The following is a 57,671-nucleotide window of genomic DNA, read 5'->3' on the forward strand; positions in this document are numbered from 1 at the left end:
ATAAATTAAATTATACTTTCAGCCTTTAAATTAAAATCTAGGGTTATTTATGTTATCTAAAGTTTTATTATCTTATGGTAATGGTGGATTAGAAAACCAAGAATTAATAAAAATATTTTTAAAATATTTTGACAATCAATATGGTAGCGAAGATGCAGGTCTTTTTAGTGGTGATAATTTTGCAATTAGCACAGATGCTTTTACTATCACTCCTATATTTTTTCCGGGTGGAGATATAGGCAAACTTAGTGTGTGTGGTAGTTGTAATGATGTGGCTGTTATGGGAGCAAAACCTAAGTATTTAACTATTTCATTTATAATAGAAGAGGGATTTTTAATAAGTGATTTAGAGAGAATTGCAAAATCTATTAGTATTGAAATGAAAGCAAATAATATTACTCTTTTATCGGCAGATACTAAGGTTGTATCAAAGGGAGCTGTAGAGGGAATTTTTATTACTACTACTGTGATAGGAGAAATAAAATACAAAGGCATTTCTTCTATGAATTTAAAAGAGAATGATGTTATTATTGTTAGTGGGGATATTGGCTCTCACGGAGCCTGTTTGTATTGCTTAAGAAATAATATTTCTTTAGAAAATTCTTTACATAGTGATTGTGCTTCTTTGTGGGGATTAGTAGAATCGCTTTTAAATGAAAATATTAAAATTCACAGCATTAGAGATGCTACGCGTGGAGGTATAGCCTCTGTTTTAAATGAATGGGCTAATTCATCAAATTGTGATATTTTGCTTGACGAAGATTCTATTCCTATGAAAGATGAGGTTCGTGGAGTTTGTGAAATTTTAGGCATTGAGGCATATAGCTTGGCAAATGAAGGTGTTTGTGTATTTGCTATACCAGAATCTTTTGCTATTTTAGCACTAGAGATTTTACATAAACAGCCTTTAGGTAAAAATGCGGCAATTATAGGCAAGGTAATAAAAAATGGCAACAAAAGGGTAGTGTTAAATACTAATTTGGGTTCTAAGAGATATTTAGAATATCCACAAGGTGAGATTCTACCTAGAATTTGCTAAATAATAATGTTATAAGGAGTGAATTGTGAATTTAGAAAATAGGGGGGGGGCAGCAAACTCTAAATAAAACAAATTTAAATAATACAAATTTAAATAATACAGAGGCAATAGCTCTTATTCCTGCATATAAACCAAGTATAGAGATTATCAATCTTGTAAATTCTCTTATTGAATCAAATTTTATTGTAATTATTATAAATGATGGCTCTCCAAAGGCTTTTGATAGTATATTTTCACAAATTGATAATAAAGCAATTTTACTTAAAAATGCAATTAATTTAGGCAAAGGTGCAGCATTAAAAAATGGGATAAATTATGTTTTAAATAATTATCCAAATTTATCTTTAATAATAACACTAGATTGTGATGGTCAGCATAAAATTGATGATGTAAAAGTTTTAAGAGATGTATTTTTAGAATCTAGTGTAGATTTAGCCATTGGTGTTAGAGAGTTTAGCAAAGATATTCCATTTAGAAGTGAATTTGGTAATAAATTAACTAGATTTATTTTTAAAATTATGTTTGGCAAAAAGCTAAAAGATACACAAAGCGGACTTCGTGCATTTACTCCTAGCTTTGCTAGAAATATTTTAGGCATTCTTTATAATGGATATGAATTTGAAATGCAAATGCTAATTTCAGCTTGTAATAATAATATTAAGATTTTGCAAGTGCCAATCAAAACAATCTATATAGACAATAACTCTTCTTCACATTTTAATCCTATATTTGATTCTCTTAGTATTTATTTTGTGTTATTTAGGCATATTGGTAATTCACTTCTTACAGCCCTTATTGATTATGTTGTATTTGTTATTGCCTTTAGCCTTAACTTTAGCCTCTTAGTTTCTATGATAAGCGGTAGAATAGTTGCTGGAAGTTTTAATTTCATCATTGGGAAGAGATTTGTTTTTAAAACAAAGTCAAATTTAAAGTTTGAAATTATTAGCTATCTAATTTTAACAATTATTTTAATGCTTATTTCTATGCAAGGAATTAAGTTAATCACGCATTATAGCGGTATTAATGAGATTATTATAAAACCAATTTGTGAATTAATGATTTTTGCTATTAGTTTTTTAATCCAGAGATTTTTTATCTTTAGCTCAAAAGCTGAAATATTAGATTTTAAATCTAATGGGGGGGGGTGAGTGAAAATTTTATTACAAGCATTATACCTACAAATTGGGAAAAATATTATTCAAATAGAAAAGATAGGAGGCTTAAAATATCACAAATTACAAGGAAAATTACTACAAAAATGATTTTAAATCTAATATCAAAGTATGAAAATATAAATAAAATTTGTGAGTTTGGTGGTGGAGATAGTTGTTTTTATGAGGCTTTTAGAGACTCTTATCCAAACTCATCTTACATTATCTATGATAGCTCTAAAAATGGTGTAGAAGCTTTTAGAACTAAGTTTGAAAATGTAGCACCTTATAAACAAAGAGGAGTTTGTATAGATTTACTTCAAACAAGTTTAGATTCTAGTTTTGATTTAGTTTTTTCTGCTGGTTTAATTGAGCATTTTAATAAAGATAAAACAAAGGCTATGATACAAAAGCATTTTGAGGCAGCAAAGAGTGGGGGAATTGTTTTGATAACTTACCCAACACCAACTAGGCTTTATAGATTTAGTCGCTATTGTTTAGAGCGACTAAATATGTGGGAATTTTATGATGAGAGAGCATTATTATTTGATGAAGTGGATTGTGTTTGTAAGGAATTTGGTGAGAGATTATCCTATAAGCTAAATTACTATATTTTGCTTACACAAGGAATTGTAGTTTATAGAAAATATTAAGGAGTAAATTGTGAATTTAATTTTAGCAGTATTATCATTTTTTAGTGCAGTAATGTTACCTGGCGCAGTGATTTATAAACTAATTTTTAAGAAATTTGATTTTGCTTTATTTATCACTATTAGCTTTATTTTTAGTCTATGTTTTAATTTGTATTTAATATATATTTTATCTTTGTGTGGGATTTATAATCAAAATATTGTTGTTGGTATTTTTGTTATAGAAATTATTTTATTTTTGTTTTTATTTCGCTTTGAGATTCTTAGACCACTTGATGCAGTTAAGCTTTCAAATGATTATGTATCACAATTTTTATTTACATTTGGCGTGTTACTTACTCTTTATTTTTTAAATAAGGTTTTTAAGGCAGATATTTTTTATGCTTGGGATGCTGTTGTGTCTTGGGATAGATGGGCTAGTGAATGGGCTAGTGGAAAGTTTGTATTAAATGAAGGTGGATATCCACAAGTTTATCCTATGCTTTTATCACTAGGTTATGTTGCAAGTCAAAAGGTTTCTAGTTTTCAAGGTATTGGTGTTGCAATATATCATTATTTTATTTTTGCTGGAATTGTATCAAGCATATTTTTATTTAATTCTAATAAATATCGTATTTTTGGGATTATAAGTACTATATTAATTTATGTTGTTTTTTTTAGATGGAGTAATGAATTTTATGTAGGTTATGTTGATTTACCCGTTGCAATGATTATTTTAATATCAGCATTAAGTCTTTTAAAAGCTGTATTATTAGATTGTAATGAATGCAATGAAACTTGCAAAATTACTTCTCCTAAAACATCAGTTTTATTTTATTTATTATTTTCTAGCTTATGTGCAGGACTTAGCACAGAAGTTAAGCAAGCAGGCTTATTTTGGTGTATTGCTTTTGTATTTAGTATATTTTATTTTAGATTCTATAAGAAAATTTCATATAAAATTTTATTAACCATTATTTGTGTTATGTTGTTTTTTATATTTCCTTGGATTGCTATTGCAATTTATAAAAAAATCTTTTTAAATATTGATGCTACAAATGCAGATTATGTAATGAATGGAATTTTTCTTGGTAAAGGGTATTTAGAGAGATTTAGTATTGCTTTAAAAAGATATGAGGCAATCTCTATTTTATTTTTTATCTCTATTTTTGCTATAAAAGATAGGATATTTAGATTTTATTCTATTTGTGGAATTATATATTTTGTATTTTGGGGAACTCATCTTAGTTATGATCTAAGGAATTTACAAGGTGGTTTGCCTTTAATGATAATAGCCTTTAGTGGAACTATTATATGCTATTTTGATATTGTTACAAAAGCCTTTTTATTGGTTTATAAAAGAATTCCTATAATTTTTATTTGTATTGTTTTATTTGGTTGTATTTTTGCATATTTTAGTCAAGAAAAGATACTACAAAGTGAATATAAACGCAAAATGACTTTAGGTGGCAAAGAAGTAAATGAATTAGTATTAAATACTTTTAAAAATAATGGGGCTAAAGTTTTATTAACAAGCAATCAATTAATAGCATTTGTTCCAGCTATGGATAGACAATACTATAAGTTATATCATTTTGGACCACAAATTAAAGATGGTGAGTTTGAAAAATATGCTATTGCTTTAAAAGATGAAATTGGAAGTTTTTATATTCTACTACCAAAAGATGAATTTAAGAGATATGAGAGATTTTTTGAAAAATCTAATATAATAGGAGAGGTAGGCTATTATACTTTAGTTGAGTATTAATAATTTTAAGGTAGAATATTTTATTTTATTTTGGATTTTTAATATGCACGAATATTCTATTGTTTCAGATTTAATTATTTTATGCGAACAAAATGCAAGGGAGCATAACGCAAAAAAAATTTTTGAAATTAGCATTGAAGTAGGCGAGAGAAGTGGCGTAGAAATAGAATTATTAAAGATTGCATTTGATATTTTCAAAGAAGAGAGTGAGTTTTGCAAAGATGCAATTTTAAAAATAATTTATAAAAGAATAAGGCTAAGATGTAATTCTTGCAATAGTATTTTTGATGCAAAAGGCTTGGAGTATGGGATATGTAAGTTTTGTAATAGTGCTGAATTGGATATCATTAAAGGAAAGGAATTAAATTTATTAAGATTAGAAATGGAATAATTTTAATTTTAAATTTTTGGAGTTAGTGATTATGAAAAATGTTTTTGATAGATTTATACAAAATATAGATAATATTAAAGAAACTTGGCAAATTGTAGAATTTTTTGAGAATGAGTTTGAAAAATTTAGAGAAGAAGTTGGTAATTATCAAAGTAACATTTCAAAAGAGCAAGAGAATTTAAAGAAAATTAGAAATGAACATTTAGAGCTTCAAGAATCTGTCAAAAAAATAAAAGAGGAGTTAGAAAAACTTAAAGAAGAAAAGGATAAATTAAAAGATGAAAATAATTTAGATTCTATTGATAATTTACGCAAAAATGTTCCTATAAGGGCATTGCAAAAAGTTGATATTAGATTAAAAGATGGCATAGTAGTAAAGGCAAATCCAGCAAGTGATGTGTATTCTAAAGAAATTGTTGAAAAATATATAATTAGTCTAAGAGAGTTAAAATCACTAAAGTCAAGGCTTATGGATAGTGATTTAGAAAATGCAAAATTAAGGAATGAAATAAAGGATTTAAAACAAGAAAGAAAAATAATATGAATCTTTTTGTAAGTGCTTTAGAGCATTCTGCAAATATCCATTTAAAATTACTTTTAAATGAACTAAATAGAATTGAAAATATCACATTAAGTGGAATCTTTTCATCAGATATTAGCCCGCAAAAACCACTTTATGATATTAATAAATTTGCTGTAATGGGTTTTATAGATGCAATTAAAAATATCTCATTTTTTATAAAAGCAAATGAGGCTATGGCAAGGTTAGCCATAAAAGCCGATAAAGTGCTGTTAATGGATAGTTCATCGTTTAATATTCCTCTTGCAAAAAAAATTAAAAAATATAATCCAAATATAGAAATTATTTATTACATACTTCCGCAAGTTTGGGCTTGGAAGCCTTGGAGGGCAAAGATAATAGAGCAATATTGTGATAAATTAGCAGCAATTTTGCCTTTTGAATTAGAATATTATGATAAAAAGGCTAGATTTGTAGGACATCCTCTTTTAGATGAGATTACAGAATTTAGAGATTCTTCTAGCTATAACTTAATAACTTTTATGCCAGGAAGTAGAAAAGGAGAAATAAATAGGATATTCCCAATTTTTATTGAGGTTAAAAATTTACTAAAAAAGCAAGATTCTAGTCTTAAGTTTGAGCTTGTTGTGCCAAAGCACTTCAAAGATACTAGTATTTATTTAGATATTAGCGATTTTAACATTAGCTATGATGCTCAAAAAAGCCTAAGTAAGTCAAAATTTGCATTTATTTGCTCTGGGACTGCAACGCTAGAGTGTGCAATAATTGGGACTCCATTTGTTTTAGGATATAAAGCAAAGTGGCTTGATGCTTTTATAGTAAAGCGATTTTTAAATATTAAATATGTTGGATTGGCAAATATTTTATATCAAAAAAAATTTCCAAATGAGGAGTTTCACATAGAGTTATTGCAAGAGGATTTAAATGTTACTAATTTATTAAGTGCTTATAAAAATGCAGATAGCACCTCATTTTTAACTAAATCTATTCAACTAAGAGAGTATCTAAAAAATGGAAGTGCAAAAGAGGTGGCAACTTGGCTAGTAAAATAAGTATTTATAAAAGAATTATATGATATAAAGCAATCATAAATTTTCTTTTTAGGATTTACTATGACAAAAAAGACAATAATAATGGCTGTAATTTTAGTGCTGCTATTAGGCGTAGCAGGCTTCTTATATAAAGATATGCTTTTAGGAATGTTTGGATTATCACAAAATCAAGAAGAATTTATTGAATTTAATGAAATATCACAACCACAAGAATTACAAACTACTTCTAATCAAACTACTTTAAATGACAATGAAATATCTAATACAAAAGTTGATAATACTCAAAATCAAAAAGAGACATTAAAAAATAGTTGTGAAAATGGAAATGTTGATGATTGCATAAATTTAGCACTTAAGTATATAGAATCTAAAGATTTTTTAAGTGCTATTAAAGTAGTAATTGTTCCTTGTGAAAGGAAAAATGCAAAATCTTGTGCTATATTGGCAGATATTTATAGTGGAGTGGATGGAGTTGAGAAATCTATACCATTATTTATTGCTTATGCTACTAGGGCGTGTGATTATGGTGATGTTGATTCTTGTTATAGTTTGGGCGTAAAGTATTATCGTGGTGTTGATTTAAAAGAAGATATAAAAAAATCATTTGATTTATTTAAAAAATCTTGTGATAATGGAAAAGTAGAGGGTTGCAATAATTTAGCAGTTATTTATAACAATGGAGCAAATGGAATTTCAAAAAATACAAAATTAGCTAAAGATATATTTAAAAAAGCCTGTGATAATGGGTATAAACCAAGTTGTAAAAATTTATCTAAAATCAATTAAGGATTATTATGCAAAAAGAGCCAATGACTGAATATGGTTATAAAAAATTATGCGAAGAACTAAAAAATTTAAAAGAAGTAGAACGTCCTAATATCGTTAAAGAAATTGATACTGCAAGGTCTTATGGTGATTTAAAAGAGAATGCAGAATATCACGCAGCACGAGAAAAACAGGCATTTATCGAGGCAAGAATTGTTGATTTAGGAAAGATTCTAGCAAATGTGCAAATAATTAATCCAAAATCCTATGAGCATAAAAGTGTAAGCTTTGGTAGCACTATTTATTTATTAGATTTAGAGAGTGATAAAAAATTAAAATATACTATAGTAGGCTCTTATGAGAGCAATCCAGAAAAAGGTTATATTTCATTTCACTCACCTATCGCAAAGTCAATTTTGGGTAAAAACAAGGGCGATGAGGTTAGCATTATACTTCCTAGAGGAGAGAGCGAATTTGAGATTTTAGATATTTGTTATGAGGAGATAGTATTTTGATTGAGCTAAAAGTTAAGCAGCTAGATAAAGATTCTATACTTCCTAAGTATCAAAGTGATGGTGCAAGTGGTTTTGATTTACATAGCATTGAAGATATTGAAATTGCTCCTAGTGAGGTTGTAGCAGTAAAAACAGGACTTGCATTTGAAATACAAAAAGGTTTTGAGATTCAGGTTAGACCACGAAGCGGACTTGCTATTAAAAATGGAATTAGTGTTTTAAATACTCCCGGAACTATCGATAGTGATTATCGTGGCGAGGTTATGGTTATATTGGTAAATTTTTCTAAAAATACATTTTGTATAAAAAAAGGCGATAGAATTGCACAAGCAGTTTTATCTCAGGTGTTTCAAGCTAATTTAGTCCCTAGTAATTCCTTAAATGAGACTAATAGGGGGAGCAGTGGTTTTGGAAGCACAGGAGTTTCACATTAAATAACCTTAATTTTTAATATAAGGAGAGTGATTTTGAGTATAAAAAATAATTTAAACTACATTAAAAATGAATTTAGCAATGATGAAAAAATTATTGAAAATGCCTTTAAATTAGAGATTTTATATAAACGATATAAATATATTATTTGGACTTTTGGTGTTATTATCATAGCAATTTTATTATTTGTTAGTATTAGGTCATATTATATTGAAAACAATGCAGTTAAAAGTAGCTCTATTTTAAACTCATTGCTTGAAAATCCAAATGATACAGAATTAAAAGAGGAGCTTAAAAATAGCAATAAAAATTTATATAATATTTTTGTTTTAAAACAAGCTTTGAATAAAGGAAATATCAAAGATTTAGAATATATAAGCAATAATTCAAATGATGATTTTATAAAATATATTGCAAACTATCATTTAGGTTCATTTGAGAGAGATTCAAATATGTTAAGTAAAGATACCAAATTTATGATAGGTGATTTTGCAAAAATACAAAATGCCTATATTTTAATCGATAATAATAAAGTTTCTCAAGCACAGGATATTTTAAGGCAAATAGCAGAGAATTCTCAATTAAAGGAGTTATCTAATATTTTACTTCATTACACAATTATGAAAGATAAAAAATGATTAGAATCTTATTTTTTGTAACTTTAGCTTTATTTATTGGTTGTAGCGAAAAGCAGTATTTTAAGCCAACAAAAACGGAGATTATAGGAAATTTTGAGATAGATTCTAAGTTAGAATATTCTATAAAACAGTCAAATAAAAATGGAGCTTTGCTAGAAGATGGAACTTTAATTACAAAAGATGGGATATATAAACTAAACTTAGATAAAAACTTTATATTTTTAAATATGGTTAATGATTTAATTTTAGTTGGAGATTATAATACTAATAGTTTACATTTTTTAAATAAAGATGGAAAGATATTAAAAACATTTAAATTTGACTTTATGCCTCTTAGTGCTAATTTAAAAGAAAATATCTTAGCGGTAGTTTTATCAAATAATACCTCCATTATTTGGGATATAAATACAAATGAGGAATTATTTTCAAATAAAGGTTCTGTTATATATGCGATAAATTCAAATATAGCTTCTCCTATTTTTTTGGATACTAATGTAGTTTTCCCAACTTTTGATGGTAAGTTGTTAGTTATAGATTTAAATTCATATAAAATTATTAGAAATATCTCTCTTGGCAGCGGAAGATTCTTTGGTAATATTATATACTTAGCATTTGATGGTAGCAATATTAATAACGAAAGTATTATAGTGGCAACTAATAATAAAGTCGTTAGTATAATAGGTGGCAAAGAATTTAGCTATGAATCTAATATAAATGATATTTTATATAAAAATAGCAAAATTTATATTTTAAGTCTTGAGGGTGAGGTTATAGAACTAGACTTGCTTTTAAATGAATTGCATAAAAAGAAATTTCAGTTTGCAACACTTAATTCAATAGTAGTAAATAATAATATTTATACAATAGAATCTCAAGGATATTTAATTAAAATCGATCCAAATAGCTTTGAATCTAATATTTATGAAATAAATATCGATAAATATAAAGATAGTTTTTACACAAATGATACTATTTATTATGATAACAAAGTTATTAAAGTGAAATAGAATGCTTCTATGTGATATTGGTAATACTTATTTTCATTTTTTTTATAGAGGTAGAATTTGGAAAGAAGAGCCAAATTTACTTAGTAGAAAAAATGAAGAATATAGAATTTATTATATTAGTGTAAATGAGAGAAATGAAAAAAAATTATTAGAATCTCATAATAATTGCTTAAATATAGATAGATTTCTTAGTTTAGATACAATTTATAGAGGTCTTGGTATAGATAGAATAGCTGCTTGTTTTGGTATAAAAAATGGAATTATTATTGATGCAGGAAGTGCTATAACAATTGATGTTATGCAAGAAGGAATTCATCTTGGAGGATATATTTTACCAGGAATTGAGAGTTATAGGAGGTTATTTGCTAACATTGATGTGCTAAATGTTGAGTTTAACCTAAATGTATCACTTGATACTATGCCACAGAATACGCGAGATGCTGTGAGTTATGGTTGTTTGAAAGGAATAATTTTAAGTATTAAAGATATAGCAAAAGATAATTTTATATATTTCACAGGTGGAGATGGGAAATTCTTATCACGATTTTTTGATAACTCAGTTTATGATAATACTTTAGTTTTTAAAGGAATGACAAAGGCTGTAAATGATAATAATCTTATTGTCTGAAGGTGATATATGATAACAATAGCTTTACCAAAGGGAAGAATTGCTGATGAAGTATTAAATATTTTTAGTAGCATCTTTGGCGATGAATTTTGCTTTTTAGATAGAAAATTAATTTTGCAAAAAGGTGATTTTAGATTCTTGCTTGTAAGAAATCAAGATGTGCCTATTTATGTTGCTTATCAAGCTGCAGATTTAGGGGTTGTTGGTCTTGATGTTTTAGAAGAAAATAAGCTAGATATTATTAGATTGCTTGATTTAAAGATTGGCAAGTGTAAGGTTGTGCTTGGTTCAAAGTTAAATGTGGGCATTGATTATAACAAACCTCAAATAAGAATTGCTACAAAAATGCCAAATATTACTAGAGATTTTTTTTCAAAAAGAGCTGTTGCAACAGATATAATAAAGCTTTATGGTTCTATTGAGTTAGCTCCACTTGTTGGACTAGCAGATGCAATTGTTGATATTGTAGAAACTGGTAATACAATGAAGCAGCATAATTTAAAAGTTGATGAAGTGATTTTAGAATCTAGTGCTTATTTAATTGCTAATCACAATAGTTTTTATGCAAAAAAAACTAATATTTTAGATCTATATAAGAAAATTGAAATTATTAGGGATAATTTATGAGGTTATTATTAATAGGTTGTCTATTATTTTGTAATTTATTTGGTGCTTGGGTTATGTTTAATGATGGTGAGGATACTTACATATATAATAATATAAGTGGAGATATCTATATTCGTCATAAAAAAGGTGGTAATAATTATGAAGACCAATTTATTAAAATGCCATCAGGAGTAATTCCAAAAAATTTGCAGGATTCTAAAAGTGATCCAAATAGCAAAAAACCTAATATAGATAAAAAAGGAATTAATAGTTATAATAATGATAATATATCAGAACAGACTGAGGCACTGAAAAATAAGTTCCAAGACTTGCAAAATAATATGCTTGATAAAGTATTAGAATAAATATGGGTGGTTACAAATGATTTCTGCAAAACAAGATAATGTAAAAGGAAACGAATTTTTTGATTATTTATTTGATAGACAAGCTTTGTTGCATTATTTAAATAATTTTCAAAAAGATAAAGAAGTTATGATTTTATTATTTGAGTTAGAAGATTTAGATGAATGGTTTTCTATATATTCTCCAAATATAGTTTGTAAAACAGGGGAAGAAATATTATCAGTTATAAATGAGATTCTACCTCCAAAGGCAAAATTTTTTCAAATATCAGATGATAAGTATTGTATCCTATTTAGCTCTGTTGATGTAAGAAAAGGTATGGAATTTGCCCATATTTTGAGAGCATTAATTATAGATAGAAAGTCTTGTACAAATTTAAGTGAGCTTGATGTTACAGTTTGCAGTGGGCTTGCGATAGGAAAAGTTGAATGTATTATTCCAAAAGCATTTAGTGCATTAAAATATTCTAAAAAGATTCTATCAAAAATTTATTTTTTAGATGTTTGTGATGATAATTTTAAAGAGCTTCAAAAAAAAGAGATAGAGTGGAATATTTTAATTAAAAACGCAATTCATGATGGAAGAATAGTTCCATTTTATCAACCAATATATGATAATGAGAGCAAACAAATTACAAAGTTTGAATGTCTTGCAAGATTGATTGATGATGATAGAGTTTTATATCCATTTGATTTTTTTCCACAAGCAAGGCGTATGGGGTTTGTTAGAAGTATTACTTACTCAATTATAGACAATAGTTTCAAGGCATTTGTAAATAATAACTTTGATTTTTCTATTAATATTACAGAAGAAGATATTAGAGATACCCAAATGATAGACTATTTGAAAGTTTGTTGTGAAAAATTTAATATTAATCCAAATAGAATTATCATTGAGTTGTTAGAGGATATAGAATTTGATGATGATAACTTAATCATCAATAATATCTTAATATTAAAAGATATGGGCTTTAAGATAGCAGTTGATGATTTTGGATATGCTAATTCTAATTTTGGAAGATTAATTAGAATGCAAATTGATTATATTAAAATTGATGGTAGATTTATAAAAAACATGAATACAAATGAAATGAGCTATAAAATAGTAAAATCTATTACTAATTTTGCAAAAAATATTGATGTGTTATGTATTGCAGAGCATGTGCATTCAAAATCTGTGCAAAGCCTTGTTAAAAAATTAGGTATAGAGTTCTCTCAAGGATATTTTATAGGGGAAGCTACTTCTAATCCAACTATAAAATTAGGATAATCATTGAAGATCTCAAAAAATAATTATTTTATTTATATAATAATTATAGTGCTGTTTAGTTTGCTTTATGCACTAGTATTTATAACAAACAGGATTCAATATATAAATAGTGATTTAGAATTACAAAGAAATGAAATTTCTCATTCAATTAATAATGTAGTTAATTTAAATCAGATTATGGATATTAGGCAAATAAAGTATTTTATTAACCACATTAAATTACTTGAGATTTTATATAAAAATAATTCAAAGCTTATAAATAATATTTTAAAAAATAATATTATCTATGATTTTATTGGTATTGTTAGCCCTAATGGAGAGTATAAATATGCAAATAATTTTGATTTTAAACAACTAGCTAATTTTGATAATAAAAATAGAAATACCATAAGTAGTAATATTATTTATGATGAATCTAGTAATAAATCTTATAAAGTTTTTTCATATCCACTTTTTGTAGGCGATAAATTAGAAGGATATATTATTGCATATTTAGATATTAACTTTTTGTTAAATATGGATAATTTATATTTAGCTTCAGAAGATAGCCATATTTTAAGTAATGCGTATGTAAATGATATTTATATAGGACATAAAAATCTCTCATTTATTTATCCTGAAGCTTGGAAAAATATAGATAAAGGTAAAGAAGGACAATTTATTTGTGATAGTATCATATTTACTTTTAAAGAGATAAGCTTTCTTAAAAATATTAATAATTTTAAAATAAATAGTAGTAAGCTTTATTTAGTTTCTATTATTAAAATGAACCCAAAAGATAATCCTTATCATATACATGATATAAAGTCATTTATAAAATATGCTGATTTCAAAAAACAAATATTATATTGGATTATAGGCTACATTTGGATCTTATTTGCTTCTATATTATTTTTTATTATTATTGTTAATAAAATTAAAGCTGATAATTTAAGTAATTTTGACCCTATGACAGGAGTTTATAATAGACGTAAGGGTTTTTTATTGCTAAATAAGGTGATTGAAAAATATAGTTTTAGTTCAAAAAGCTTATTTAATAATGTTATTAGCAAAATATTATATTTTAAAACATCTATTAATTCTATCCATATTTGTTTGGTTGATGTTGATAACCTTAAGCAAGTAAATGATAAGCTAGGGCATAAATATGGAGATGAATTAATAATTAATGTAGTTGATATAATTAATAAACACCTAAAATACCTTGAATTTATTATCAGAATTGGTGGAGATGAATTTTTAGTTGTGTTTATTAATAGAAAAATTATTGATATTGAAGAAATTTGGAAAGATATATCAAAAGATTTTGAGGAAAAAAACAATAGTGGCACTCTTAGATACAATATTCGTGCTAGTAAAGGGGTTTTTGAATATAGACTAGGAATGGATATAGAAAGTTGCATAGTAGAAGCAGATAAATTAATGTATCAAGAAAAAAGAGCTCATAAGATTAATTTATTTTTCAATTAAAAGGTTTAATGATGAATGTTTATGGAAGGTTTTGGATAAAAAAAGATGATAAAAATTATCTTGGTATAGGTAGAGTAGAACTTTTAAAGGGTATAGTTAAAACTGGCTCTATTGCACAGAGTGCAAAAGCTATGCGTATGAGCTATAAGGCTGCTTGGGATAGTATTGATGCAATTAATAATCTTTCCTCATCTCCGCTTGTGAAAAGCTTTATTGGCGGTCAAGGTGGCAGTGGGACAAAATTGACAGAAGATGGACTAAAGGCAATTGATGCTTTTGATGAGTTTCAAAATGCAAAAGATACTTTTTGTGGCTATTTTAGTAATATTAAAGATTTGGATGATTTGAAAAATAGGGCTATTGATTTTCAAAAAATGCTAAATAAATAAATTTTTAAGTCTTAATCAATAAGCTAAAATTTATTATATTTTTTAAATTGTATAACTTTGGATATTTTTATTATTTTAGGAATATATTTTGCTTGTTTTAAAGAAATATTTTTTTATAAGGATTTAAATGCAAATTAATCCACAAATTTACAATAAGCCAATAGAATATATAAATAAGAATGCCTCTGATGTTAAATTAAAAGAGCAAACAGATTCCTTTGAAGCTTTGATTTTGAAGTATATGCTGGATTCTGCTTTAAAGTTTGATGATCATCTGTATCCCAAAGAAGTTGGTTCTGAAATTTATCAATCAATGTATAAAGATAGTATTGCCCAATCACTAAGTGGCTCATTTGGGTATAGTGAATTATTATTTAATTATCTAAAAGATATTCAAAAAGAGGTTTAGTTTTGGAGAGTTTTGAGGATATTTTTAAAGAAATTATCTCAAATGCCAAAACAAAAGACCGAAGAGATTCTACTATCAAAATTTTAGATGAATTTATAAAGCAAATAGATAGGGCAGAATGCGAGTTTAACAACTTAAAAGATGTATTTAGTTTTAGAGGCACTTCCTCATCCAATATGGGTGATAAACCAAGATGGTAGCTATTTTTATTATAACTCTTATGCAAAGAAAATCGATTCTATTTTAAAAGTTTGTCCAATTGATTTTGTGGAATGTGAAATTCTTTTTAATAAAGAATATTATTTAATGAAAAAAAATAATAATAATGATAAGATATTAATTACAGCTACAAATATAACAAATGAAAAGCAAAAAGAAAGATTAGCTTCTATGGGGCAAATTTCAGCTCATTTAGCACACGAGATTCGTAATCCAATAGGTGCTATTACATTAATGATTTCTAGTATTTTAAAGCAGGACTTAGATTATAAAACTAAAATTTATATTTTAGAGATGAAAAAAGCAACTTGGAGGGTAGAGCGATTAATAAATGCTACATTATTGTTTTCAAAAGGTGTAAAATCACTAAAACAAAGTTTTTCTAGCAATATTATTAAAGAAAGTATAGAAGATTCTATTATTTATTGCGATTATTCTAAGAATATTGATTTTGTTTATAATATTAAATGTGATGAAATTGTTTGCGATAGAGAGCTTTTAAATTTGTTATTGCAAAATCTTATATTAAATGCTATAGAGGCAATTGAAGATAGTGAAGAAGTAGATGTAGGAGTAATTAAGATTGAGTTTATTAAAGAAAATAAAATACAATATTTAAAAATATATGATAATGGTAATGATGCTATTGATACAGAAAATTTATTTGAAGCTTTCAAAAGCACAAAAGTAAAAGGAAATGGTCTAGGACTTGCTTTATGTAAGCAAATAGCACAGGCTCACAATGGAGAGATAAGTTATATTAAAAATCCTAATAAGCATTTTTTAGTTAGTCTTTTAATTTAAATTACTTTAATTTTATGTTATTATTTTTAATCTAAACAATAAAAAATATTGTTTAGAAAATTCGAGCATTAAGGATTAGAAATGTCAAAAGTAGTTGCAGCTTTAAAACAGATTCAATCTGATAGTATAGTTTTTTATATGAAATTGCATAATTTACATTGGAATGTAAAAGGTTTATTGTTTAAGCCAATCCATGAGAGTACAGAAGAAATTTATGAAAATTTTGCTGATGTGTTTGATAGCGTTGCAGAGAGAGTGTTGCAACTAGGAGATAAACCTTATGTAACTCTTTCTGATGTATTAAAAAATGCTAAGATTAAAGAAGAAAGTTCTACTAAGTTTAGTGGTGAAGAAGTTTTAAATATAATCTTGAGTGATTTTGAATATTTTATGGATAGTTTTAAAAAATTATCAGATGAAGCAGAAAAAGTAGGTGATACAACTACTACAGATTATGCAAATGGAATTTTAGCTCAATTAGAAAAAAATATTTGGATGCTTAAAGCACAGCTTTCATAAAAGCCACTTTTGTGGCTAGAATAGGATATTTATGCAAGTATTAGACACATTAGATAGCACATTTAGCTCTAAATTTAAGGCTATATTAAATCGTGGCAATATAGATATGCAAAATGTTTCAAAAATAGTATCAAATTTGCTAGATGATATTAAAAATAATGGGAATGAGGCATTATTATCACATATTAGGAAATTTGATGAATGGAATCCAGAGAGTTTTAAAGATATTATTATTGATACAAAAGATATGCAAAATGCTTATAATGATATCTCTAAATCTCTACGAGAAGCCCTAAAACTAGCATATGATAGAATTGTAAGTTACCATATAAAGCAAAAAAGTAAATCTTGGATTGATTTTGAAGATAATGGCACGATTTTAGGGGTTAAAGTTACACCTGTATCACGTGCAGGATTGTATATACCAGGTGGAAAGGCTGCATATCCTAGCTCTCTTTTAATGAATGCTATCCCTGCAATTGTGGCTGGAGTTAAAGAAATTGCAGTTTGTTCTCCTGCACCATTTAACAAACCAAATAACCTTCTTTTAGCAGCTATGCATATCTGTAATATTTCTGAAGCTTATAAAGTTGGGGGGGCTAGTGCCATAGGGTTTATGGCGTATGGAAGTGGTAGTATGAAAAAAGTTGATGTAATAACAGGACCCGGAAATATCTATGTAGCTTGCGCTAAAAAGCTTGTTTTTGGAGATGTTAATGTTGATATGATTGCAGGACCAAGTGAAATAGGCATAATTGCAGATTCTAGTGCAAATGTAAAATATCTAGCATTTGATTTATTATCACAAGCAGAACATGATGAAATGGCTAGTTCAATTTTAGTAACAAATGATAGAGCTCTTGTAGAGAATCTAAAAAATGAGTTAGATTTAAGATTAAAGGAATTAAAAAGATATGAGATAACATCAAAATCAATTCAAAATAGAGGATATATTATAATTACTCAATCAATCGAGGAATCTATTAATATTATGAATGAAATTTCTCCCGAACATTTAGAGGTTTTAACAAGCAATTCGTATGAATTATTACCATATATTACAAATGCAGGTGCAATTTTTCTAGGGCAATATACACCAGAGGCAATAGGAGATTATATAGCAGGTCCGAATCATACTTTGCCAACAGGTGGAAGTGCGAAGTTTTTCTCACCACTTAGCATTGATAATTTTATTAAAAAAAGTTCAATCATTAGCTTTTCTAAAAATGCTATTAACAAAATAGGAAAACATTGTGCATTATTAGCCGATAGTGAAGGTTTAGAAGCACATAGAAAATCAATTGAAATAAGATTGGAGAAATAAAATGGATATTTTTGATGAGCTTTTTAGTAGCGAGCCAATGGAACATTTAGTAAAAATTTTACAAAATGCCTCTCCACGAGCTATACAAAATACATTAGATGTATTTTTTAGCGAGTATGCAGCATTAAGTATTCTTGTTGAAGAAAATAATTTAGAAGATAAAATATTAGAATCTAAGAGTAATGATAAAGTTAAAACTTTCAAACAAGATTTAGCAATAAGACTTATGTCAGATATTCTAAGTCAGGGTGATTAGAGTTATTTATTAATATTTTTAATTTTTTCCAACCACTCTTGCAATGTCTTTTCAAACCCAATGTTGCTCCATTGTACAAAATTGTATTCTTCTTCTAAATATTTTTGTTTCACAAAGCCTCCAAAATCGTGAGGATATTTGTAATTTTTATTAAAATGTTTTATATTTTCTGGAACTCTCATAGTCTTGTTTTTTTCTACATACTCTATAGCTTTATTTATCGCTTTATATGCTGTATTTGATTTTGGAGATGCAACTAGGTAAAGAACACATTGTGATAGTATTATTCTAGATTCAGGATATCCTATTTTTGAAACACTTTGCATCGTGCTTGTAGCTATATTTAGTGCATTTGGATTTGCATTTCCTATATCTTCACTCGCAAGTATAACAAGCCTCCTTGCAATGAATTCTGCACTTTCTCCAGCATTAATAAGCCTAGCTAGATAATAGATGCTTGCATTTTCATCACTTCCTCTAATGCTTTTAATTAATGCTGAAATTAAGTCATAATGGACACTTTCTTCACTAACCCCTTCACTTATAGGTTTAATTTTTTTTAAAGATTCTAAACTTAGATTATCTCTTGAAATTGAAAGTAAATTCAACATAGCCCTAGCATCTCCATTACTTGATGAGATTATGTAATCTTTAGCTTCTTTATCTATGTGTAGTTCATACTTTCTAATATTTAATTCTAAAATCTCTTTTAATTCATCTTTAGACAATGGATAAAATTCAAAAATCATAGACCTAGAGCGAATAGCACCTGTGAGTGCAAAATATGGATTTTGTGTTGAAGCACCAATAAATATTGCATCAAAATTTTCCATAAATGGCAGTAAAACTTCTTGCTGTGCTTTGTTTAGTCGATGAAATTCATCTATAAAAATTATTTGTTTTAATAAAGAATCTTTTGTAATACTTTTTCTTAAATCTTCTATTTTTAATGAGGTGGCATTAAATTCTATAAAACTTACACCAAGCTCTTTGCTTAATATTCTAGCTAAAGATGTCTTTCCACAACCAGGAGGTCCAAAGAAAAACATATGAATTAGTGTATTGTTTTCTATCATTTTTACAATTGGTGCATTAGCTCCAAGTAAGTGTCTTTGTCCTATGAATTCATTTAAATTACTAGGTCTATTTAATGCAAACATTAATTATTTTTTAAAAATGATAACATCATAAGAATTTCTTTTTATTGTAATATTGCTTTTAGGTTCATTTTGTTTATTGATATTTTGTTGTAAGTTTTCAATAGTCATATCAAGTTCATCAAGCTTATCTTTTAATCTAAGTATTATATCAACTCCTGCTAGATTTACCCCTAAATCACGAGTAAGTCGAAGGATAATTTTAATTTTATCAATATCTTTTTGAGAATAAAGTCTCATTTTTCCATCAGTCCTGCTTGGTTCAATGAGACCTTCTTTTTCATACTGCCTTAGAGTTTGTGGGTGGATTGATAGAATCTTTGCTACAACACTTATTAAAAATACAGGCTCTTCATAGCTATACATTTTGTTTTCCTTGTTTTTTATTTTAACCTGGGAGTTTTTCTCTCATAATATCTACTAGATTAGAATCTAGCTCTTCAATATTTGGTAGAATGATATTTGTAACTAAGTATAATTCCCCAATTGAATCATTTTTTCTATTTTTAATACCATGTTCTTTTAATCGGAATTTTTGATTATTTTTTGTATTTTTTGGAATTGTTAGATTAACTTCCTTATATGGTGTTTGAACTTTAATTTTTCCACCAAATATGGCAAGTTTCAAAGGAATATTAATGTTTTTTATTAGTGTTTCATCTTTTATTTCATATTCTTTTGATGGTGCAATTTTTACCTTTAAAAACAAGTCTCCACTTTGATTGTTTAGTTTTTTTCCTTTATTTTTTACTCTTAATTTTTCATTATTTTTAATACCTGCTGGAATCTTAATGTCAAAATTTCCCTCACTATAATGGTAATTACCTCCAAGTAAAGCACTCTCAAATGGTATAATAATTTCTTTTTGTATATTTAAATCTTCTCTACTAAAAACATTAAATCCACCCTCATTAAATCTACCTCCACTAAAACTCCCTGTATTAAATCCACCAAATCCACCACCAAAAATTTGACTTAAAATATCATCCAAATTTATATTTTGATTACTTCTTGCAAAATCACTAAAGTTTTGCCCACCAAACATGTTATCACCAAATTGGTCATATTGTGCTCGTTTTTTTTCATCACTTAGAATTTCATAAGCAGCATTAATTTCTTTAAATTTTTCTTCAGCATCTTTTTGTTTATTAACATCTGGGTGGTATTGCCTTGCAAGCTTTCTATAAGCTTTTTTTATTTCTTCACTTGAAGCATTTTGCGAAACTCCTAAAGTTGAGTATAAGCTCTTCTCCAAATATAACTCCTTAAAATATAAATATTAAGCGTCATTTTATCATAAAACTTTATAGCTTTAGACTAAAGTTTTATATATTTTAAATATTTATAAAAAATAAGCTAATTTGAGATAGAATCTTAAATATTTTAACGATTTTTAAGGAAAACAGATGATTGTAAAAGATTATCTAGAATATGGGATACTTGGAATTTTAATTTTGCTTAGCATTATTGTTTTAGCACTCATTTTGGAAAGAATCTACACATTTAAAAAGATTGATTATTTGGGATATTGTGATAGAAAAATGTTAGAAATTGATTTAACAAAAAATTTAACTTTAATTGCTACCATAGGCACAAATGCACCTTATATTGGATTGCTTGGAACGATTGGTGGGATAATGCTTACTTTTATTGAAATAGGCAATAGTAATATAATAAATTCACAAGCAATTATGACAGGTTTAGCACTAGCCCTAAAAGCCACAGCTTTGGGATTAATTGTAGCAATTCCTGCAATTGTTGGATATAATTTATTGCTTAGAAAAAGTGAGGTTTTACTTATGAAATGGGATATAGAATCTAGCAGTATTGATTATAATATTTAAAGAAATAATATTATGAAAAAGATAGATTCTCTAAATTTAATTCCATTTATTGATATAGTTTTAGTTTTGCTAGTTATAGTTTTAACAACAGCTTCGTTTATTAAACAAGATAGTATTAATGTTGATATACCAAAAATTGATAGTAAGAAAGATTCTAGCGATAGTTTAAATAAAGATGAGATAATAATTAGCATTAAAAAAGATGGCAAACTTTATTTTAATGATAATGAGGTGAGCTTAAATGAATTAAGATTCCAAATATCTAGGATTAAAAAAGATTCTAGTATTGTTATAAATGGAGATAAAAATAGTAATTTTGATAGTTTTGTAAAGATTATGTCAATGCTTCAAGAGTTAGGATATGAAAATGTATTTATACTAATAGATAAAGATAAAAGTTAGTAGAAGAAGAGGGGAGAAAATAATTATGTTTAGAGAAAATTATAGTATTGAATTAGTGTTATCTGCAATTATAACAATGGGGGTTATTTTAATGATAGTTAGAATCTATCTTAAGATTATTAATAGTAGAAATGATATAAGAAAGCCAGATTGGCTAAGTGATAGTGAATTTGAAGAAAAATTTGGTAGTAGAAAGAAATAGTATATGCGTAATTTATGTAATAAAAAGGAAATAGATGATAGTTAATATAATCTTTACCATAGTAATGCTTGTGTTAGCAATAATTGATATAAAAACTACTAAAAGTTCCAATCATAAGGATTTCAAATCTATAATCTTAACTATCGGTGTTCTTGGCACTTTTGTTGGTGTTTTTATTGGATTGCTTGATTTTGATATAAATAATATTGAAAGCTCTATTCCATTTTTACTAAATGGCTTAAAGGTAGCATTTTATACATCAATTGTGGGTATGAGTATTTCTGTTACCATTAGTATTTATCAAAGATTTGTTGGATTTAAGATTGAGAGTAAAGATAATCTTGATTTTATTACACTGCAAACAAAAAAATTAGATGATTTACAAAATATCTTACAAAGCAATAATGAAATTAAAAATGCAATTTTAAGTATTCCAAGTTCCAATGAAAAGCTCTTAGAAACTAACTTAGAATTATTAAATAAAATAACAAATTCTAATAACTCTCTAATAGAACAAATTGTAGAATTTAACACTTCTTTTTCTAAAAATATCATAAATTCTATTAAGGATATAGAATCTACATTAAACACTCATAATAAAAATTTAGCAGTTAAGCTAAACTCACTTCAAAATGATATGAATTCAAAAATGGATTCTGTAATCTTAAATATTTCTTCTCTTGATAAGAATATAAATTCAAATTTATTAATACTAAAAGAATTATTGTCAAATGCATTAATAAAACAAATCCAAGAAATTAATTTTAATATCTCAAAAGAGATTGAAAAACTTTCAAATAACTTTAGTTCTGATGTTATATGTGGAGTTAATAATCTATCTGAAACATTTAGTGATACAATTAATACCCATTTTAGTGAGAATTTTAAACGATTTAACAAGGCTGTGGATAATTTATTATCTTGGCAGATAGAGTATAAAAAAAGTGTATTAGATTCTAATGAAATACTTTCCCAATCTAGTATTAATATTGAAAATATTTCTAAAATAACAGACAACATATTAAATAGGGATGAAAAAACTATATCCCTTTATAAAGAAGTTGTTAGTATTATGAAAGATTATAAAGCTCAAAATATAGCCCTAGATAAAAAATTAAATGCTATTAGAGATTTAGGAAATGGTGCTTTAGAAGCATTAAAGTTTATGAATACATTTTTTAATGACCTAAATGCTCATTTGACAAGCACAAATGAAAATATTATCTTAAGTCTTAAAAATAGTAATGAGAATCTAATTTCAACTACACAAAAAAGCATTAAAGAAGTATTTTTTAACGCTATTAAGGAATTTGAAAGTAGTAATAAGAAAATTATCAATGAATTAAATGCTAGAGATAATTCTATTTATAATCAAATTGTTAGCTCTACAAAGGGTATAGAAGAATTAAGCAATATAATAATTAACAATAATAAATTAATAAGTCAAAGTTATCAAAAGCTAAATAAAGATGTAGAGATAAATACAAAAGCTATTAGCAAAAATACTAGTGAAATGATAAGTGAGATTAATAAAGACGGTATAAAGCATTTAAAAAATACAACAAAGCTTTATTTTGATGATATTTCAAATACACAATATAAAATATTAAATAATATGTCAAACCAAATAAGCAAGAATCAAGAAATGTTAGATTCTACCCTTATTACTATGGCTACAAAATATCTAGAATCTTTAGAACAAATTAGTATTTCTAGCATTGAGGCAAGCAAGGAGTTAAATTTAATTAATATTGAAAGTATTAGAAATTTAAATGATGAGATTGCAAATTATGTTAAAGAAAACTCTAATTTATTAAATAGCTCTAATTTAGAATTATTAAATATCTTAGAAATTCTTCAAAAACAAGTAGAAATAGCAATGGATAATACAAATAATATGCAGAATTCTGCTAAATCTTCTATAAAAGAGATAGAAGAGGCTTTAGTAAAAAGTAGCGATAGTTTTAAGGGTGATTATGAGTGGTTTTTACGGAGAGTAAGAGAACTTATAGGACAAAGACTAGGATAGTAAATAATGAAAAATTCATTTGAATGGATTAGTATCTCTGATATGTTTGCAGGAATTATGATGGTGTTTTTGCTAGTGGCAATTACATTTATGTTTGTATCACAAAAGCAAAGCAAGGAATTAATTCGTAAAAATAAAGAATTATCTACTCTAAATAACCATATGAGCGAAATTCTAAAAGCCTACTCAAACTTACAATTAAAGATTAATAGGGATTTAGTTAGAGAGTTTTCTAGTGACCTTAGTAAATGGAATGCCACTATTAATGATACAAATACTATTAGATTTAATGAACTAGATGCTATTTTTGAGATTGGTAAAGCTGATATTAGAGAAGATTTTAAAGTGATTTTAGATGATTTTTTTCCTAGATATATGGCAATAATTAATAAATATCGCAATGATATTGAAGAGATTGTAATTGAAGGACACGCCTCAAATATATGGAGAGGTGCAAATAGCCTTGATGATAGTTTTTTATTTAATGCAGTTCTTTCTCAAAACAGGGCTTTAAATGTTATGAGATATTGTTTTTTAAATAATACTACTAAAGATGAAAGAGATTGGCTTATGCGGATATTGCACTCAAATGGTATGTCTTTTTCTCAACCTTTAGAGAGTGAGGAGAAATCACGTAGAGTAGAGTTTCGCGTTATTACTAAGGCTTTTAACAATATTAAAAATATTATAGATTCTGATATTTTAAGAAATTAAAGTTATTTAAAAATATCATCAAAGTATTTTCTAAAAATATATAAAAATATAAATCCTCTAATAACTGTTTCAATTAGAATTATTAGATAAATATAGAGTATAGCCAAGTTTAGCTTTAAGCAAATATACATAGGTAGAATCCTGATGCTCCAAATTGATATAGTATTTATAAAAAGTGATATTTTAGTAGCCCCTGCACCTCTATATGCTCCATCAAGCACAAATATAAAAACGAGTGGAATTTGTGATATTCCAACGCATAATAAATACATTGTACTGCTATAAATTACTCTATCTCCTTTATTAAATAGATAACTTATATTATCTCCAAAAAATACCATTATTAATCCCATAACCCCCATAAAAATAGAAGCAAGAATTATAGTTGTATAGATAAATTGTTTTAGTAAGTCTTTTTTGTTTGCACCTAGATATTGCCCTGTGAGTGCCATAGAAGCCACCATAAACCCAAAACTAGGCATAAATGCAAATGCTTCTATTCTAGTTCCAATTTGAAATCCAGCTAAATCCTCACTTCCATAACTTGCAATAAATTTAGATATTAGGATTAGTGAGATTATTGTAAATGCCCTCTCAAATCCAACAGGCAATCCAATAGAAATACCTTTTTTAAGCAAATTAATATTAAAAAAATATATTAGTTTTAATTTAATATCTTTTTTTGTCAAAAATGCAAGTAATATTATTAGTTCAATGTAAGATACAATAAGGTTTGATATAGCTATTCCAACTATATCAAATGGCTCAAATAATATTCCAAAAATTAGAATGTAACTTAGCAATAAATTTAATATTGTAATAATTGTTTTAATGTAGAATGGTATTTTTGTATTTCCTGTTGCACTAAATGATGATATAATAATTCCTTTTAAGAGAATAGCTGGAATGCTAACAATAATAATATCAGTAAAGATTTCTCCTAAAAGCTGTGATGTAGTATCAACTCCAATCCAAGTAAAATAGCTTGAATAAAGTAATTTTGCAATAATATATATAGGAATTGATAAAATAATCACACCAAAAAACATACTTGATAGAACTTCATTCATTCTTTGGTAATCTTTTTTTCCATAAAGCCTAGATATTTGAGCATTTGTTCCTACAAAAAATAAATTTGTTATTGCATAAAGTAACATAAAAAAGTTAAGCCCAAGCCCAACTGCAATAATATGGAATTCAGATAATTTTCCCATTAGAAAAAAGCCAATTACAATATTCCCAATATCAAGTAGTGAATTTAGCCCAGCTGGAATTGCAATGTTTAGAATCTTTTTGCTACGGAGCTTGAAAGAATAACTACTCAATCAATATATCTTTTTGTTATTTTATTATAATATTCTATTCTTCTATCACGTAAAAATGGCCATATATTTCTAACTTTTTCAATTCTTTTTAAATCAATTTTTGCCTTTATTATCTCATCTTTATTTTCGCTTGCAAGTTTTATAATCTCACCCTGTGGTCCAAATATAAAGCTATTTCCCCAAAAGTTTATTTTACTTTTATTTTTTTCTTCATATTCAATACCACAACGATTTATACCAACTACAAAAATTCCATTTGCTATTGCGTGCCCCCTTTGCACCCCAAGCCACGCATCTAATTGCCTTTTTTGTTCATCTTTTGTATCATTTAAATCATAGCCAATAGCTGTTGGATATATTAAAATATCTGCCCCACCTAGTGCCATAAGCCTTGCTGCTTCAGGATACCATTGGTCCCAACATATTAAAACACCCAGTTTCCCAATAGATGTTTTTATAGGTGTGAAATCATTATCACCGGGCGTGAAATAAAATTTTTCATAAAATGAAGGGTCGTCTGGAATATGCATTTTTCGGTATTTACCTGCTATACTTCCGTCTTTATCAAAAACTACTGCAGTATTGTGATATAAACCCTTTGCCCTTTGTTCAAATAATGAAGATACTAAAACTACATTATTATATTTTGCAGCTTCACTAAATATATTAACTTCTTTTTCAAATTCTTTTGCGTATTTAAAGTATTTCACATCTTCACATTGGCAAAAATACTTATTTGTATGTAGTTCTTGCAATGCTATTAAATCAGCACCATTTTTGGAAGCTTTAGTAATCATTTTTAATGTAAAATCAATGCTTTCTTTTTTATTTCCTTTAAAGGAGTGTTGCAATAATGCTATATTAATCTCATTTTTTTTCATTATTCATCATCATTATATTCATCATCATTATAAGAATAATCATCCTCATCATAACTAAAGCCATTATCTTCACTAAATTCGTCTTCTTCAAAATCTTCCCAATTTTCATAATCATCATTTTCATAATCATTCATTTTAAACCTCCTATTCTTCTACATTATTCCAAGCTATTTGAATTTTACCATTTGCTTCTTTTGTAGCACACATTCCCATTATATTATATCCACAATCAACATAATGCACTTCGCCCGTAACTGCACTTGATAATGGAGATAATAAATACATAGCAGAATTACCAACTTCATCAATGCTCACATTTTTCTTTAATGCTGAATTTACCTCATTCCATTTTAGAATTAATTTAAAATCACCAATTCCACTTGCAGCTAATGTCCTAATAGGACCAGCAGATATAGCATTAATACGGATATTTCTTTCTCCTAATTCGTATGCTAAATATCTTACACTAGATTCTAATGCTGCCTTTGCTACACCCATAACATTATAATGTGTAATGTATTTATTTGCTCCAAGATAGCTTAGGGTTAATATAGAGGCATTTTCATTTAGTATTGGTAAAAGCTCCCTTACAAGCTCTATTAAAGAATATACAGAAATTTCTAGTGCTATCTTAAAACTTTCTTTAGATGTATTTAAGAATTTTCCATCTAATGCTTCTTTTGGTGCAAAAGCTACACTATGGACTAAAAAATCTATTTTGTCAAAATCTTTTTTGAGATTTTCTCTTAATGTTATAAAATGCTCTTTTTTAGCAACATCTAATTCATATATATTATTACTTTGAAATTCATTTGCTATCGGCTCAACTCTTTTTTTTATATTATCATTTAGGTATGTAAAAGCAAGTTTTGCACCTTCTTTATGGCAAGCTTTAGATATACCATAGGCTATAGATTTATTATTTGCAACACCGACAATTAATCCTTTTTTTCCCTCTAAAATCATTTCCCTTCCTTAATTATGTGATTAAACTTATTTATATTTAAGCTTGCATTACCGACTAAGATTCCATCTGTGATTTTAAGTATATCTTTTGCATTATCTTCATTTACACTACCTCCGTAAATAATAGGTGCTTTGGATAGTGTTTTTAGGTATGATATACAATCTTTTATTTGGTTAAGCTCTGCATTTACTCCTGTCCCAATAGCCCAAATAGGCTCATAAGCTATTATTAGATTTTTATAATTTAAATCTATTACCTCTAATTGCTTTTTTAAAAATTCTAATTCTTTATTACTATTCCTAATTTCTAAACTTTCACCAATACAATAAAATATACAAAATTTTTGTTCTTTAAAAAAATGAAATTTTTTCGCACAAATATCATCACTTTCTAAAAATAGATTTCTTCTTTCACTATGTCCTATTATGATTGTATTAATCTCAAACTCCTCTAAATGCTTTAGAGTGATTTCTCCTGTAAAAGCACCATTTTGTGCAAAATAGCAGTTCTGAGCTCCAAGGGTTATATTGTTAAAATTATTTTCAACAATGGAGCTTATTGCTGGAAATATAAATATTTTGTGATTAGTTTTTATATGATTTAGTTTATTAAGGTATGAGATAGTTTCTTTTCTATTGAAGTTAGATTTAAAATTACCTGCGATTATTTTTTCATCCATTTAATAATCCTTTTTTAAATTATTGTAGAATTCTAACAAATTCTATAAGGAAAATATCTAAATTATGTTTTATGAAAAAATAAAAAAACAAATAAAAAAGAAGTCATCTATATGGTTTAGCACAATTATACCATCTAAAATTCCAGAATTTTGTGTTTATGATGTGAAAGAGCCTATTTTATTCTTATATTTTGTAAATGGTGATATTTTTTATATTTCTAATAAAAGTGATAAAGTTTTTAATGAAGTAAAAATTGATGAAATAATAAAAGTAGGAATACATAATAATGAATTTGGTTTTTATCCTGTAATGAAGGATTCTGAATTTTTTAAGAATAAATATGAGTTAAATACATTTAAATTCATTGAATTGATAATTGCAAATAATTTAAATATGATAGTAAGTAGAATCTTTGATGAGATTAAGTTTTTTGAAGATAAGGTTTTAGAATATAAGATGCTTTATCTGTTAAAATTAAAAGATTTAATTTGTAATATTGAATTTAATGATGAATTTAATATATTAAAAATAAATGATAATTTAAGGTGGGAGAGTGAAAATACACTAAAATATACGATAAGTCAAATTGTGCAAAATAATTTAATAGATTCTAAGCAAAATATTTTTGATATTTTATTTAAAGATGGAATCTATGATACAGAACCTTTATTAGAGAATAATCACTATACAAAGCAAGATATGCTAAAAAATTATTATAATAAATCAAATCTATCAGATAACACTTTAGAGCATAAAGCTAAAATTATTATCAACAATAGAATATTTTTTATCACTTATTTTATAGATTCTATTTTTCTACAATATAACATTAGTAAAAAAATGTTTGCAAATGCAAATATTTCTATTAAAGGTATTGATTTATGTGGCTATCAAGATATTTTGTATTCAAATAATGATTTAAAAGTAGAATTTGGTATTGATGAAATCCTAATTTACAATCAACAAAAAAGCAATATTGTATTACATAGCATTTATAGTGTTTTTATTTTAAGTGAAAAACAAAATGTAGTAAGTATGGAAAATCTAAATTTAGTTATAGAAGACAGTGTATCATTTGAGCTAGACTTGGTATTAAAAGATTTACATCTATACTTGGATTATAAACTACAACATAAAGTTGAAATTATTTATTCTACTACTGAAAACAAAAGGAAATTAGTTGGAAGTAGTAGCTATACAATAAGCGATATTTGCAATAATATTTTTTCTTTAAAATAAAAAGTATTAACAACCTTTATTAATGTTTTTAAAATATAGGCATTAAGCTAAAATTTTGGCGTGGTAAAACTTTACCCTAAATTAGCTTAACAACATTTCGAGCCACCTTGTCCATATTTATTCTCTAAAGCTTCCTTAAAAAAATCTCTTTGAGATTTTGGAACTTTATCTGGGTGATTTTTTTTCATATGCTCTACATATTTATCATAGCTAGGCATTCCCACCAAAAGGTGAAAAAACCTATCAGATTTTTTGTAGAGATTTTTTATTTTATTTAATAACGAATTATTTATCATCTCTATAGCTTTATTTTACCCATGTGCAGCAATTTTACCTTCATAATCACTAGCATTTTTATATGGAGATTCTGCTAGAGGCGGCTCTTGAGCTTTACCACTAATTGCACGCCAACATACTCTTATGGTTGCAAGTAATACAATTATTGTAATAAACATAAAGATTCCACAAAGTATTGCATTCATTAGGTTATTACTTGCAATCAATCTATCACTAGCAGCTTTTTTTAACACTGCTTCTTTTTCTTCCCCATCATTCATTGTTTGTGCTTTTGCTATTAACTCATCAGCAGACCTACTTTTAATTTGATAGTTTGCTATATGGCTTACAGAATCGTGGATTTTTTCTCCGTTTTCAGGAAGTAATTTTTGAACTCCAGCACTCATAGTTGATACTAGTACCCAAATAACAGGCACTATAACAACCCACGCTACTTTTCCTTTACCCATTTTAAATAGCACACTAACTCCTAATAATAAGGCAATTCCAGCTAAGAGTTGATTGCTTACACCAAATAGAGTCCAAAGTGACTTTATTCCACCTTGAGGATCAGTAATACCTTGATATAGTATATATCCCCACGCTATTACACATATTAATGTTGCTATAATCCCCATAGGATAAGAGCTAATATTTGCCATAGGCTTATAGACATTTCCCAAAACATCTTGCACCATAAATCTTCCAGCTCTTGTTCCTGCATCAACAGCAGTTAATATAAATAGTGCTTCAAAAAGTATTGCAAAGTGATACCAAAATGCAATTGAGCCACTATTAAACAAAGGCATTTCTGCAATAATACTAGCAAAACCTATAGCAAAAGTAGGTGCTCCACCTGTTCTACTTAATATACTAGGCTCACCTACCTCTTTTGTAAATGTTATTATATCTTGAGGGTTGATTTGAAAGATTCCATTTGCCCAACTATTTATTGTATTTGCTGCTGTAGCTGCTGCTGCAGCGTATGCTTCTGGTTTATTTATTAAATCAAGCCCACCCATTCCCATAGTTCCTAATCCAGCAGGAGCTACGTTTATTGTAAAGTAAAGACCTGGAGTTAGAATTATTGCTGCTATTAAAGCCATAACACCAACCATAGATTCCATAAGCATTGAGCCATATCCAACCATTCTTGCGTGAGATTCTTTCTCTAACATTTTTGGGGTTGTTCCACTAGAGATTAAAGCGTGAAATCCGCTTATAGCACCACAGGCAATGGTAATAAATAAGAATGGAAATAACTTTCCAGCAAATACAGGTCCGCTTCCATCAATATATTGAGTTATACTAGGCATATTAATGTGAGGTTGAACTATTAAAATAGCAATTGCCATAATAATAATTACACCAATTTTTAAGAAAGTGCTTAAATAATCTCTAGGCGCAAGTAGAAACCATACAGGTAAAATTGCTGCCACAAATCCATAGATTATCATAATATATGTTAGATTTACTGGACTAACTTTAAATACTTCCCTCCAATATGGGTCAGCACCTACATTATTACCAAAATATAATGCAGCAATTAATAATACAAAGCCAATTATACTAGCCTCGCCAATTTTACCAGGACGAATAAATCTCATATGAATTCCCATATATATTGCTATGGGAATTGTCATTGCTATTGTAAATAATCCCCAAGGAGATTCTGCAAGGGCATTTACAACGACAAGCGCAAGTATTGCAATAATTAACATCATAATTCCAAGTATCCCAATCATAGCAATTGTTCCTACACCACTTCCTAATTCAAGCTTTATCATTTCCCCTAGGCTTTTTCCATCTCTTCTTGTGGATAAAAATAGAACTACGAAGTCATGAACTGCTCCTGCTAGAACAACACCGACAACTAGCCAAATCATACTAGGTAAATATCCCATTTGTGCTGCAAGTATTGGACCTACTAATGGACCTGCACCAGCTATAGCTGCAAAATGATGCCCAAAAAGCACTATTTTATTTGTAGGGACAAAATCTCTCCCATCATTTCTAACTACTGCTGGAGTAGCTCTATTATCATCAAGTCCTAATACTTTTAATGCAATGTATTTACTATAAAATCTATAAGCAATTGCATAGATGCATACTGCTGCTATCACAAACCAAACAGCATTTATACTCTCACCTTTATGTAGTGCTAAAACACCAAAACAACTAGCACCAATAAAAGCTATAATAGCCCATAAGATATAGCTTAGTATTTTATTCATTTTTACTCCATTTTACAGACTTTAAGTCTTTATTAATCTATTTTTAATTATAGACGCTTTAATTATATTGTAATAAAAGCAATATTAGTTTGATTTATTTAAAATAAAATCAAAAAAAGGTTATAAATACTCTATTTGTTAAAAATTATTATTAAAAATGTTTAAATAAAATTAATTTACAAAGAAAAAATATTAGGCAATAATTTTAGCTATTAAATCAAAAACTTTGAAGAAGTGAATTATGGAATATTTGAATTACTTAAATCATTCACCAATTAATTTTTATTTTGTTAAAAATTCAAAAAATTTTGTAGTAGAAGAGATTCCGCTTTATAACTTTAGCGGTAGTGGAGAGCATCTTATACTAAAAGTTAGAAAGAAAAATATAAGCACAAATGAAATGCTAAATATATTTAGTAAAAATTTAAATATTAAAAGAAATGAAATAGGCTATGCGGGGTTAAAAGATAAGCATTCATTGAGTATTCAATATATTTCTATTAACAAAAAATTTACTAAAAATATAGAAAAGTTAGATATTGAAAATATTAAGATTTTGGATTCTACATATCACAACAATAAGCTTAAATTAGGGCATTTAAGTGGAAATAAATTTTATATTCGCATAAAAAAATTAAATTTTGTTGATGCAAATAAAATACAAGAAGTTTGTAAAATTATCTCACAAAATGGAATGCCAAATTATTTTGGGATTCAGAGATTTGGTAAAAATAAAGATAACTATAAGGAGGGTAGGGATATTTTAGAGGGTAAGTTAAAAATAAGAGATAAAAAAATATCTAAATTTTTAATTAGTTCATTTCAAAGTTATCTCTTTAATAATTGGCTAAAAGATAGAATAAAATTTTGCAAGATTCTAGAATCTTTTAATCCAAAAGAAATTCAAACTATGCTTAAAAAAGATATTACTTTATCTTTAGATGAAATAATAAGCCTTAAATCTCAAAAGCATTTTTTTAAAATACTTAAAGGTGATATAATGAGGTTTTACCCAAATGGAAAGCTTTATTATAAAGATAATAAAGATATATTAGAAGTAGAAAGATTTAATTTAAGAGAGCTTGTTCCAACAGGTCTGTTATGTGGGAGTAAAACAATAAAATCTAATAATTTAGCTGCTTTTTTTGAAAATAAATTTATTGATAATTTGCTAGATAAAGAGCTTGGTGATAGAAGATTTGCTTGGGTTTTTGTAGAAAATCTTAAGTTTAGATATAAAAAAGAAATTGCAAATGGAGAATTTAATTTTACTTTACCAAAGGGTAGCTATGCTACAATATTTTTAAATATATTAAGCAATAATCTGAAAATTTTAGAATCTAATATATCTTAGAATCTAACAATAGGAGGGAAAAATGAATTTTGAAAATATAATTAGACAAAATAAAAATAAAACAAATGCTGTCTTAGCTACATATATTATAATTTTTATCCTCATTGGCTTATTGGTTGATATAGTTAGGATAAATGCTTCAAGTTTAGGCGGTGGATTTGCTGATTTGCTAAGCTTTAGAGAGATTCCAATAGTTACTTTATGTATGTTTAGTGTGGCAGCAGTAATTATTGTTATTATGGTGGTAAATTTTAAAAAAATTATGCTAAGTGGAAATGAATACAAATTAGTCAATCCAAATAGAGTTTTAAGTAAGAGGGAATCTGATTTATATGATATTTTAGAAGAATTAGTTAGGGATTCTAAAATAGAATTTATACCTGAACTTTATATTATTGATGCAGAGTATATGAATGCTTTTGCTAGTGGGTGGAATGAGGATAACTCTTTAATTGCTGTAACTATGGGGTTGATACAAAAACTAGATAGAGATGAGTTAAAGGCTGTTGTAGCACACGAATTAAGCCACATTAGACATGGAGATATTCGCTTAACTCTTTGTGTAGGAATTTTAAGCAATATAATGCTTTTAGTAGCAAATTATTCAATATTCTTATTTGCTAGAGGTAATAATAACTCTGGGGCAGGGCTTGCTAGAATAATATTATTAGTTTTACAGATTGTTTTACCTTTTATTACATTATTTTTACAGATGTATTTAAGTAGGAGTAGGGAATATATGGCAGATAGTGGGGCGGCATATATAATGAATGATAGTTCGCCAATGATTAGAGCATTACAAAAGATTAGTGGGGATTATAATAAGAGTGATTATAGTAATGCCGATATTAATCCAACAAGAAGAGCTGCATATATATTTGACCCAAAAGAGGCTTTTAGCACACATCCTAGCATTAAAAATAGAATTAAAGCGTTACTTGGACAATAAGAGGATATTTTAATGCAAAATAATAAAAATGAATTTAACTCTTTTTTTGATTGTTTTTTTAAATATATTAAAGAAGACAAAAATAGAGAAGGATTAATAAATACTCCAAATAGAGTTGTGAAGTCTTGGGAGAAATTATATAGTGGTTATAATAAAAATCCATTAGAATTATTAAATGCAACTCTTTATAATGAAAATTATGATGAAATGGTAGTTTTGAAAAATATAGAGTTTTATTCTATGTGTGAGCATCATATATTACCATTTTTTGGGAAAATTTCTATTGGATATATACCAAATTCAAAGTTAGTTGGAATCTCTCATTTAGTAGAGTTAGTAGAGATATTTTCTAAAAGGCTTCAGATTCAAGAGAGATTAAATGAACAAATAACTTCTAGCATTTGGGAAGCTCTGAAGCCCAAGGGTGTTATGGTTGTAATTGAAGCTACACATTTATGTATGATAATGCAGGGTGGTATTGAGAAAAAAAATTCAACAATAATAACAAGCTCTCTTAGAGGCACATTTAAAAATGATGCAAGAAGTAGGGCAGAATTTATGTCTCACATTAATAGCTCATACTAAACTTACATTATTTTCCTAAGCAAAATGAAGAAAACATTTTATCTAGCATTTCATCATAGCTAAATGGTTTTGATAGTAATTCTAGAGTATATAAGGCATCATTAATATAAAAACTAAATATTTCATAATCATATAGATTATTTTTTGCATTATGTATTGCTTTTATACAAGATTCCACACAATCAAGCTGTCTTTTAGAATTAAGTAGCACAAAGTCATCATTAAGTGGCTTAATTGCAATTTTTTCTCCTATTAAATCCCTAATTTTATATACACTATTATCTAGTGTTGATATTTCTATACACTCAAAATCCTTTAGAATGCTTTTATCAAGTCTATTTTCTTTATCACTCTTGTTTATAGCAATAATTATGATTTTATCTTTATTTTGATATAGTATTTCTAAAATTTCACTATCATTAAATTCCTTGCTATTGTCAAAAACAGCTAAAATGATAGTACTTTCTTTAATTGTATCTATGGTTTTTTGTATGCCTATTTTTTCTATTATTTCAATGCTTTCTCTAATTCCAGCAGTGTCTATTATTTTAATAACTTGATTATTTATCGTTATATTCTCTTGTATAATATCTCTTGTAGTACCTTCAACTTCAGAAACAATAGCCCTATCTTTAAGTAATAATTTATTTAGAATTGAGCTTTTACCAACATTTGGCTTTCCTATAATTGCTAATTTATGCCCATCAATAGTGTTTTGCATACTTAGTGAATGTTTATGTAAATAAGTAAGCTTTTCTACTATGTTATCTATTTTGTTATTTAAATTTTTTGGTAAGTCTTCTTCAGCATAGTCAATCAAGGCTTCAGTGTGTGCTAGAATCTCAATTAAATCCTCTCTAAAATTATCTATTATATTTTTTAAATCACCACTTAGATTTTTAGCTATTAATTTTAATGCCTCTGTGCTCTGTGTTGATATTAATTTAGAAATTGTCTCTATCATAGATAAATCCATTTTTCCATTTATAAGGGCAATTTTGCTAAACTCACCAGCTCTAGCAAGTCTAGCTCCAAAGTTTATACAAGTATCTAATATTTTTTTACAAACTAAAATTCCACCATGGCATTGAAATTCTATAATATCTTCTCCATTAAAGCTGTTTGGTGCTTTAAAATAAATTACTATTCCTCTATCAATTATATTATTATCATTATCATATAAATATTTTAAATGTGCATAGCGAGGTAAAAAAGAGCTCATTTTAGTAATTTTTTTGGCTATATTTATAGAGTTTTTACCACTAAGACGAACTATACCAATAGCACTAACTCCAATTGGTGTTGATATAGCCACTATTGTATCATTGCTATTCATTTTGGTTTGCTTGAATTACTATGTAAGTCTCATTATTTTCATTTGTTTTTACCATTATATATCTATCTGGTAAATGAGATCTTAGCTCTTTTAATGCTATATAAGCCAAGATTCCATCAAGTGGCTTTGTAATAAATAACTCTTTTGAATGTTTAATATTTTCAATAATTGGTGCTAGATAATTTGCTATCATTGTTTCTTGGCTTGCTAGGAAGCTTTCAATCTCAAGTCGTATATTAAGTCCATATTGTGTATTTATCCAATTAAAAAGTAGGTATGAAATAGCCTTATATCTATATCCTTTTTCGCCTATTAATAAAGCGGAATCTTTACCTTTAAAATGTATTAAAATAGTGTTTTGGCTATATTTACTAACTTCAATTTTATCTAGTTCAAATGGAAGTAGTGAAAATAATTCATTAATTTCATCGCTAATTTTATTTAGTGCATCTTCAAAGCAGTATTTATTCGCTTTATTCTTACTTGGTTTTGATTTTAGATTCACAACTATTTGTGCTTCTTTTTTACCAATCCCAAGAAAGCCTTTACTCGGCTTTTGTATTATCTCATATTCCAAATCTATACAAGAGCAATTTAGCTCACTAGATGCTTTAAGCAGACACTCCTCAATACTGCTAGCACTAATTTTTATCACTTATCTTTCCTCTTATGTTGTGCAATTTCTATTTCTTTTTTCTTAGCCATAACTTTATTAATAATTAATTGTTGAATTATTGAAAAGATATTATTAACTGTCCAATACAGTATCAATCCTGCTGGAAAAGTAATTAAAAATATTGTAAATACGACTGGAAGAAATTTAAAGACTTTTTCTTGCATAGGATCATTAAATGTAGCTGGGGTTATATGTTGCTGTAAATACATTGTAACTCCCATTAAAATAGGTAGTATAAAATATGGATCCATTGCAGAGAGGTCTTTTATCCATAGTATCCAAGTAGCATCTTTTAATTCTACTGCGTTATACAATACCCTATAAATTGCAAAGAATACAGGAATCTGCAATAATAATGGCAGACAACCACCCATAGGATTAACTTTATGCTTTTTGTAAAGTTCCATCATATGAATCTGTAATTTTTGAGCATCGCCTTTGTATTTAGTTTGAATCTCTTTCATTTTTGGTGCTAAATCTTTTAGTTTTTGCATTGATACCATACCTTTATAAGTAAGCGGATAAAGCACGATTCTAACTATTAATGTAAGGAGTATAATAGCCCAACCCCAATTTTTAAAGATACCAAATAACCACTCTAAAAGTAAAAATAATGGTTTTGCAAAGAATGTAATTACACCATACTCTACAACATCTGTTAATAATGGTTCTATACTTTTTAAATCTTTGTAGTTTTTAGGTCCTATATATCCACTAAATTTTGCACTATCATTTAAAAATATGTAAGATAAATGCTTTCCATCACTCACATTATCAATTACTGCATTAAGCCCATTTTCAGAAAAAAGTAAAGTTGTGTAATATCTATCTACACTAGCAATGAATTTTACGTTATTAAAATTATTTATTTCGATATTATCTCCATCTTCAATTTTTTCTAGTTTATTATCACTCTTTTTAATAATTATTCCTTTAAAAACATATGAAGAAGAATCTGCAATAGGTCTTGAACCATTAGAGATATAGTAATTTAGGGGTTTATTTAGCTCAATTTCTACATCAAATTTTAAATTTTTATAAAATGTAATTATTTTTTTTACTATAATTTCTCCAAATCCCTCTATTTTACCTAGATTCTGTGTTAGAACTATTTTTTTTGATTCATTATCGATATTTATAATATCAATATCTGCTTTGTATGGAGTATTAAATGCTTTATTATTAATTTCTTTATTCTCAAATCTAATTTCTAATGGTTTTATTGCTTTATTATCTAGTAAAGATAAAGGCTCTCCATTATCATTTAAATATTTTTTACCTTTTAACAAAACGCTATCAATGCGTCCTAGATTATCAATTTTCATCTCAATATCACTAGATTCTACTTTAGCAATTATTAAAGTGGAATCTGTTTCTTTTGGTGCTTTAATACTATTCTGGTTGTTTTTTGGAGCTTCAATCTTAGTATCTTTATTGCCTTCTAATATGTTGGTCATACTAGACATTGTTGCATTAGAATCTTTTAGCTCTGTTTTTGGTGCAAAAAAATACATATATGGGATTATAAACATTATTGATAAAATTACTGCGATAAAAATTCTTATATTTGGATTATTGTTATTCAATTTCTTTCCTTTAATACTTTGATTATATAAAATTCATTGTTTTTAATAGGGACCAACCAAATATATATTTTTGGTAATGTATTGCATATTATTGAATCTTTTATATTAAATTTTGGTGGTATTTTTGAAAACTTTGCTTTAGGATATTCTATCCCACCGCTAAATAATTGATTACATTTTAAGATTCTAATGATGCTTTTAAAACTTGCAATAATAATATTATTATATCTAAAACAATACATTGCATATTCTGAACAGGTAGGGTAGAACCTACAACTAGGAGGAATTAATGGAGAAATATATTTTTTATAAAATTTTATTTGTTTATCAATTTTCATTTTATCACTTAAGCAATATATTTAAAATATTTTTTTCTAACTGAAAGAAAGGAGTTTGTTTAATTTTTTCTTTTGCAATGATTATTAAAATTAAGTTTTGTCTTAAAGATACATTTTTGCACAACTTTGCACAAATAACCCTAAAACGTCTTTTTATTAGATTCCTCTCTACTGCTTTACCTATTTTTTTAGACACACTAAGACCAACGATACTTATATTTTTTTGTTTTTTAAATTTTATATAAAAACTTTCCATAAAATTCTTTTTTAGAATGCAAATATCAAAAATATCACTTCTAATTTTATTTGAGTTTTTATACACAAAGTCAAATTCTTTTTTATTTTTTAAAGTATCATACGGCAAGTCTTTTTCTACCTTTTGCTCGTCTATTTCTTATGACTCTTTGTCCATTTTTTGTTTTCATTCTAGCTCTAAATCCGTGAGTACTTTTACGCGGTTTGTTATGAGGTTGATATGTTCGCTTCATTTATATTCCTTAAAAGATTTAAATAATAAATTTATGATTATACTAAAAATTAATTAATTGATTTTTAAAATCTATATTTAAACGATGTTTAGTGCTTAATACCCAGCTTTGATAGCAATAGCAGTAGCTATAACTGCAACAATATCATCTTTGTTTATAGCTTCATTTGGCATTAATTCTTGAATTTTATTTTCTATATATGATGTATCGAAGTTTCCTTTTCTAAAATCCCTATCTTTTGCTATATTTAGCAAGAATGGAATAGTGGTTTTAATACCCCTAATTGTAAATTCTTCTAATGCTCTAACTAATTTATTAACTGCTAGATTGTAGCTTGATGCTCTTACAATTAATTTTGCAATCATAGAATCGTAATTTGGTGGAATTACATAGTCTTTATAAACTGCACTATCAATACGGACAAATGGTCCTAATGCAGGGTAGTATGTAGTTATTTTGCCCGGATTTGGCATAAAATCATTTGCTACATCTTCAGCATTAATTCTAACTTCAATAGCATATCCTTGATGTAAAATATCACTTTGGTTTAAATCTAGAATTTCACCGCTTGCAGAGCGAATCTGTCTTCCTATTATGTCAAATCCTGTAATTTCTTCTGTAACTCCGTGTTCTACTTGGATTCTAGTATTCATTTCCATAAAATAGAAGTTATTTAAATCATCTACTAGAAATTCAATTGTTCCAGCATTAGTATAATTTGCAGCTTTTGCTGCAGCTACTGCTGCAGACCCCATTTTACGGCGTAAATCAAAGCTCATAGTAGGACTTGGTGCAATTTCTATTAGCTTTTGATGACGTCTTTGAATAGAACAATCCCTCTCTAATAAATGAACAATATTTCCATAATTATCAGCAATAATTTGGAATTCAATATGTCTTGGGTTTTCTATGTATTTTTCCATAAAAACTTCATCATTTTTAAAGAAAGCCATAGCCTCCCTTTTACAAGCAGCTAGGTTATCTTCTATATCATTATCATTTCTAACTACTCTAATTCCTCTTCCACCACCTCCATTGCTAGCTTTTAATATTACAGGGTAGCCTATTTTATTTGCCATTATTTTTATTTCTTGAATGCTATAATTATTAAGTGTTTTTGTTCCAGGAACTATTGGGATACCATTTTTTTTCATTAATTCTCTTGCCGCATTTTTATCACCCATTTTTGCAATAACACTATAATCTGGTCCAATCCAAATTATCCCTGCATTTTTTACCTTTCTAGCAAACTCTGCATTTTCACTTAAAAATCCATATCCTGGGTGGATAGCTTCTGCACCACAATTTATTGCTATATTAATTATGGCATCACCATCAAGATAAGCTTTTAGTGGGTCAGAGCTAACTTCATAACTTTCACTTGCCATTTTTACATGCATAGATTCTTTATCAATCCTAGAATATATTGCTACGCTTTTAATATGTAAATCATTGCAAGCTCTAATAATTCTTACAGCAATCTCACCTCTATTTGCAATTAATATTTTTGAAAACATTTTTATAGCCTTTTATTTTAAGATATTATAAGCTTTTGTTTATGTTACTAAATTTAGATAAATATAAAATTATATTTTAGAATAAAATATTTGTAAAATCTAATTTTTTGTAGAATTTAAATAAGAATTAATAAATAAAGATTATAAATAATTGTAGTAAAGAATTAAGGTAGTCTAAAAAGCTCTTTAGAGCTTTTTAGATATTAATTAAAATTCAATAGTTCCTGTTGAAGCTAGAGGAATGCTTTTATTTCCCGGACCAGAAGAATTAGCATAAGAAGCTTTTAAAAGCTCACAGAATGTTCCAGAGTGTTGCATAGTCATATTTTCTGGGTGAAATTCTAATGTTCCTCTACTATAATCTATATATAACATAGTTCCACAATTACCTTTTTGAAATGTTGTTCCCCCTACATTGTTTTTAACATTTCCCATAGGTGCTATTCCCGGAAAGGCTGGATTATTATTCCAATTTTGTTCCATCCATCTACTTCTATCTAATCCACCAACTTCAATTATCCATTCACTCCAACCAATCATTTTGCTTTTAGTTGGGTCATTTGGAGCTGGAACTTTGCTTGCTGTAGGGTCAATATTATCTGCAAAAACTTTAGCAACAATTGCCTTTTGAACTGAAGCTAAATCACTTCTTGCTGTTGCAACTTGTGCATCTGTCCTTGTAGCAACAAATCTTGGAACTGCTACTGCTGCTAAAACTCCTAGTATTACTATAACAAATACTAACTCTATCATACTAAAAGCATTTCTTCTTTTCATCATATTGTCTCCTTTTATGAAGGTTATTTCTCTAAATATTTATTTGGCATAAAAGTTAAATAAATATTAAAGTAAATGAATTATAAATATATTTTTTGAATATTTGCTTAAAGTATAAGTAATGGATAAAAGAGATAAAAACAATATGGAGTAGTTAATATATTTAATATATGTTGAAAAATAAAAAATAAATATTTAATTTTCTAGCCACAATGCTATCTCATCAGCTAAAAAATAATTTGTGTTATAGATTCTATTATTTTTTAATATACATTTTTTATTTTCTACTAAAATCTCTAATTTATTTTTATTTTTTATTATGCTTGGATTTACACCAACTTCACTTCTTACTCCTAAAAATATTTTTTCTAAGATGATATCATTTTTACTTAAAATTTCTATTTTGTATTGAAATGGATTTTTAAGATAGCTTTGAAAATTATCTTGTTTATAGAATCTTTTATTGTTTATTTTTCCAACAGCTCCTAAGCCAATACCAATATAGTCTTTATATTGCCAATATCCTAGATTGTGTTTGCTTTTGTGAGTTTTAGCATAATTTGATACTTCATATTGATTAAAACCCAATAATTCTAATCTTTCTTTTAGCTCATAGCATAAGCTAGAATCTAGCGTTGGATTCTTGTTTTTAGTGTAGAATCTTGAGTTTTCATCAATACTTAATGTATAACAAGAAATATGTCCAATACCTAAACTAGAAGCTAAATTTAACTCTTCCTTTATGCTATCTTTGGAATCTAGTCTTGTATCATATATTAAATCAATGCTAGTATAAATATCACATTTTATGGCTTTTTGTATAAATTCTTTTGCACTTTCAACACTATGGATTCTATCTAGCAATTTTAATTTATCCTCTCTAAAGCTTTGAATTCCTATGCTAAAGCGATTTATGCCTAGATTTTTAAATTCCCACAAAACCTCGAATTTAGATGCATTTGGGTTAAGTTCAATATTAATTTCTGTGTCTTTTGAAATGTATTTTTGCAAAATATTAAAAATATCTTCATAATCTTTTGGAGCTAGTGTATTTGGTGTTCCTCCACCGATATATATAGAATCTAACTTTTTCAATAAGCCATTATTAAGCGATGTTACTAGATTAAGTGAGTGTATTAAATCAGCTTTAATAGCCTCTAAATATTCTTTTTTATAATGAATCATATTTGTTAGTGAATTAAAAGCACAATATCCACATTTAGAATCACAAAATGGTATATGTATGTAGAGTAGCAATTTTTCTCCTCTAATATTTTTTTTACATTTTTTTTTATAGAATCTATTTTAGAAACTTAAATCAAGGAATGTTATGTCTAAATATCGTCCAAATGTCGCTGCCATAATATTATCAGAAAAATATCCAGATATTTGCGAGTTTTTTATAGCACAAAGGAATGATATAAAAAATGTAAAAAATGTTTGGCAGTTTCCACAAGGTGGTATAGATTATGGCGAAAGCCCATTAGAAGCATTATATAGAGAGCTAGAAGAAGAGATTGGAACTTCTAATGTAGAGGTTTTAGCAGAGTATCCAGAATGGTTAAAATATAATTTTCCCACAGGAAATATAAGAACAAAAATGTATCCATTTAAAGGGCAGAGGCAAAAATACTTCTTAGTTAAATTAAGAGATAATACTCTTATTAACTTAGATACTAATGTGCCAGAATTTGTTAGATACAAATTCGTGAATTATGAAAATATTTTTGTAAATATTGTTTATTTTAAACGACCTATTTACAAGAAAGTATTGGAGTATTTTAAAAAGGAAGGATATATTTCATGAAGGGATATTATACTATATGCTAATTATTCAAAAATATGGTGGGACAAGTGTTGGTGATTGTCAAAGGATAGAAAATATTGCAAAAAAAGTGCTAAAGTCAAGGAATATAGGCGATAAAATAGTGGTTGTAGTATCTGCTATGGGTGGAGAGACAGATAAATTGATAGGATATACAAAATATTTTAGCCAATTACCAAATGAAAGGGAAGTAGATAAAGTATTAAGCACAGGAGAAATTGTAACAAGTGCTCTTCTTTCAATTGCTTTAAATGAATTAGGAGCTAAAGCAATATCACTAAGTGGCAGGGCTGCAGGAATAAGAACTGATGATATTTATACAAAAGCTAAAATTCAAGATGTCAATACAGATAATATAATAAAGTATTTAAATGATGATTATATAGTTATTGTAGCGGGATTTCAAGGAGTTAATGATAATGGATATATTACTACATTAGGAAGAGGAGGTAGTGATTTATCAGCTGTGGCATTAGCTGGAGCACTGAATGCTGATATATGTGAGATTTATACAGATGTTGATGGGGTATATACTACTGACCCTAGAATTGAGCAAAGGGCAAAAAAGATTGATAAAATAAGTTATGATGAAATGTTAGAGTTAGCATCTTTGGGTGCAAAGGTATTGCTTAATCGTTCTGTTGAGATGGCAAAAAAGTTAAATGTTAAAATCATTACTAGAAATTCATTTAATGATAATGCAGGGACGATAATTACAAATGAGGAGGAAATAATGGAAAAACCTATAATTTCAGGTATAGCATTAGATAAAAATCAAGCGAGGGTTAGTTTAATTGATGTAAATGATAAACCCGGAATTGCAGCTGCTCTTTTTAGTTCTCTAGCAAATTCTAATATAAATGTAGATATGATAGTTCAAACAATAGGTAGAGATGGAAAAACAGATATTGACTTTACCATTCCAAAAACAGATATTGCACTTTGTAGAAAATTGTTAAGTGATTTTAGAAATTCTGCACAAGGAATTGAATATGATGAAAATATCGCAAAAGTCTCCATTGTAGGCTTGGGAATGAAGAGTCATTCAGGTGTTGCAAGTAAAACTTTTAGCACAATGGCTAATGAGAATATAAATATTATGATGATTAGCACAAGTGAGATTAAAATTTCTATGATAATTGATATAAAATACGCTGAATTATCAGTAAGAGCCTTGCATAATGCCTATGAGTTAGATAAGTAATGAATAATATTGATTTAGTTTTTCCTAATTGGACTTTAGAATTAATAAGAGGCGATGATGAGGTCTTAGCATTAGCTTGGCTTGAAGAAAAAAGATTTGATTGGTGTAATATTGCATATCGGTTTATAAATAATATTATAAATGGATATTCTATAGTTATTTGCACAGATTCTAAAAGAAATTGGTTTCTTAGATATGTTTTACAAAATATTAATTTAAATAAAGGTCGCCCACTTATACCTATATTTGATATTAATACTATATTGCCAGATTCTAAGATAAATACACAATATATAGAGGATATGCTAGATATTGCTTTTAAAAATCATACTATTTGGTATGTAGGTAAGACTGATAATAATTTAGCAACATTAGCCATAGAGCACCCAAATAGCTTCATTTGGGCTTATGATAGCAATCTTCATGCAGCATTTAATCTAAACTCAAATGATTTAAATTCAGATATTAAGCTTTTACAGCTATTTAGAGTGCTTGATAGGAGTATTGATGCAATAATGTTTAATGAAATAATTTTGGATTAAAGAGTGAGAGATATTGGCGAAATAATTATTGTTAATGATTTGGAAAATGAGATTAGAAATTTAAGGGCTAAATATAACAATACTAGAGTTTTTCCAATGAATGAAGATGCTCTAAAGAAAGGTGATTTTAAGATAGAACACGCAAGAGAAGCAATAGATGAGAGTTATATTTCATCAAATGAAATAAAAATAATTATTTTAGTAGGAGATAAGTTTAATATATACGCACAAAATGCTTTATTGAAGGTTTTAGAAGAGCCACCAAAAAATATTAAATTTATTTTAGTTACCAAGTATAAAAGCTCAATTTTGCCAACTATTATCTCACGAATGATAATAATCAATAAAAAAGTTAAAACTGAAATTGCTAAGTTTGAAATTGACTTAAATAAAATAAATTTAGGCGTTATTAGCGAATTTTTAGCAAATCTTAGCTCCCAATTAAAAAGAGATGAATTAAGAAGTAAGATAACAAGCCTGCTTTTTGCTACAAAAGAGGCAAATCTCAAGCTTAATAGAAGAGAGCTAGACTGCTTTAGTAAAGCAATGTTTGAGGTAGATTCTTATGAGCAGCCAAAATATATATTTTTAAAGCTTTTATTGATGATTTTAGAGCATAAGAAAAGAAATTTTAATAAAAGATGAAGTATGGGTAATCTTGCACCAATTATTCTTTTTACATATAATAGATTAGAGCATACCAAGAAAGTGGTAGAATCTCTTGCTAAAAATTCTTTAGCAAAGGATAGCAAGCTAATTATCTTTTGTGATAATTATAAAGATAATGCTACTTTTGATGAGCAGCAAAAGGTAGCGAGAGTAAGAGAATATGTCAAGCAAATCAGCCATATTTTTAAGGGTATCTTTAAAGCTGGGGTAGAGCTTAACTTTAGAGATAAAAACTTAGGATTAGCAGATTCTATCATTTCTGGCGTTACAGAAGTGGTTAATCAATATGATAAGGCAATTATTTTAGAAGATGATATAGTGGTTAGCCCTGTGTTTTTGGACTATATGAATGCAGGGCTTGTCAAATATAAAGATGAGCCAAAAGTTTATAGTATCTCTGCTTGGAATTATCCCATTGATACTAGCAATTTAGATGATTGCTTTTTTTGGCGGATACCGCATTGTTGGGGTTGGGCTATTTGGAGCGATAGGTGGAAGCTTTTTAAAAGGGATATAGATTGGGTTTTGGAGAATTTTGATAAAAATGATATTAAATACATTAATTTAGACGGCTATGCCTCTTTTTATAGCCATTTTCTTCTTAATGTAAATGGCAAAATAAAAACTTGGGCAATTTTTAGTTATCTCATTTCTTATAAATACAGGACTCTAACTCTTATGCCAAAGCTATCTTATGTCAAACAAATTGGTTTTGATGGGTCTGGAGTGCATTGCGGGAGTGAGGATATATATAATCCCCCTAGCATTAATGAGAAATTTCCAATTAACTTTCCTAAATATATTGAAGAAAGTAGCATAGCATTAAGCAGAATCCAAAATTTTCATTTAAGCCTTAAAACACCTCTAAAGATAAAAATAAAAAATAAGATAATAAGACTTTTTAAAAAGTGTATAGGAAGCAAAGCTAAGATATAATTTTTATTTTTATCTATTTTACTTTTTAGGGTTTTTATTTTATTATCCACTTTATTTTTAGCATTTGATTTAACGGCTATCCTTTAAGTTTTGATTCTTTACCTACTTTATTTTTAAGCTTTATTTATTTATTTTACTTTTAACCTCTGATTTATCTACTATGCTTTAGGCTTTGATTTTTACACACTATCTTCTAAGTGTTTATTTTTTATCTACTTTATTTTTAAGCTTTTCTTTTTACATATTTTACCTCTAAGCTTTGATTTTTACTCACTTTATTTTTAATATTTGATTTTTATCCGTGTCCGCTTCTCATTAGTGATTGAGAAATTTGAATAATTCAGTTATGCTTGCATTGGGCTTTTTCTATTAAGTCTTTTAATTTTGCTATTTCTAAGGCTTTAGTTAAAGAATGTAGAAGATTTTTAACTAACATTTGCTTAACTAAATGTAACCTTTTTTATTAGACCTAAGAGATTATATATAAAAAAGTTATAGATCCAATTTTATAAGTATTTATGATAAATTAGCATCTAAGAGGAATCCTTTTAGAATCTATTTTAGATTTAATATTTATTTTGTAAGTGCAGATAGAGTTTTCTATAAATAATTAGTTATCTAGTAATCTTAAATACATTTAAATTAACATATTTAAGATTAATATATTAAAAGAGGATTTTTAGAATCCTCCTGTTCTTCCACCATTTCTAGTGTTCTTTGCAACGCCTGTATCTACGCCATAATCTCTATTATCATCTTTAGCTCTTCCTTTAATGTAAATAAATGAGCTTGTATGCCATTTAACATTTTTATTCCAATATGGATTATATAATAAGAAATCTGGCATAGATATTGGAATTTTTCCATTTAATAATTCACCATGAGATATATTTAGCTTATATTTACCAGAGTTAGCAGAGCCATAGCTTATTTCTTGTATTCCATCTTTGGGATTGCTAATAGAGTTTATATTTAATCCTCCACTCTCTATTGCTACTTTGTCTTTAGTTATTTTAGTTGAATTAAAATTTGAGAATGTAGAGTCTATAAACCAACCCTGTTGAGTAGGGCTTTGTTTGTAGCTTTTTACTCCTGTTATTTTGCCTAGTTTATTTAAATCACAATATTCACACTGAAATTCATAATATACTTTAGTAGGGCTTGGAGAACCAGCCTTTGTGTTATCATCTGTGTCTATGGCATTTATTCTACCTCTTAGTATTACCATATCAATTCCATTATTAGCTGGAGTGTATGATGGATAATAAGTGTTATTTGAATTAAATCCTGTAAATGCTATTTCACTACTTATACCTTTATCTAAAAATACAGGTTCATTTTTCATATTAGGAGTAAAGTTAGTATTAGCATCTTTTTTAATAGAAATAATCTTTTCTATCTCTGCAATTCCTTGCTTAAAGTTGGCTAATGGAATCGTGTTAGATTTACTTCCATCCTTATTTAATAATTCTATAAACGCATCTTTGCTATTTAGATTAATATCTATATCTACATCCTGTGCTGCACAGCTTGCATCAAAGTTATCCAAAGGTTTAGCATTAGTTCCTATTGCTGTTAATTTTATCTTAGCTGAATTCTCTTCTACTGAAGGATTGCTACCTTGACCAAAATATAGCACTTTTAAAGGATTAGATTTAGCATCTAATACTTCCACTTTAAAGTCATTTGGGACTACTTGATAATCAAATATAAATGTTGCTTTAGCTGGTATTGGACAAGGAGCTTTGTTGTATTTTCCACAATTTCCTGCCTTTCTTTCACTCTCAATTTTTGTTGCTATATCTTTATCTTGGTAAGTTATACTCATAGTTCCTATTAGAGCATTATTATTATTAAATGTAAGTGAAGGCGTTTTAGACGCACTCATTGCACCATTTACCAAAGATATAGGATTTATAGTAGGAATGTTTGGATTTGATGATTTGCATTGATTTTTATTTATAGTTACAACATTAGGAGCTTTTGTAGTAATCTTTTTAATATCATTTTTAAATTCATTTATATTATTAATATCTATACTTATTGTTGATTTAACACCAGTATCTACTACGCCTCTTGCATTATAGGCATATACATTATCTAAATATAATTCTAGATTTTCAAAAGTTTTTATTACAGGCTTTCTATTCCAAGAAGAATTATTATGTATATATTGTTTTGTGTTGTTATATTTAATTTTTTCAACATTATTTGGGTTTATTTTTTCAGTATTATGTCCATTTGGAAAACTCACACTAGCAGTATAAGTATAAGAATCTGGTGCAGAATAAAATGTAGCTTCACCCTCTACTGGATTGTTACTATTATCTACTCCACTACAATTAATGCTATGTGTTCCTGTGTTAGGAAAACCATCTTGTGGTTTATATTTAAACACAAAGGCATCATTTAAGGTAAATTCATCTTTGGTTATTGTTTGACTTGAGCTTCCATCAATAGTGCAAGTTACGGACTTCAATCCCGATCCAAGTCTGTTATGACTATTTTCTTTAAATATATGAAATACTGCAGAATTACCTGAAATTTTGGTATGAATTTTAGTTATATCCTCATTTGCAAATTCATCTTTAATGATTAATTTAGTAGGAGTTGGTGGTGGCGTAGGCTTAGGTGGTGGAGTTACGGGCGAAGCTTTTACAGGTATTTTCCCTCCTTGAAGACAACTATCCTGGTGAAGTAAAGTTTCCTTTTTATAATGGACCACTCTTCCTGCTGCAGGTATAGCCACATTATTTATTATACCAGCAGGTCCATACATATCTCTACAGCCTTGCCAGTTTACAGTCCATTTACCATTAATAAGATTATAATCAGGCTCATATACCCAGCCACCTGGATCAGCTACCCCGGTTTTTGAATTAAAATTCCTCTCACACATTGTGCCATCTTTACCATTGCTTTTTCCTGTTATTGCATGTACGCATATAGCAACTTTTTGAAAATCTTTCTGACTTAAGCAATGTTGATACCTATATATCGTTTTCTTATCTTTTTTACTATAATAGAAACTCTTGCCTATATCTTGGAAGCAGATAAAGGGATAGGCATAGATATAGCCACTAAAAAATACTAATAGTAAGAATATTGCTCTCATTTTAAATCCTCCTTAGCTTAAGATATTTCATAATCATTAAAAGTAAATGATTTATAAATGTAAAGCTATCATAATCAAGCTTAAAAAATATTTTAATATTAAACATTAATTAAAACTTAATAATAAATATTAAGTTTTATAGTGTTAGATTTAAATTTAATTTAAGCTCTTTTTAATGAATTTATTGTCTGAAGCATAGAATCTGCAGTTTGTATTGTCTTAGAGTTTGCCTCATAAGCTCTTTGTCCTGTGATTAAATCTACCATTTCTTCTACTAACTTCACATTACTCATTTCAATAAATCCCTGCCTTAGCATTCCAAATCCTTCAGTCCCCGGAATGCCATTTATAGGCTCACCCGAAGCATTTGTATTAATATATAGATTGTCTCCCATAGAGTGTAATCCTGCAGGGTTTATAAAAGTAGTTGTTTCAATCTGCCCTAGAGTATTTAGCTCGGTAGAGTTTGCTTGTACAACGCTAATAGTCCCATCTGTGCCAATATTTATCTTTGTTGCATCTTCTGGAATGGTGATATTTGGGATTAGTCTATAACCCTCGCTATTTACGATATTCCCTTCATTATCAAGCTTAAAACTTCCATTTCTAGTGTATGCTATTGTCCCATCTGGAAGTTCTATTTGAAAGAATCCTTTTCCTGTTATTGCAATATCTAGGTTATTTTCAGTTTCTTTTGGGCTTCCTTGTGAGAAATGTTTTGCAATAGATATAGGTCTTACTCCAAGTCCTATTTCAATACCTGTTGGTGCAATGGTAGTTTCACTAGTAGAAGTCCCTGCATATTGCATAGTTTGATAAAATAAATCTGCAAATTCTGCTCTTTGCTTTTTATAGCCTATGGTGCTAACATTTGCTATATTGTTTGAGGTTGTATCAACCTGTGTTTGCATTCCAATCATTCCTGTTGAAGCAGTATATAATGCTCTAATCATAATTAACTCCTTTTGTTTTATTATGCTCTATTTTGTGCTAGTTTATTTATAGCTTCAGTAGCTAGGTCATCTTGATATGTTTTCATTACTTTAGAATAAATATCTACAAGTCTATTTGTGCTAATTAATGCTGTCATTTCAATAACAGGATTAATATTACTTTTTTCAATAAAACCACTTAGTATTGCATTATTATCATTTATATTTTGTCTCTCATTAATTCTATCTTGTGGAAGTTCGTAGAGATTAGAACCTACTTTTTTAAGGAATTTTGGATTGATAAAATTTACTATTGCAATATTTCCTATTGGTTCTGGATTACCTATGTTCTCATTGCTTAGATTTCTAATGAATATATCTCCATTTTTGCTTACTTCCAAGTTGTTATTTGAAGCATCAATTGTTATAAATCCCTCTTCATCTATACCCTCTTTTGATAAAACAGGATAGCCTTGTTTTGTAACTAAAATGCCATTATTATCTATTGTGAAAGCACCATCTCGCGTATATCTTACTCCATTTGGAGTTTGAATTGCAAAAAAAGCATTTTTATTATTTAGTGCTAAATCAAGTGGATTTTCAGTCTTAGCGAATCCTCCAATACTTATATCGCTATATTCTTCTACCACAATAGGAACGCGATTTAGTGTGCGGTTTAGAAACTTTGCTGCTTCTCTTGTGTGATTTTTGAGAGGTAATTCGTGTTTGTATTCTTCATATAATCTCATAAAATCACCAATTACAACATCATCTCTTTTAAAGCCATTAGTATTTGTATTTGCTAGGTTGTTTGAGATTACATCAAGTCTATTAAATTGTGTAACCATTCCACCGGTAGCGTTGTAGAAACCATTTTCCATATAAATTATCCTAATTAAACTTTGATAATTTTAAAGCAAGATTTATTCCAAAATAATGATATATTTATTATTATGAGTTATTTTAGCTTTATGCTAGAATCTAGTATTTAAATTATCAAGGAATACTTTGGAAGAAATCTTGCAAAATCTAAGTGGGTCTATCGGTGTATGGGGTTATATAATATTATTTTTTTATTCTCTTGGGGGAGGATTTATAGCACTTTTAGCAGCAGGAATATTATCTAGTGGAGTGATAGAATCTATAAATTCATTAAATATTTATCTTTGTATTTTTGTAGCAGGAACAGCAAATTTAATTGGCTCTAGTGTGCTTTTTTATATATCTAGGTATCAAAAAGCTGAAGTTATGAAATACCTAAAAAACCATAAAAGAAAAATTGCATTAATTAGTATTTGGATAAAAAAATATGACTTTATAATTATTTTCATTCATAAATATGTTTATGGAATTAAGACAATTGTTCCTATGGTAATTGGCATTAGTAAATATAGTAATAATAAATTTATGATATATAATTTTTTTGCTTCATTTATATGGGCAATTTTAGTTGGAGTTCTTAGCTATGTTATGGGAGATTTTATTAAAAAAACTTATGATAGCAATCCTTATATATTCCCAATATTTGGGGTTATTATACTTCTAGCAATATTTTTTCTTACAAGTAAAATTAGCAAAAAATAAACCTACTTTAATAAATATTTAATAAGATATTATTTCGTTTTGTTAAATATTAATAACAATTCTTAATATTAAGCCTTCTTTAATTTTTATAATATTAATATCCATTCTCAATTTTTATATTATTTTGAGAGGAATTAAAATTATGTTTTTTAATCTATTTTTATTTAGTATTTTATTTATTGGTATTTTAAATGCAGAAGATTTAGAAGAGGTGTATATAGGTGAGAGTGTAGTTTCTGCAAGTGGATATGAACAAAAGATTAAAAATGCTCCAGCAAGTATTAGTGTTATCCCTAAAGAAGAGATATTAACTCGTCCTATTAGGGATTTAGGTGATGTTGTGCAAGATATTCCCGGAGTTTATGTAGAGGCAGGAAAGACAGGCGGAAATACTATCTCAATGAGGGGTTTAGATTCTGGTTATACTTTAATTTTGATAGATGGTAAGAGACAAAATGTCGCTCAAGGCTTTGATGCAAATGGATTTAGTGGAACATTTACTAGCTTTATGCCCCCTCCAAGTATGATTGATAGGATAGAGGTTATACGTGGTCCTGCATCATTAATATATGGAAGTGACGCAATGGGTGGTGTTATAAATATTATTACAAAGAAAAATGTAGATAAAATCACAGGTGGAGTTCAGCTAGAAACAAGATTGGCAGAGCATTATAAAACTTTTGGTAATATTTATGGGATAAATGGTTATATTAGTGCTCCTATTATAGAGAAAGTTTTATCATTTAATGTTAGAGGTGGCTATAAGTATGGTGGTCAAAATGCTTTCTTAAAGCCAGAATCTTTAAGAAATAATATGGTTGGTAGTCCGCAACATATAAATCCATATACGACTTGGTCTGCTACGGGCTTTCAAAATTGGAATGCAGGAGGTAGGCTAAATTGGACTATTAATGAAAATAATAATATTTATTTAGACGCAGAGACTTACTTTGCAAGGACAGGCTCTCTAAATACTTCAGTTAATCAAATAACTGCAATTAGAGACTTTTATAAAATCAATTCTGTATTAAATCATAGTGCAAATTATAATTGGGGTAATTTAACAAGCTATATTCAATACTCACAAACATTTTGGGCACCACACACTAATATTCCTATTGGTGGCTCTAAAGGAAGCTCTCTAAATTGGAATTCTAAGAGAGATAATAAAGATATAATCTTAAATAGCACATATAATAGAAGCTTTGACTTTGAAGATTATGGAGTTTTAGTCTTCAATGGAGGGCTTAATTATCTATATGAGCAGCTTATTAATAAAAGCACAAAATTTTCTCGCCACATGAATGAAGTATCTATTTTTGCAGAGGGTGAATATATCCCATTTGAGTATCTTAGCACTACTTTGGGCTTAAGATATAATTATAGTGATATTTATACAGCAATACCAAATCCAAGATTCTATATTAATGTAAATCCAACAAATTTTTTAACTTTTAAATTAGGTGTTACAAGTGGAGTTAGAGCTCCTAATCTTGCATATCTTTATGATGGTTGGACTTTTGATGCTAGTCAGAGAGGAACTTTTGGTAATAAGGATTTAAAGCCAGAGCAGAGCTATAACTATGAATTTAGCACTATATTTGATTTAAATCCAGTATTTATTACACTAACAGGATTTTATACTGACTTTAGAGATCAAATTGAGGCTATTGCTTTTACAGATAGTGAATGCACAAATGAAAATAATTGTAAAACTTATCGTAATATTGACAAATCTTTAATGGCTGGCGCAGAGGCAGCATTAAAACTAAAGCCAATATATGGCTTTGGGCTTGATATGAGCTATGGCTTTACACATACACAAACACTAAGAGATACAGGAACAGGTAATAATTTTGTCCCTAAAGGTTCTCCTGTTAATAATATAGCTAGACATAAATTTACAATCAAACCTTCATATAGATATGAATATTTTGATATATATTTACGATGGACGGGAAACTTTAAAACACCAACTTCTTATAGTCTAAGAAACACAAGTGCTAGAAGTGTTGTCGGAAAATATTATAAAGATTATCATTTGCTAGACTTAGGGGCAACTTATAGATTCTTAGAGAATTACAGCTTTACATTTGCTATAAACAATTTACTTGATGTAAATTTTGAAGATTATGTGCTATATCAAAATGGCAATAATCAAAATTATATTAATTCTTATCAAAGAATACTTCCTAGCAGAAGCTATTGGCTAACATTTAAAGCAGATTTTTAAAATACATAACATTATAGTGAGATGAATTTCACATTCATTTCACAATCATTATTTTATAATTTAATTAATTATAATTTTTAAGGAGAAGGTTTTTGGGAAAGTTTATAATGACTAATAAAAATTGGATGCAAATACATACATATTTAAGCTTGTTTTTTTTGCCTGCTTGTGTAATTTATGTAATTACAGGTGTTGGATATATATTTGATATTAAAGAGAATGCAGGTGCAAGTATATATGAATTTAGTATTAAAGAGCCACCTAAAGCAGGAAAAGAAAAAGAATTTATTATAAAAGTATTGCAAGATAATAATTTAAAAATTCCAAAAAATACTGAAGTAAAAATTCAAAGAGGAAGCCCCACTATGGGTAGTATGAAGTATAGTGCCTCTATTGTTAAGAATAAACAAGGAGAGCCACAGGTTCGTGTAATAGATAGAGGATTATATGGAATCTTGCTTTTAATGCATAAAGCAAAAGGTGCTTATTACTTTGATATTATTGCTATTGGTTTTGCTATATCATTAATGCTTTTTTATCTATCTGGGCTTATTATGACCTCATTTTGTAAGCGAAAGAGAAAAGAGGCATTAATAGCATTTGGTTTAGGATTTATTCTAACATCTTTAGCAATTTACTTTAGTGTAGTTTAAGTGGTAAGCTAATTTGTATGATATTTGTTTTAGCCACTTATTAAATTCTTTTATGCTAAAATTACTTTTTATGAGCTTTGTGCTATGGCTAAGTTTTAGCCACTTATTAAATTCTTTTATGCTAAAATGACACAACATTGGGATGTAATCGGTGTAAAGTTTTAGCCACTTATTAAATTCTTTTATGCTAAAATCATATTATTACACGCAAGAACCCTATCTCTGTTTTAGCCACTTATTAAATTCTTTTATGCTAAAATGAATATATTTTATATATTTGTGATGATAAGGTTTTAGCCACTTATTAAATTCTTTTATGCTAAAATTATCTTTTTAGAGGCAATGATAAATTACAAAGTTTTAGCCACTTATTAAATTCTTTTATGCTAAAATAACCAAGATGAGTCTAATGTATGGCAGTGGGTTTTAGCCACTTATTAAATTCTTTTATGCTAAAATTAGTTTGCATATTTTTATTAATTCTTTAGGTTTTAGCCACTTATTAAATTCTTTTATGCTAAAATTATGCTGGACATATTAAGCTAGTAGATTTAGTTTTAGCCACTTATTAAATTCTTTTATGCTAAAATAGAAATAAATAAAAGATACATCACAAATAAGTTTTAGCCACTTATTAAATTCTTTTATGCTAAAATAAATGATTATTACTTTTTATATTTGCATATGTTTTAGCCACTTATTAAATTCTTTTATGCTAAAATTAGTTTGCATATTTTTATTAATTCTTTAGGTTTTAGCCACTTATTAAATTCTTTTATGCTAAAATTATGCTGGACATATTAAGCTAGTAGATTTAGTTTTAGCCACTTATTAAATTCTTTTATGCTAAAATAAACAATGATTTTAAAATAGCATAAAAGTAGTTTTAGCCACTTATTAAATTCTTTTATGCTAAAATATCATCCCCCCGCTGCATTTTGCTTTTTTAGTTTTAGCCACTTATTAAATTCTTTTATGCTAAAATAAGCTTAAAATAAAGCTATCATCAAGCTTTGTTTTAGCCACTTATTAAATTCTTTTATGCTAAAATTACTATAATTGAAAGCTGTCCTAAAGCATAGTTTTAGCCACTTATTAAATTCTTTTATGCTAAAATTTTTACCAACAATAGCTTCTATGCTTACAGGTTTTAGCCACTTATTAAATTCTTTTATGCTAAAATAGTTACAAGGTTAGCTAACAAAAAGCTTTAGTTTTAGCCACTTATTAAATTCTTTTATGCTAAAATTGATACATTTTTTTAAAGTTTTATTTTGTTGTTTTAGCCACTTATTAAATTCTTTTATGCTAAAATACCTTGCATACTTTTTTGTAAGAAATTAAAGTTTTAGCCACTTATTAAATTCTTTTATGCTAAAATGAGAATAAGGTTTTAGTAAAAAATTTTAAAGTTTTAGCCACTTATTAAATTCTTTTATGCTAAAATTTTGTTTCGTCGATTAAAAGAGGATTTGTGTTTTAGCCACTTATTAAATTCTTTTATGCTAAAATACTTATGGACTTCACAGAAGATCGACTTGAGTTTTAGCCACTTATTAAATTCTTTTATGCTAAAATTAAATATACATTATTTGTTTTACTAGTATTGTTTTAGCCACTTATTAAATTCTTTTATGCTAAAATAGACTAGCTTAAAATAGCGTGTTTTAGGATATTTCAAGCGATTGTAGAGGTCGTAAATATTAAGAGGGTAGTTTTTTAAGAAAAACTAGGATATAATTCCTCTAAAGAATTTAATAAGTGGCTAAAATAAGGGAGTTTATCGGTCTCCCGCAGGTTTCTGTGTATAAACCCTTTAGGGCTTTACAACATACCCAGGGCATAAGATGCCCAACCGATTTTCTACTTTTTTCTACCTTAAATTTGATATGATATTTTCTATTTAATATGATTTTCTACTTTAATCTAAATATAGACTATCAAATTATACTTCCTATTTTTGTTAAGCCTTTTCTATCAAATTTTTTTGCAAACTTTTTTATTAAGATTCTTTTTATCAGGCAAGTTATTATCAATTTCCATTGATTATTATCAATGCTCTCCCATCAAATTGAAATATTTAATTTAAAGAGTTTTATATTGCTAATAAATTGATATTGATAAAAAAGATAGGGCATAAATAATATTTTTAAATAGCATTTATGCAAAGCTAAATTACAAACAAATCACAAAAATAAGGCTTGGTAAGGCACAGCATTTGGATAGACAGAGGGA

General features: G+C 27.5%; 63 protein-coding genes, 1 pseudogene and 1 CRISPR repeat array. Of the genes and pseudogenes, 42 read left to right on the forward strand and 22 right to left on the reverse strand.

All coding sequences use genetic code 11. The features are described from left to right. The first annotated feature begins 49 nt into the window (after positions 1–49). The 25 genes and pseudogenes from hypE (at position 50) to CQA44_RS03660 (ending at position 18,187) form a co-directional block, all read left to right on the forward strand. Entirely contained in the window at positions 50–1,039 is a 990-nt protein-coding gene (gene hypE, locus CQA44_RS03540) for a hydrogenase expression/formation protein HypE (protein WP_115545905.1), read from the forward strand. A 116-nt stretch (positions 1,040–1,155) separates the two neighbouring features. Further along, positions 1,156–1,524, forward strand: a pseudogene (locus tag CQA44_RS13485) (glycosyltransferase); the annotation flags it as partial. A 33-nt stretch (positions 1,525–1,557) separates the two neighbouring features. After that, positions 1,558–2,190: a GtrA family protein gene (locus CQA44_RS03550; RefSeq protein WP_115545906.1), complete on the forward strand. Its 633-nt coding sequence runs from the start codon at positions 1,558–1,560 to the stop codon at positions 2,188–2,190. Next, positions 2,187–2,846 (forward strand): trans-aconitate 2-methyltransferase, encoded by a 660-nt coding sequence (locus tag CQA44_RS03555; RefSeq protein WP_115545907.1) that lies wholly within the window; start codon positions 2,187–2,189, stop codon positions 2,844–2,846. Before CQA44_RS03550 ends, CQA44_RS03555 begins: the two co-directional genes overlap by 4 nt. A gap of 10 nt (positions 2,847–2,856) precedes the next feature. Further along, complete coding sequence (locus tag CQA44_RS03560) at positions 2,857–4,590, forward strand: hypothetical protein (RefSeq protein ID WP_115545908.1); 1,734 nt, start codon at positions 2,857–2,859, stop codon at positions 4,588–4,590. Then, a complete protein-coding gene (gene hypA / locus CQA44_RS03565; protein WP_258864885.1) occupies positions 4,580–4,981 on the forward strand; it encodes a hydrogenase/urease nickel incorporation protein HypA in 402 nt (133 codons plus the stop codon). Before CQA44_RS03560 ends, hypA begins: the two co-directional genes overlap by 11 nt. A 31-nt stretch (positions 4,982–5,012) precedes the next feature. After that, a complete protein-coding gene (mua, locus tag CQA44_RS03570) occupies positions 5,013–5,525 on the forward strand; it encodes a nickel-binding protein Mua (RefSeq protein WP_115545909.1) in 513 nt (170 codons plus the stop codon). Continuing rightward, positions 5,522–6,574, forward strand: a complete 1,053-nt coding sequence (gene lpxB, locus CQA44_RS03575) for a lipid-A-disaccharide synthase (RefSeq protein ID WP_115545910.1) — start codon at positions 5,522–5,524, stop codon at positions 6,572–6,574. Before mua ends, lpxB begins: the two co-directional genes overlap by 4 nt. Before the next feature lie 60 nt (positions 6,575–6,634). Beyond that, complete coding sequence (locus CQA44_RS03580) at positions 6,635–7,360, forward strand: tetratricopeptide repeat protein (RefSeq protein ID WP_115545911.1); 726 nt, start codon at positions 6,635–6,637, stop codon at positions 7,358–7,360. Positions 7,361–7,368: 8 nt separating this feature from the next. Then, on the forward strand, positions 7,369–7,854 hold the full coding sequence (gene greA, locus CQA44_RS03585) for a transcription elongation factor GreA (protein WP_115545912.1): 486 nt from the start codon (positions 7,369–7,371) through the stop codon (positions 7,852–7,854). Then, positions 7,851–8,288, forward strand: a complete 438-nt coding sequence (gene dut / locus CQA44_RS03590; protein WP_220272138.1) for a dUTP diphosphatase — start codon at positions 7,851–7,853, stop codon at positions 8,286–8,288. Before greA ends, dut begins: the two co-directional genes overlap by 4 nt. A gap of 33 nt (positions 8,289–8,321) precedes the next feature. Then, on the forward strand, positions 8,322–8,924 hold the full coding sequence (locus CQA44_RS03595; RefSeq protein WP_115545913.1) for a hypothetical protein: 603 nt from the start codon (positions 8,322–8,324) through the stop codon (positions 8,922–8,924). Continuing rightward, positions 8,921–9,931, forward strand: a complete 1,011-nt coding sequence (locus tag CQA44_RS03600; RefSeq protein WP_115545914.1) for a hypothetical protein — start codon at positions 8,921–8,923, stop codon at positions 9,929–9,931. Before CQA44_RS03595 ends, CQA44_RS03600 begins: the two co-directional genes overlap by 4 nt. A 1-nt stretch (position 9,932) precedes the next feature. After that, entirely contained in the window at positions 9,933–10,559 is a 627-nt protein-coding gene (locus CQA44_RS03605) for a type III pantothenate kinase (RefSeq protein ID WP_115545915.1), read from the forward strand. A gap of 9 nt (positions 10,560–10,568) precedes the next feature. After that, entirely contained in the window at positions 10,569–11,186 is a 618-nt protein-coding gene (gene hisG, locus CQA44_RS03610) for an ATP phosphoribosyltransferase (RefSeq protein ID WP_115545916.1), read from the forward strand. Beyond that, positions 11,183–11,530 (forward strand): hypothetical protein, encoded by a 348-nt coding sequence (locus CQA44_RS03615; RefSeq protein ID WP_115545917.1) that lies wholly within the window; start codon positions 11,183–11,185, stop codon positions 11,528–11,530. The genes hisG and CQA44_RS03615 overlap by 4 nt, the downstream gene beginning before the upstream one ends. A gap of 16 nt (positions 11,531–11,546) precedes the next feature. Continuing rightward, the gene (locus CQA44_RS03620; RefSeq protein ID WP_115545918.1) at positions 11,547–12,797 is read left to right on the forward strand and encodes an EAL domain-containing protein; all 1,251 of its coding nucleotides are present in this window, start codon (positions 11,547–11,549) and stop codon (positions 12,795–12,797) included. 3 nt (positions 12,798–12,800) lie between these two features. Next, positions 12,801–14,267 (forward strand): GGDEF domain-containing protein, encoded by a 1,467-nt coding sequence (locus tag CQA44_RS03625; RefSeq protein ID WP_115545919.1) that lies wholly within the window; start codon positions 12,801–12,803, stop codon positions 14,265–14,267. A gap of 11 nt (positions 14,268–14,278) precedes the next feature. Continuing rightward, positions 14,279–14,656, forward strand: a complete 378-nt coding sequence (locus CQA44_RS03630; protein ID WP_115545920.1) for a winged helix-turn-helix domain-containing protein — start codon at positions 14,279–14,281, stop codon at positions 14,654–14,656. Between the two features lie 127 nt (positions 14,657–14,783). Further along, a complete protein-coding gene (locus CQA44_RS03635; protein ID WP_115545921.1) occupies positions 14,784–15,065 on the forward strand; it encodes a Rod binding protein in 282 nt (93 codons plus the stop codon). Between the two features lie 2 nt (positions 15,066–15,067). Then, positions 15,068–15,265 carry a hypothetical protein gene (locus CQA44_RS03640; RefSeq protein WP_115545922.1) on the forward strand — a complete coding sequence of 66 codons (198 nt, stop codon included), beginning with the start codon at positions 15,068–15,070 and terminating at the stop codon, positions 15,263–15,265. Then, the gene (locus tag CQA44_RS03645) at positions 15,207–16,088 is read left to right on the forward strand and encodes an ATP-binding protein (protein WP_115545923.1); all 882 of its coding nucleotides are present in this window, start codon (positions 15,207–15,209) and stop codon (positions 16,086–16,088) included. Before CQA44_RS03640 ends, CQA44_RS03645 begins: the two co-directional genes overlap by 59 nt. 81 nt (positions 16,089–16,169) lie before the next feature. Then, entirely contained in the window at positions 16,170–16,607 is a 438-nt protein-coding gene (locus CQA44_RS03650; RefSeq protein WP_115545924.1) for a DNA starvation/stationary phase protection protein, read from the forward strand. Between the two features lie 31 nt (positions 16,608–16,638). Further along, positions 16,639–17,931, forward strand: coding sequence for a histidinol dehydrogenase (gene hisD / locus CQA44_RS03655; protein ID WP_115545925.1), 1,293 nt, complete (start codon positions 16,639–16,641; stop codon positions 17,929–17,931). Position 17,932: 1 nt separating this feature from the next. Beyond that, positions 17,933–18,187 carry a DUF2018 family protein gene (locus CQA44_RS03660; RefSeq protein ID WP_115545926.1) on the forward strand — a complete coding sequence of 85 codons (255 nt, stop codon included), beginning with the start codon at positions 17,933–17,935 and terminating at the stop codon, positions 18,185–18,187. A gap of 2 nt (positions 18,188–18,189) precedes the next feature. On the opposite strand, the gene CQA44_RS03665 is transcribed toward CQA44_RS03660, so the two are convergent. Genes CQA44_RS03665 through CQA44_RS03675 form a run of 3 tightly spaced genes read right to left on the reverse strand, consistent with a single transcriptional unit; the run spans position 18,190 to position 20,599 of the window. After that, on the reverse strand, positions 18,190–19,347 hold the full coding sequence (locus tag CQA44_RS03665; RefSeq protein WP_115545927.1) for a replication-associated recombination protein A: 1,158 nt from the start codon (positions 19,345–19,347) through the stop codon (positions 18,190–18,192). 3 nt (positions 19,348–19,350) lie between these two features. Next, positions 19,351–19,710: a heat shock protein transcriptional repressor HspR gene (locus CQA44_RS03670; protein ID WP_115545928.1), complete on the reverse strand. Its 360-nt coding sequence runs from the start codon at positions 19,708–19,710 to the stop codon at positions 19,351–19,353. Positions 19,711–19,732: 22 nt separating this feature from the next. After that, positions 19,733–20,599, reverse strand: a complete 867-nt coding sequence (locus tag CQA44_RS03675; protein WP_115545929.1) for a DnaJ C-terminal domain-containing protein — start codon at positions 20,597–20,599, stop codon at positions 19,733–19,735. Positions 20,600–20,750: 151 nt separating this feature from the next. Between CQA44_RS03675 and exbB the strand changes: the two genes are divergently transcribed. From exbB to CQA44_RS03695, 5 genes are read left to right on the forward strand one after another with little or no spacing between them, the layout of a single operon-like run. After that, on the forward strand, positions 20,751–21,188 hold the full coding sequence (gene exbB / locus CQA44_RS03680) for a TonB-system energizer ExbB (RefSeq protein WP_115545930.1): 438 nt from the start codon (positions 20,751–20,753) through the stop codon (positions 21,186–21,188). Positions 21,189–21,200: 12 nt separating this feature from the next. Next, positions 21,201–21,590: a biopolymer transporter ExbD gene (locus CQA44_RS03685; protein ID WP_115545931.1), complete on the forward strand. Its 390-nt coding sequence runs from the start codon at positions 21,201–21,203 to the stop codon at positions 21,588–21,590. 25 nt (positions 21,591–21,615) lie between these two features. After that, positions 21,616–21,792 carry a hypothetical protein gene (locus tag CQA44_RS12480; protein ID WP_181881766.1) on the forward strand — a complete coding sequence of 59 codons (177 nt, stop codon included), beginning with the start codon at positions 21,616–21,618 and terminating at the stop codon, positions 21,790–21,792. 34 nt (positions 21,793–21,826) lie between these two features. After that, positions 21,827–23,821: a hypothetical protein gene (locus CQA44_RS03690; RefSeq protein WP_115545932.1), complete on the forward strand. Its 1,995-nt coding sequence runs from the start codon at positions 21,827–21,829 to the stop codon at positions 23,819–23,821. Between the two features lie 6 nt (positions 23,822–23,827). Next, positions 23,828–24,535, forward strand: coding sequence for an OmpA family protein (locus CQA44_RS03695; protein ID WP_115545933.1), 708 nt, complete (start codon positions 23,828–23,830; stop codon positions 24,533–24,535). A gap of 2 nt (positions 24,536–24,537) precedes the next feature. On the opposite strand, the gene CQA44_RS03700 is transcribed toward CQA44_RS03695, so the two are convergent. Genes CQA44_RS03700 through CQA44_RS03720 form a run of 5 tightly spaced genes read right to left on the reverse strand, consistent with a single transcriptional unit; the run spans position 24,538 to position 28,387 of the window. Then, a complete protein-coding gene (locus tag CQA44_RS03700; protein WP_115545934.1) occupies positions 24,538–25,860 on the reverse strand; it encodes an MATE family efflux transporter in 1,323 nt (440 codons plus the stop codon). Beyond that, a complete protein-coding gene (locus tag CQA44_RS03705; RefSeq protein ID WP_115545983.1) occupies positions 25,857–26,726 on the reverse strand; it encodes a carbon-nitrogen hydrolase in 870 nt (289 codons plus the stop codon). Before CQA44_RS03705 ends, CQA44_RS03700 begins: the two co-directional genes overlap by 4 nt. Before the next feature lie 14 nt (positions 26,727–26,740). Further along, a complete protein-coding gene (locus CQA44_RS13160; RefSeq protein WP_115545935.1) occupies positions 26,741–26,875 on the reverse strand; it encodes a highly acidic protein in 135 nt (44 codons plus the stop codon). Between the two features lie 10 nt (positions 26,876–26,885). Continuing rightward, the gene (gene fabI, locus CQA44_RS03715) at positions 26,886–27,707 is read right to left on the reverse strand and encodes an enoyl-ACP reductase FabI (protein WP_115545936.1); all 822 of its coding nucleotides are present in this window, start codon (positions 27,705–27,707) and stop codon (positions 26,886–26,888) included. Beyond that, positions 27,704–28,387 carry a triose-phosphate isomerase gene (locus CQA44_RS03720; RefSeq protein ID WP_115545937.1) on the reverse strand — a complete coding sequence of 228 codons (684 nt, stop codon included), beginning with the start codon at positions 28,385–28,387 and terminating at the stop codon, positions 27,704–27,706. The genes fabI and CQA44_RS03720 overlap by 4 nt, the downstream gene beginning before the upstream one ends. Positions 28,388–28,451: 64 nt before the next feature. Here CQA44_RS03720 and CQA44_RS03725 point away from each other — a divergent pair, with 64 nt between their 5' ends. Further along, on the forward strand, positions 28,452–29,627 hold the full coding sequence (locus CQA44_RS03725) for a hypothetical protein (RefSeq protein ID WP_115545938.1): 1,176 nt from the start codon (positions 28,452–28,454) through the stop codon (positions 29,625–29,627). 86 nt (positions 29,628–29,713) lie between these two features. Here CQA44_RS03725 and kcuS read toward each other — a convergent pair whose 3' ends face one another. Next, positions 29,714–29,923, reverse strand: coding sequence for a KCU-star family selenoprotein (gene kcuS, locus CQA44_RS03730; RefSeq protein ID WP_115545939.1), 210 nt, complete (start codon positions 29,921–29,923; stop codon positions 29,714–29,716). 15 nt (positions 29,924–29,938) lie between these two features. Further along, positions 29,939–32,137: a carbon starvation CstA family protein gene (locus CQA44_RS03735; protein ID WP_115545940.1), complete on the reverse strand. Its 2,199-nt coding sequence runs from the start codon at positions 32,135–32,137 to the stop codon at positions 29,939–29,941. A gap of 241 nt (positions 32,138–32,378) precedes the next feature. On the opposite strand from CQA44_RS03735, the gene truD reads away from it, so the two are divergent. The 3 genes from truD to folE are packed head-to-tail and all read left to right on the forward strand — an operon-like array spanning position 32,379 to position 35,025. Beyond that, a complete protein-coding gene (truD, locus tag CQA44_RS03740) occupies positions 32,379–33,491 on the forward strand; it encodes a tRNA pseudouridine(13) synthase TruD (protein ID WP_115545941.1) in 1,113 nt (370 codons plus the stop codon). Between the two features lie 22 nt (positions 33,492–33,513). Continuing rightward, a complete protein-coding gene (gene htpX, locus CQA44_RS03745) occupies positions 33,514–34,440 on the forward strand; it encodes a zinc metalloprotease HtpX (protein ID WP_115545942.1) in 927 nt (308 codons plus the stop codon). A gap of 12 nt (positions 34,441–34,452) precedes the next feature. Further along, positions 34,453–35,025, forward strand: coding sequence for a GTP cyclohydrolase I FolE (gene folE, locus CQA44_RS03750; RefSeq protein ID WP_115545943.1), 573 nt, complete (start codon positions 34,453–34,455; stop codon positions 35,023–35,025). A 7-nt stretch (positions 35,026–35,032) separates the two neighbouring features. Here folE and mnmE read toward each other — a convergent pair whose 3' ends face one another. From mnmE to hemW, 9 genes are all read right to left on the reverse strand, one after another. Then, positions 35,033–36,361, reverse strand: coding sequence for a tRNA uridine-5-carboxymethylaminomethyl(34) synthesis GTPase MnmE (mnmE, locus tag CQA44_RS03755; protein ID WP_115545944.1), 1,329 nt, complete (start codon positions 36,359–36,361; stop codon positions 35,033–35,035). Beyond that, complete coding sequence (locus CQA44_RS03760; RefSeq protein ID WP_115545945.1) at positions 36,354–37,016, reverse strand: Jag N-terminal domain-containing protein; 663 nt, start codon at positions 37,014–37,016, stop codon at positions 36,354–36,356. The genes mnmE and CQA44_RS03760 overlap by 8 nt, the downstream gene beginning before the upstream one ends. Continuing rightward, positions 37,013–38,623: a membrane protein insertase YidC gene (gene yidC / locus CQA44_RS03765; protein WP_115545946.1), complete on the reverse strand. Its 1,611-nt coding sequence runs from the start codon at positions 38,621–38,623 to the stop codon at positions 37,013–37,015. The genes CQA44_RS03760 and yidC overlap by 4 nt, the downstream gene beginning before the upstream one ends. Next, positions 38,620–38,961 (reverse strand): membrane protein insertion efficiency factor YidD, encoded by a 342-nt coding sequence (gene yidD / locus CQA44_RS03770; protein ID WP_115545947.1) that lies wholly within the window; start codon positions 38,959–38,961, stop codon positions 38,620–38,622. The genes yidC and yidD overlap by 4 nt, the downstream gene beginning before the upstream one ends. 4 nt (positions 38,962–38,965) lie before the next feature. Beyond that, on the reverse strand, positions 38,966–39,325 hold the full coding sequence (gene rnpA / locus CQA44_RS03775; protein WP_181881767.1) for a ribonuclease P protein component: 360 nt from the start codon (positions 39,323–39,325) through the stop codon (positions 38,966–38,968). Beyond that, on the reverse strand, positions 39,315–39,449 hold the full coding sequence (gene rpmH / locus CQA44_RS03780; RefSeq protein ID WP_115545949.1) for a 50S ribosomal protein L34: 135 nt from the start codon (positions 39,447–39,449) through the stop codon (positions 39,315–39,317). Before rpmH ends, rnpA begins: the two co-directional genes overlap by 11 nt. Before the next feature lie 95 nt (positions 39,450–39,544). Next, positions 39,545–40,966, reverse strand: coding sequence for an acetyl-CoA carboxylase subunit A (locus CQA44_RS03785; RefSeq protein WP_115545950.1), 1,422 nt, complete (start codon positions 40,964–40,966; stop codon positions 39,545–39,547). 207 nt (positions 40,967–41,173) lie between these two features. Further along, positions 41,174–41,746 carry a type II secretion system protein gene (locus CQA44_RS03790; RefSeq protein WP_115545951.1) on the reverse strand — a complete coding sequence of 191 codons (573 nt, stop codon included), beginning with the start codon at positions 41,744–41,746 and terminating at the stop codon, positions 41,174–41,176. Positions 41,747–41,938: 192 nt separating this feature from the next. Then, positions 41,939–43,000, reverse strand: a complete 1,062-nt coding sequence (gene hemW, locus CQA44_RS03795; protein ID WP_115545952.1) for a radical SAM family heme chaperone HemW — start codon at positions 42,998–43,000, stop codon at positions 41,939–41,941. A 73-nt stretch (positions 43,001–43,073) separates the two neighbouring features. On the opposite strand from hemW, the gene CQA44_RS03800 reads away from it, so the two are divergent. Genes CQA44_RS03800 through CQA44_RS03820 form a run of 5 tightly spaced genes read left to right on the forward strand, consistent with a single transcriptional unit; the run spans position 43,074 to position 46,919 of the window. After that, on the forward strand, positions 43,074–43,550 hold the full coding sequence (locus tag CQA44_RS03800) for an RNA pyrophosphohydrolase (RefSeq protein ID WP_115545953.1): 477 nt from the start codon (positions 43,074–43,076) through the stop codon (positions 43,548–43,550). A gap of 16 nt (positions 43,551–43,566) precedes the next feature. Next, positions 43,567–44,772, forward strand: a complete 1,206-nt coding sequence (locus CQA44_RS03805; protein WP_115545954.1) for an aspartate kinase — start codon at positions 43,567–43,569, stop codon at positions 44,770–44,772. Continuing rightward, positions 44,772–45,314, forward strand: coding sequence for a HobA family DNA replication regulator (locus tag CQA44_RS03810; RefSeq protein WP_115545955.1), 543 nt, complete (start codon positions 44,772–44,774; stop codon positions 45,312–45,314). The genes CQA44_RS03805 and CQA44_RS03810 overlap by 1 nt, the downstream gene beginning before the upstream one ends. A gap of 3 nt (positions 45,315–45,317) precedes the next feature. Further along, positions 45,318–45,959, forward strand: coding sequence for a DNA polymerase III subunit delta' (locus CQA44_RS03815; RefSeq protein WP_115545956.1), 642 nt, complete (start codon positions 45,318–45,320; stop codon positions 45,957–45,959). A gap of 3 nt (positions 45,960–45,962) precedes the next feature. Beyond that, positions 45,963–46,919, forward strand: a complete 957-nt coding sequence (locus CQA44_RS03820) for a sugar transferase (protein ID WP_115545957.1) — start codon at positions 45,963–45,965, stop codon at positions 46,917–46,919. A gap of 679 nt (positions 46,920–47,598) precedes the next feature. Here CQA44_RS03820 and CQA44_RS03825 read toward each other — a convergent pair. From CQA44_RS03825 to CQA44_RS03835, 3 genes are all read right to left on the reverse strand, one after another. Beyond that, positions 47,599–50,034, reverse strand: a complete 2,436-nt coding sequence (locus tag CQA44_RS03825) for a hypothetical protein (RefSeq protein ID WP_115545958.1) — start codon at positions 50,032–50,034, stop codon at positions 47,599–47,601. Between the two features lie 161 nt (positions 50,035–50,195). Continuing rightward, on the reverse strand, positions 50,196–50,987 hold the full coding sequence (gene flgG, locus CQA44_RS03830; protein WP_115545959.1) for a flagellar basal-body rod protein FlgG: 792 nt from the start codon (positions 50,985–50,987) through the stop codon (positions 50,196–50,198). Positions 50,988–51,007: 20 nt separating this feature from the next. Next, on the reverse strand, positions 51,008–51,847 hold the full coding sequence (locus CQA44_RS03835; RefSeq protein WP_115545960.1) for a flagellar hook-basal body protein: 840 nt from the start codon (positions 51,845–51,847) through the stop codon (positions 51,008–51,010). A gap of 127 nt (positions 51,848–51,974) precedes the next feature. Between CQA44_RS03835 and CQA44_RS03840 the strand changes: the two genes are divergently transcribed. From CQA44_RS03840 to CQA44_RS03850, 3 genes are all read left to right on the forward strand, one after another. Then, the gene (locus tag CQA44_RS03840) at positions 51,975–52,550 is read left to right on the forward strand and encodes a DedA family protein (protein ID WP_115545961.1); all 576 of its coding nucleotides are present in this window, start codon (positions 51,975–51,977) and stop codon (positions 52,548–52,550) included. A 142-nt stretch (positions 52,551–52,692) separates the two neighbouring features. Then, positions 52,693–54,783, forward strand: a complete 2,091-nt coding sequence (locus tag CQA44_RS03845; protein ID WP_258864886.1) for a TonB-dependent receptor domain-containing protein — start codon at positions 52,693–52,695, stop codon at positions 54,781–54,783. A gap of 92 nt (positions 54,784–54,875) precedes the next feature. Then, positions 54,876–55,436 carry a hypothetical protein gene (locus CQA44_RS03850; RefSeq protein ID WP_258864887.1) on the forward strand — a complete coding sequence of 187 codons (561 nt, stop codon included), beginning with the start codon at positions 54,876–54,878 and terminating at the stop codon, positions 55,434–55,436. Positions 55,437–55,462: 26 nt separating this feature from the next. Beyond that, a CRISPR array of direct repeats spans positions 55,463–57,080; the repeat unit is 36 nt; unit sequence GTTTTAGCCACTTATTAAATTCTTTTATGCTAAAAT. The last annotated feature ends 591 nt before the right edge of the window (positions 57,081–57,671 follow it).

The sequence above is a fragment of the Helicobacter sp. MIT 14-3879 genome, from assembly GCF_003364125.1.

Excerpts from the sequence above, each read along its gene's own strand:
- hypE (WP_115545905.1), top strand. The coding sequence starts at position 50 with ATGTTATCTAAAGTTTTATTATCTTATGGTAATGGTGGATTAGAAAAC.
- CQA44_RS03550 (WP_115545906.1), top strand. The coding sequence starts at position 1,558 with ATGTTTGGCAAAAAGCTAAAAGATACACAAAGCGGACTTCGTGCATTT.
- mua (WP_115545909.1), top strand. The coding sequence starts at position 5,013 with ATGAAAAATGTTTTTGATAGATTTATACAAAATATAGATAATATTAAA.
- lpxB (WP_115545910.1), top strand. The coding sequence starts at position 5,522 with ATGAATCTTTTTGTAAGTGCTTTAGAGCATTCTGCAAATATCCATTTA.
- CQA44_RS03580 (WP_115545911.1), top strand. The coding sequence starts at position 6,635 with ATGACAAAAAAGACAATAATAATGGCTGTAATTTTAGTGCTGCTATTA.
- greA (WP_115545912.1), top strand. The coding sequence starts at position 7,369 with ATGCAAAAAGAGCCAATGACTGAATATGGTTATAAAAAATTATGCGAA.
- CQA44_RS03600 (WP_115545914.1), top strand. The coding sequence starts at position 8,921 with ATGATTAGAATCTTATTTTTTGTAACTTTAGCTTTATTTATTGGTTGT.
- CQA44_RS03605 (WP_115545915.1), top strand. The coding sequence starts at position 9,933 with ATGCTTCTATGTGATATTGGTAATACTTATTTTCATTTTTTTTATAGA.
- hisG (WP_115545916.1), top strand. The coding sequence starts at position 10,569 with ATGATAACAATAGCTTTACCAAAGGGAAGAATTGCTGATGAAGTATTA.
- CQA44_RS03615 (WP_115545917.1), top strand. The coding sequence starts at position 11,183 with ATGAGGTTATTATTAATAGGTTGTCTATTATTTTGTAATTTATTTGGT.
- CQA44_RS03620 (WP_115545918.1), top strand. The coding sequence starts at position 11,547 with ATGATTTCTGCAAAACAAGATAATGTAAAAGGAAACGAATTTTTTGAT.
- CQA44_RS03630 (WP_115545920.1), top strand. The coding sequence starts at position 14,279 with ATGAATGTTTATGGAAGGTTTTGGATAAAAAAAGATGATAAAAATTAT.
- CQA44_RS03635 (WP_115545921.1), top strand. The coding sequence starts at position 14,784 with ATGCAAATTAATCCACAAATTTACAATAAGCCAATAGAATATATAAAT.
- CQA44_RS03645 (WP_115545923.1), top strand. The coding sequence starts at position 15,207 with ATGTATTTAGTTTTAGAGGCACTTCCTCATCCAATATGGGTGATAAAC.
- CQA44_RS03650 (WP_115545924.1), top strand. The coding sequence starts at position 16,170 with ATGTCAAAAGTAGTTGCAGCTTTAAAACAGATTCAATCTGATAGTATA.
- hisD (WP_115545925.1), top strand. The coding sequence starts at position 16,639 with ATGCAAGTATTAGACACATTAGATAGCACATTTAGCTCTAAATTTAAG.
- CQA44_RS03660 (WP_115545926.1), top strand. The coding sequence starts at position 17,933 with ATGGATATTTTTGATGAGCTTTTTAGTAGCGAGCCAATGGAACATTTA.
- CQA44_RS03665 (WP_115545927.1), bottom strand. The coding sequence starts at position 19,347 with ATGTTTGCATTAAATAGACCTAGTAATTTAAATGAATTCATAGGACAA.
- CQA44_RS03670 (WP_115545928.1), bottom strand. The coding sequence starts at position 19,710 with ATGTATAGCTATGAAGAGCCTGTATTTTTAATAAGTGTTGTAGCAAAG.
- exbB (WP_115545930.1), top strand. The coding sequence starts at position 20,751 with ATGATTGTAAAAGATTATCTAGAATATGGGATACTTGGAATTTTAATT.
- CQA44_RS03685 (WP_115545931.1), top strand. The coding sequence starts at position 21,201 with ATGAAAAAGATAGATTCTCTAAATTTAATTCCATTTATTGATATAGTT.
- CQA44_RS12480 (WP_181881766.1), top strand. The coding sequence starts at position 21,616 with ATGTTTAGAGAAAATTATAGTATTGAATTAGTGTTATCTGCAATTATA.
- CQA44_RS03690 (WP_115545932.1), top strand. The coding sequence starts at position 21,827 with ATGATAGTTAATATAATCTTTACCATAGTAATGCTTGTGTTAGCAATA.
- CQA44_RS03695 (WP_115545933.1), top strand. The coding sequence starts at position 23,828 with ATGAAAAATTCATTTGAATGGATTAGTATCTCTGATATGTTTGCAGGA.
- CQA44_RS13160 (WP_115545935.1), bottom strand. The coding sequence starts at position 26,875 with ATGAATGATTATGAAAATGATGATTATGAAAATTGGGAAGATTTTGAA.
- fabI (WP_115545936.1), bottom strand. The coding sequence starts at position 27,707 with ATGATTTTAGAGGGAAAAAAAGGATTAATTGTCGGTGTTGCAAATAAT.
- CQA44_RS03720 (WP_115545937.1), bottom strand. The coding sequence starts at position 28,387 with ATGGATGAAAAAATAATCGCAGGTAATTTTAAATCTAACTTCAATAGA.
- CQA44_RS03725 (WP_115545938.1), top strand. The coding sequence starts at position 28,452 with ATGTTTTATGAAAAAATAAAAAAACAAATAAAAAAGAAGTCATCTATA.
- kcuS (WP_115545939.1), bottom strand. The coding sequence starts at position 29,923 with ATGATAAATAATTCGTTATTAAATAAAATAAAAAATCTCTACAAAAAA.
- CQA44_RS03735 (WP_115545940.1), bottom strand. The coding sequence starts at position 32,137 with ATGAATAAAATACTAAGCTATATCTTATGGGCTATTATAGCTTTTATT.
- truD (WP_115545941.1), top strand. The coding sequence starts at position 32,379 with ATGGAATATTTGAATTACTTAAATCATTCACCAATTAATTTTTATTTT.
- htpX (WP_115545942.1), top strand. The coding sequence starts at position 33,514 with ATGAATTTTGAAAATATAATTAGACAAAATAAAAATAAAACAAATGCT.
- folE (WP_115545943.1), top strand. The coding sequence starts at position 34,453 with ATGCAAAATAATAAAAATGAATTTAACTCTTTTTTTGATTGTTTTTTT.
- mnmE (WP_115545944.1), bottom strand. The coding sequence starts at position 36,361 with ATGAATAGCAATGATACAATAGTGGCTATATCAACACCAATTGGAGTT.
- yidD (WP_115545947.1), bottom strand. The coding sequence starts at position 38,961 with ATGAAAATTGATAAACAAATAAAATTTTATAAAAAATATATTTCTCCA.
- rpmH (WP_115545949.1), bottom strand. The coding sequence starts at position 39,449 with ATGAAGCGAACATATCAACCTCATAACAAACCGCGTAAAAGTACTCAC.
- CQA44_RS03785 (WP_115545950.1), bottom strand. The coding sequence starts at position 40,966 with ATGTTTTCAAAAATATTAATTGCAAATAGAGGTGAGATTGCTGTAAGA.
- CQA44_RS03790 (WP_115545951.1), bottom strand. The coding sequence starts at position 41,746 with ATGATGAAAAGAAGAAATGCTTTTAGTATGATAGAGTTAGTATTTGTT.
- CQA44_RS03800 (WP_115545953.1), top strand. The coding sequence starts at position 43,074 with ATGTCTAAATATCGTCCAAATGTCGCTGCCATAATATTATCAGAAAAA.
- CQA44_RS03805 (WP_115545954.1), top strand. The coding sequence starts at position 43,567 with ATGCTAATTATTCAAAAATATGGTGGGACAAGTGTTGGTGATTGTCAA.
- CQA44_RS03810 (WP_115545955.1), top strand. The coding sequence starts at position 44,772 with ATGAATAATATTGATTTAGTTTTTCCTAATTGGACTTTAGAATTAATA.
- CQA44_RS03820 (WP_115545957.1), top strand. The coding sequence starts at position 45,963 with ATGGGTAATCTTGCACCAATTATTCTTTTTACATATAATAGATTAGAG.
- CQA44_RS03825 (WP_115545958.1), bottom strand. The coding sequence starts at position 50,034 with ATGAGAGCAATATTCTTACTATTAGTATTTTTTAGTGGCTATATCTAT.
- flgG (WP_115545959.1), bottom strand. The coding sequence starts at position 50,987 with ATGATTAGAGCATTATATACTGCTTCAACAGGAATGATTGGAATGCAA.
- CQA44_RS03835 (WP_115545960.1), bottom strand. The coding sequence starts at position 51,847 with ATGGAAAATGGTTTCTACAACGCTACCGGTGGAATGGTTACACAATTT.
- CQA44_RS03845 (WP_258864886.1), top strand. The coding sequence starts at position 52,693 with ATGTTTTTTAATCTATTTTTATTTAGTATTTTATTTATTGGTATTTTA.